Raw genomic sequence first — 45826 nt, 5'->3', positions numbered from 1 at the left:
AGCCGGGCCCAGGAGGCCCAGGACAGTGATGACGCGGCGGGTCCGGGGAGCCCGGGACCGTGACGGTGAGCGGGGGCCTAGGAGGCGGTGTGGACGGTGTGGAGCGGCAGGAGTCGTCGTCCGTGCCCGGGGCCGGGCCCGCGCGCAGGCGGTTCCTCGGGCTGTGCGCGGGCGCCGGGCTCGGTGCGGTGGCCGCCTGTGAGCGATCGGCCTCGGCCCGTCGGTCCGCGGCCCCCGACGCCCGGCTGCCCGAGGCGGAGCGCGACCGTCCGGGGACCGCCGACTGGCGCATCGGGTCCCTCGGTGCTCCCGACGCGATCGCCGGTTACGCCGACCGGGTGAGCGTGACACCGGGCGCGGAGTTCGGCCTGTCCGTCTCGACCACGGCCGCCGCCTTCCGGGTCTCGGCGCTGCGGGTCGGCTGGTACGGCGGGAAACAGGCCCGGCGCGTCTGGTTCTCGCCGCGCATCCCGGGCCGCGCCCAGCGGTCCCCCGCGATCCTCTCCGGCACCCGCACCGTGCGCGCCGACTGGCCGCGCACACTCACCGTGGACACGACCGGCTGGCCGGAGGGCGCGTACCTGCTGCGTCTGGAGGCCGAGAGCGGCCACCAGCGGTACGTCCCGCTCATCCTGCGCTCCACGCACGGTGCGGGCCGTACCGTCCTCCTGCACGCCCCGGCCACCTGGCAGGCGTACAACAGGTGGGGCGGGCTCAGCCTGTACGCCGGCTCCGACGGCAGCTACGCGGGCCGCTCGCTGGCGGTCACCTTCGACCGGCCCTACGACCAGAACGGCGCGGAGAAGTTCCTGGTCTACGAGTGGGCGGCGGTCGTGCTGGCCGAGCGGCTGGGCATTCCGCTCGCCTACACCACGGGGACGGACGTGCATACCGACCCCGGGGTGCTGGCCGGGGCCACCGCCGTCGTCTGCCTGGGGCACGACGAGTACTGGACGCCCGAGCAGCGCCGCCATGTCACGGCCGCCCGCGACGCGGGCACCAACATCGCCTTCCTCGGTGCCAACACCTGCTTCCGGCGCGTCCGGATAGAGGCGTCGGACAGCGGCCCCGGCCGAACCGTCGTCTGTTACAAGTCCTCGTACACCGCGGATCCCTGTTTCCCCGCCCGGCCCGCCCTGGTCACCACCGACTTCCGCGCGGCACCGGGCGCCGACCCGGAGTCCTCGCTCACCGGAGTGCTCTACGAGGGCTACCCGGTGGACGCCCCCTACGTCGTCACGGCGCCGGACCACTGGCTGTACGAGGGCACCGGAGTCCGCGCCGGCGAGGGCTTCGACCATCTCGTGGGCGTCGAGTACGACCGGGTCCTCCCCGGCACGGCCGCCCCCGGCCCGCTGGAGATCACGGCCCACTCCCCCCTGGTGTGCGAAGGCCGGCACAGCCACGGCGACTCGGCGTACTACACCGTGCCGAGCGGCGCCGGGGTCTTCGCGACCGGCACCATGCGCTGGGTGGAGGCCCTGATGGCGGCCACCGGCGACGGCAGCCGGCACCACGGCATGGACGCGGCCACCCGCGCCTTCGTCACCCGCACCACGGAGAACCTGCTGCGCGCCTTCGCCGAGGGCCCGGCGGCCCGCCACCGCCCGGCGCCACGCCCCAACGCCGCGCAGGTGTACGGCACCGCCCCGGCGTGACCCCCTCGCGGGCGCCGTGCGGGGGACGTACGGGTGTCGTCGGGCCCCGTCCGTAGCACCATGGCTGCATGCTGCTGACCCGGCTCGCCGAAGTGTCCCGGGAGGTGGCCGCCACCGCGGCCAGGTCCCGCAAGACCGCGCTGCTCGCCGAGCTCTTCCGGGAGACGGCCCCCGACGACGTGCCGGTCGTCATCCCCTACCTGGCCGGGCGGCTCCCGCAGGGCCGCCTCGGGGTCGGCTGGAAGGTACTGAGCCGACCGGTCGCGGCAGCCGCCGAACCGTCCCTCACCGTGCGCGAGGTCGACGCCCGCCTCACCGGTCTCGGCAAGGTCTCCGGACCCGGCTCGCAGGCCGAACGCGGCAGGATCGTGGGCGAGTTGATGGGCGAGGCCACGGCGGACGAGCAGCGCTTCCTGCTCGGCCTGATCACGGGTGAGGTACGGCAGGGCGCCCTGGACGCGGTGGCCGTGGAAGGGCTCGCGCAGGCGACGGACGCGGACCCGGCGGACGTCCGCCGGGCGGTGATGCTCGCCGGGTCGCTCCAGACGGTGGCCGAGGCGCTGCTGGCGGACGGCCCGCCCGCCCTCGCCCGCTTCCGTCTCACCGTCGGCCGGCCGGTGCTGCCCATGCTGGCGCAGACCGCCTCCTCGGTCGCCGAGGCGGTGGCGAAGCTGGGCGCGTGTGTGGTCGAGGAGAAGCTGGACGGCATCCGGGTCCAGGTCCACCGGGACGGCGACATGGTCCGGATCTTCACCCGCACGCTCGACGACATCACCGACCGCCTGCCCGAAGTGACGTCAGTCGCGCGGGAGTTGACGGGTGACCGGTTCATCCTCGACGGCGAGGTGATCTCCTTCGACGCCGATGGCCGCCCCCGTTCCTTCCAGGAGACGGCGGGCCGGGTCGGCTCCCGGGTGGATGTGGCGAAGGCCGCGGAGGAGATCCCGGTCTCTCCCGTCTTCTTCGACGCGCTCTCGGTCGGCGACCACGATCTTCTCGACCTCCCCTTCGCCGAACGGCACGCGGAACTGGCCCGGCTGGTCCCCGAGCCGATGCGGGTGCGCCGGGCGCCGGTGTCCGGGCCGGCGGACACGGCGGCAGCCGAGGAGTTCCTCACCGCCACCCTGGAGCGCGGTCACGAGGGCGTGGTCGTGAAAGCCCTCGACGCCCCCTACAGCGCGGGCCGCCGGGGCGCCGCCTGGCTGAAGGTCAAGCCGGTGCACACCCTCGACCTGGTCGTCCTGGCCGCCGAATGGGGCCACGGCCGGCGCACCGGCAGGCTCTCCAACCTCCATCTCGGCGCCCGCACCGCGGACGGCGGCTTCGCCATGCTCGGCAAGACCTTCAAGGGCATGACCGACGCGATGCTGGAGTGGCAGACCGCCCGGCTGAAGGAGCTGGAGGTCTCGGACAACGGCTGGGTGGTGACCGTACGCCCCGAACTCGTGGTCGAGATCGCCTATGACGGTCTGCAGCGGTCCTCCCGCTATCCGGCCGGAGTCACCCTGCGCTTCGCCCGGGTCGTCCGCTATCGCGAGGACAAGCGGCCGGAGGAGGCCGATACGGTGGAGACCCTGCTGGCCGCCCACCCGGAGGTACGGCGTTGACGGAGCCGAAGCGAAGCGCGGGACTGCTGTTGTTCCGGCATACCGGTGAGGGTCTTGAGGTGTTGCTCGGCCATATGGGCGGCCCCTACTTCGCGAAGAAGGACGCGGGTGCGTGGACCGTCCCCAAGGGCGAGTACGGGCCGGAGGAGCCCGCCTGGGCGGCGGCCCGCCGCGAGTTCCAGGAGGAGCTGGGCCTGCCGCCGCCGGACGGCGAGGCGATCGAGCTGGGCGAGGTCCGGCAGACCAACGGCAAGATCGTGACGGCGTGGGCGATCGAGGCGGACCTGGACCCGGCGGCCATCGCCCCCGGCACCTTCGAGATGGAGTGGCCACCGCGGTCGGGCCGGATCCAGGAGTTCCCGGAGCTGGACCGGGTCGCCTGGCTGCCTCCCGACCGGGCCCGTGAGCTGATCGTCAAGGCGCAGGCCGCGTTTCTGGACCGGCTGGCGGAGCACTCGGGCTGAAGGGACGCCCACGCGTTGCGGTCCCGAGAGCCGCGCGGGAAGGTCATAGCAAGCCCGCTCCCAGGGAGGTCAGCCATGCCCATCGCGACGGTCAACCCGGCGAACGGCGAGACGCTCGAAACGTTCGAGGCCATGGACGAGGACGAGCTGGAACGCCGGCTCGAACTCGCCGAGGCCACGTTCCGTACGTACCGCACGAGCACGTTCGCCGAGCGCGCCCGGCTGCTGCACGGGGCCGCGGACCTGCTGGACGGGGACCAAGAGGACATCGCGCGCACGATGACCACCGAGATGGGCAAGCCGGTCGAACAGGCCCGCGCGGAGGCCGCGAAGTGCGCGAAGGCGATGCGCTGGTACGCCGACCACGCGGAGGAACTGCTGGCCGACGAGGAGCCGGCAGAGACGGACGTGAAGGACTCGGGCGCGTCGCGGGTGCGGGTGCGCTACCGCCCCATCGGTCCGGTGCTCGCCGTGATGCCGTGGAACTTCCCGCTCTGGCAGGTGGTCCGGTTCGCCGCACCCGCGCTGATGGCGGGCAACGTGGGCCTGCTCAAGCACGCGTCGAACGTCCCGCAGACCGCCCTGTACCTGGAGGACCTCTTCCACCGGGCGGGCTTCACCGAGGGCTGCTTCCAGACGCTGCTGATCGGCTCCGGCGCGGTCGACGACATCCTGCGTGACGAGCGGGTGCGGGCGGCGACGCTCACGGGCAGCGAGCCGGCGGGCCGCGCGGTCGCGTCCACCGCCGGGGAGATGATCAAGAAGACGGTGCTGGAACTGGGCGGCAGCGATCCCTTCGTGGTGATGCCGTCCGCCGACATCGACCGGGCCGCGAAGACCGCGGTGACCGCGCGCGTGCAGAACAACGGGCAGTCGTGCATCGCCGCGAAGCGGTTCATCGTCCACACGGATGTCTACGACGCGTTCGCCGAGCGTTTCGTGGCGGGCATGGCGGCGCTGCGCATGGGCGACCCGATGGACGAGGGCACGGATGTCGGGCCGCTCTCCAGCGAGCAGGGCCGGAAGGATCTGGAGGAGCTGGTCGAGGACGCGAAGCGGTCGGGTGCTCAGCTGCTGTGCGGCGGGCAGCGGCCGGACGGGCCCGGCTGGTTCTATCCGCCGACCGTGCTCGCCGGGATCCACCGCGACATGCGGATCCATCACGAGGAGGCGTTCGGGCCGGTGGCCACGCTGTACCGGGCCGGGGACCTGGACGAGGCGGTGCTCATCGCCAACGACTCGCCCTTCGGACTGAGTTCGAACGTCTGGACGCGGGACGAGGCCGAGGTGGACCGGTTCGTACGGGATCTGGAGGCCGGTGGCGTGTTCGTCAACGGCATGACCGCCTCCCACCCGGCGTTTCCCTTCGGGGGTGTGAAGCGGTCCGGATACGGGCGTGAGCTGTCCGGGCACGGAATCCGGGAGTTCTGCAACATCACCACCGTTTGGCAGGGTGCGTGACGGTTACGCGGCTACGATCCGGGTGTGAACCGCGAAGTGACTCTGCCTCTGGTCGTCGACGACCGCGGTACCTTGCAGGTGGCTGCGGCCGACGTGAGTAAGTTGTTGCGGACCATGGGCGGGCGGTGGCTGCGGCTCGTGGAGGCCGGGGAGAGTGGGCTCGACGAGGACACGGTTGCCGCACTGACCATTGAGCTCGCGAAGCTTGCCGATCGGATCGACGTGGCTTGTATCGCCCATAGCAGTGGGCAGAGCAGCTGAGTTGGCGGGTGCGGGTGCATCGTGGCTGGTCGCGCCTACGCGGCGGTAGCCGCAAATCGATACAGCCCCGCGCCCCTACGTGAGTGTGCTGAGCGACGACCAGAACATCTCCTCGTATGCCTGGAGCAATCTCCCGTAGTCGTACACCCGCTTCTCGTTCAGGCGTCCTGACTCCAGTCCCGCCTGCACCGCCGCCTCTGCCTGCTCGTCCAGGGCCGGGGCCGGTTCTGCGAAGAAGTCGAAGAACGCGCAGGCCTCGTCCGTGAAGCCGTAGTGCTCGCGCAGACCCTGGGCGATGCGCGCGCAATACGTCCCCCATGTCGCGAAGTTGGCCGTGATGGCCAGGACCGCGTCCGTCGGGGCGGCGTTGAGGGCGAGCCAGGAGATGTACGCCGGGTACGCCTGGCAGCCCGGTAGGGGCTCGTACGCCTGCCTGCGCCGCTGATCCACTTCGCACGCCACCATGAACGCGCCCAGCCGCTCTGCCGCCAGTTCCTCGCCCTCGGCCAGCATCGTGAAGAACCCGGCGGCCGCCTGCTCCTCGTCGGCGCGCTGCGCCAGATGCAGGAACGCGCGCCGGTCGGCGGGGATCACCCGGTGTTGTTCCAGGGCCAGCGCGGCGAGTGTCTCCAGACTCGCCCGGCCGCTGGCGACGAGCGGGACCAATGGATTGGCGTCCGGGTCCGGGGCAAGCTCTGACCTGGTGGTTTTCAGCATTTCCGCGGCCGTGCCGGGCATCGCGTCCTCCTCGTCGAGGTACCTCTGTGCTGATCCGACCCTGACACGGGGTCACCGGTTCGGAGTAGTCCGGCGCGAGATCATCGCCCTCACGGGTGATCGTGAGGGAACCACCTCCTGAGGTGAACCACCTTCTGGCCGGCGGGCCCAAACCCGCCGGAAGGCTGAAAGCAGGCACGGTTCATGGCGACTTTGTGCAAGCCCTCAGTGTCGGTCCCGGAGTACGTGATCACGATGGAGGAGACGCTGGAACTGGCGCGCTCCCACCACGAGAACCACCCGCAGCTGCCATTGGCGCTGAGACTGATCGAGAACACGGGCGTTCGCACCCGGCACATCGTGCAGCCGATCGAGGAAACCCTCAAGCACCCCGGCTTCGAGGAGCGCAACAAGCTCTACGAGGTCGAGGCCAAGGCCCGGGTCCCCGCAGTCATCCAGCGGGCACTCGACGACGCCGAACTGCTCACCAGCGACATCGACGTGATCATCTACGTCTCGTGCACGGGCTTCATGATGCCCTCGCTCACGGCGTGGCTGATCAACGAGATGGACTTCGACTCCACCACCCGCCAGATCCCCATCGCCCAGCTGGGGTGCGCGGCCGGCGGGGCGGCGATCAACCGGGCGCACGACTTCTGCTCGGCGTACCCGGACGCCAACGCGCTCATCGTGGCCTGCGAGTTCTGCTCGCTGTGCTACCAGCCGACCGACCTCGGCATCGGCTCGCTCCTGTCCAACGGCCTGTTCGGTGACGGCATCGCCGCCGCCGTGGTCCGCGGCAAGGGCGGCGACGGCGTCGAGCTCGAACGCAACGGGTCGTACCTGATCCCCAAGACCGAAGAGTGGATCATGTACGACGTCCGGGCCACCGGGTTCCACTTCCTGCTGGACAAGCGGGTCCCGGCGACCATGGAGCCGCTCGCGCCGGCGCTCCAGGACCTGGCAGGACTGCACGGTTGGGACGCCTCCGACCTGGACTTCTACATAGTCCACGCGGGCGGCCCGCGGATCCTGGACGACCTCAGCAAGTTCCTCCAGGTCGATCCGCACGCGTTCCGGTTCAGCCGGGCCACGCTCACCGAGTACGGCAACATCGCCAGCGCCGTCGTCCTGGACGCACTGCGCCGGATGTTCGACGAGGGCGGTGCCGAGCACCGGGCGCGCGGACTGCTCGCCGGGTTCGGTCCCGGCATCACCGCGGAGATGTCGCTGGGTCGCTGGCGGCGTTCGGACGAAGGGGCGGACTGACCGAGATGACACTCACGGAACCACTCGACCCCGCCGACGAAGCTCCTGGCGAGGCCGCCTGTCCGGTCCGGCACTGGGAAGTGCCGGACCTGACGGGGGTGGACTTCGACCCCACCCTGGCCGAACTGATGCGGGAGGGTCCGATCACCCGGATCCAGCTGCCGAACGGCGAGGGCTGGGCGTGGCTGGTCACCGGGTACGACGACGTACGAGCGGTGGCCAACGACCCCCGGTTCAGCCGCGAGGCGGTGCCGGACCACCCGGTCACCAGGCTCGCCCCGCACTTCATCCCCGATCGCGGTGCGGTCGGCTTCCTGGACCCGCCCGACCACACGCGGCTGCGCCGCTCGGTGGCCGCCGCGCTCACCGCCAAGGGCGTGGAGCGGGTCCGGGAGAAGGCGCGCCGGATGCTGGACGAGCTCGTCGACGAACTCGTCCAGGACGGCCCGCCCGCCGATCTCACCGCGACGGTCCTGAGCCCGTTCCCCATCGCGGTGATCTGCGAGGTGATGGGCGTCCCGGCCGCCGACCGGCACACCATGCACCTCTGGACCCAGCTGATCCTGTCCTCCAGCCACGGCAAGGAGGTCAGCGAGCGGGCCAAGCGTGAGATGAGCGCCTACTTCGGTGACCTCATCGCGCTGCGCGACGGCAGTACCGGCGAGGACGTGACCTCCCTGCTCGGCACCGCCGTGGGCCGCCGTGAGATCACCCTGGAGGAGGCCGTCGGTCTCGCCGTCCTCCTCCAGATCGGCGGCGAGGCGGTCACCAACAACAGCGGGCAGATGTTCTTTCTGCTGCTCACCCGGCCCGACCTCCTCGACCGGCTGCGCACCGAGCCGGCGATCCGCCCCCGGGCGATCGACGAGCTCCTGCGCTACATCCCGCACCGCAGCGCGGTCGGGCTGTCCCGGATCGCCATGGCGGACATGGACATCAGTGGCGTACGGATCCGCGCGGGCGATGCGGTCTACGTCTCGTACCTGGCCGCCAACCGCGACCCGGAGGTCTTCCCGGACCCCGAGACGATCGACCTCGCCCGCAGTCCCAACCCGCACGTCTCCTTCGGGTTCGGCCCGCACTACTGCCCCGGCGGCCAGCTCGGCAGGCTGGAGGAGGAGTTGCTGGTCGACACCCTCCTCGACCGGCTGCCCGGGCTGCGGCTCGCGGTCCCCCCGGACCAGGTCCCCTTCAAGAAGGGGGCGTTGATCCGGGGGCCCGAGGCCCTTCCGGTGACGTGGTGAGCGCCCCATGACGGCGACCGAGGGACTCCTTGTGCCACCTGGTCATGGGCGTGTGGTCCACACGCCGGCCCAGCGCGTCACCTTCAAGGTGACGGGCACGCACTCGCGGAGCGCCTCCACCTTCGAGGTGGAGGTCCCGCCGGGCTTCGACGTGGGCGCTCATCTGCACACCCGCAGCGAGGAGTTGTTCTATGTGCTGGAAGGCGAGCTGGACGTCCTCGCCTTCGAGCCCCGCATCCGCACCCCCGACAACTGGCAGAAGTGGCAGTCGAGTTCGGGCAAAAAGGTGATGCGGGCGACCCCGGGCACGGTGATCGTCGTACCGCCCGGCTGCCCGCACGCCTTCGCCAACCCGACAAAGGCACCGGCGAGGATGTTCTTCCAGGCGTCTCCGCCGCCCGATCACGAGCGTTACTTCGAGGAGTTGCTGGAGATCCTGGGGAATGGTGGTCCCCCCGACCACGAGGCGATCGAGGCACTCCGGAAACGTTACGACATCGAGCAGCTGACGCCTTTGAAACTCCGGTGAGTGGATGCGCCCCAAAGGGGCGCGGGGAACTGCGCGACCAGCCACGACGCGCCCGCAGACCGTGTCGCGCAGCACCCCGAACGGCGCTACCGGATCGGCATCCCCGACAGCGTCCGGGCGATCACCAGGCGCTGGATCTCACTCGTGCCCTCGAAGATCGTGTAGATGGCCGCATCCCGGTGCATCCGCTCCACCGGGTACTCCCGCGTGTAGCCGTTGCCACCGAGGATCTGGATCGCCTGTCCGGTGACCTTCTTGGCCGTCTCGCTGGCGAACAGCTTCGACATCGACCCCTCGGCGGCCGTGAACTTCTTCCCGTTGATCGCCATCCAGGACGCCCGCCACACCAGCAGCCGGGCCGCGTCGATGGACGTACGCATGTCCGCGAGCTGGAAGGCCACGCCCTGGTTGTCGATGATCGGCCGCCCGAACTGCTCACGGGTCATGGCGTAGTCGAGGGCGACCTCGTAGGCGGCACGTGCCGTACCGACGGCCATCGCACCGACCGCGGGCCGGCTCGCCTCGAACGTCGCCATCGCCGCGTTCTTGACGCGCTCACCGCCCGACTTCGCCCGCTCCCGGGCCCGGGCCAGGCGCTCGTCCAGCCTCTCCTTGCCGCCGAGCAGGCAGGAGCCCGGCACGCGGGCGTTGTCCAGGACGACCTCGGCGGTGTGCGAGGCGCGGATCCCGTGCTTCTTGAACTTCTGCCCCTGGGCGAGTCCCGGAGTGCCCGGCGGGACGATGAAGGACGCGTGGCCCTTGGAGCCGAGCTCCGGGTCGACGACCGCGACGACGACGTGGACGTTGGCGATGCCGCCGTTGGTCGCCCAGGTCTTGGTGCCGTTGAGCACCCACTCGTCCTTGGCCTCGTCGTAGACGGCCCGGGTGCGCATGGAGCCCACGTCGGAGCCGGCGTCCGGCTCGGAGGAGCAGAACGCGGCGACCTTGACGTCGTTGGCGTCGCCGTACATCTGCGGGATCCAGGTGCCGATCTGCTCCTCGGTGCCGTTGGCGAGGACGCCGACGGCGGCGAGACCGGTGCCCACGATGGAGAGCGCGATGCCCGCGTCGCCCCAGAACAGCTCCTCCATGGCCATCGGGATGCCGAGGCCGGTGGGGTCGAAGTACTGCTGGGCGTAGAAGTCGAGGGAGTAGATACCGACCTTCGCGGCCTCCTGGATGACCGGCCAGGGAGTCTCCTCACGCTCGTCCCATTCGGCGGCCGCGGGACGAATGACATCGGCGGCGAAACCGTGCAGCCAGTCCCGGACCTCCTTCTGTTCGTCGTTGAGCTCCATGGTGAACTCGGCCATGACCCCTCCAGCGGCGGCGCATAATGTGTTACTAGCGGTAACCCGAGTCTGTTACTGGTCGGTAGGAAAAGTCAACTCCCGAGGTCACCTCGGCAGCCAGTTCGATACGGGATGGCTGTCAGGTGTTAGTTTGCGCGAGCAGTACCGAAACAGCACGGGGTGGGGAGAGCACATGGACACCACACAGCGGACCGAACAGCAGCGGTCCGCCGACCGCCGACGGCGCGAGCTGCTGGAGGCCGCCGACCGGGTGGTACTGCGCGACGGTCCACAGGCTTCCATGAACGCGATCGCGGCCGAGGCCGGCATCACCAAACCCATCCTCTATCGCCACTTCGGCGACAAGGGCGGGCTGTACGCGGCGCTGGCCAAGCGGCACACGGACGCGTTGCTGAACTCACTGCGGGCCGCGCTGGACGCTCCCGCGGAGCGCCGTGAGCGGGTCGAGGCGACCTTGGACACGTACCTCGCGGCGATCGAGGCGCGGCCTCAGGTGTACCGGTTCCTGATGCACCCTGCCGAGGGCAGCACGGGGTCCGAGCAGGGGTTCGACGTGGGCAAGCACTCGGCTCCGCTGCTGCGGAGGATGGGTGAGGAGCTGGCTCAGGTCATCGAGGACCGGCTGGATCTGGGGCCGAACAGCCAGCAGCTGGCCCGGGTGTGGGGGCACGGGATCGTCGGGATGATGCATGCGGCCGGGGACTGGTGGCTGGGGGAACAGCCGTGCTCCCGTGCGGAATTGGTCAAGAGCTTGGCTGATTTGCTGTGGGGGCGGCTGGCGGCGGCGGGGGACAAAATAGGCGGTCCGGGATTCTGAAGGGTTCGGTTTCGGCTGACCGCCGGTGGGGGCTTGTCGCGCCCACGCGGCGGAGCCGCATATCGACCCAGCCCCGCGCCCCTGGGGGTTGCCCTCAGCGGCGCCAAGAGGACTTCGCCACCTGTCGCATCAGCTTGCGCTTGCGCCGGCCCGTGACGTGGTCGGCGTAGACGCGGCCTTCCAAGTGGTCCGTCTCATGTTGCAGGCATCTCGCGAAGAAGCCCGTGCCGTGGATCGTGATCGGCTTCCCCGTCGCCGTGAAGCCCTCGACCACCGCGTGGTCGTAGCGTTCTGTCCCCGCCTCCAGGCCCGGCAGGGACAGGCAGCCCTCGGGGCCGCGGATCGTCACGCCGTCGGCCTCCACGAGGCGCGGGTTCACCACGTGGCCCAGGTGGCGGACGTCCTCGTCGTCGGGGCAGTCGTAGACGAACACCCGCAGCGACTCCCCCACCTGGTTCGCCGCCAGGCCCACCCCCTCGGCCGCGTACATCGTCGCGAACAAGTCCTCCACCAGTCGGGAGAGTTCGGGGCCGAAGTCGGTGACGTCCGCGCAGGGGGCGTGCAGAACGGGGTCGCCGAGCAGGGTGAGGGGCCGGACCCGCCCGCGGGAGCCCGGAATGGAACCGTGTCGCATGGCCGCAAGGGTACGGTTCGGATCGGCCCCTGCCCGCCGCGCAGGCGAGGGCCGGAATTCGGGTGTGCGAATGGATCTCGATAGGCTGGCCTCACACCACGTTGCCGGATGGCTGAGGCGCGGCGCGTACGCAAGGAGGATCGAGAACTGATGGCAGGCAACTCGGACCCGCTCACGCCGCGGGCCAAGCTCGCCGTGACCGCGGGCAAGGCGGTCGCGGCGGCGTCCCGTGCGGCGGGACGCGGCAGCGGATCCGTGATCGGTGGCAAGGTCGCACTCAGACTCGACCCCGATCTCCTCGCCCGGCTCGCCACCCACCTGGACGTCACGCTCGTCTCGGCGACGAACGGCAAGACGACGACCACCAGGCTGATCGCCGAGGCGCTGAAGGCCGCGGGGCCGGTCGTCTCGAACGCGCTCGGCGCCAACATGCCCGCCGGCATCACCTCGGCGCTGGCCGGTGGCTCGGACGCGAAGTTCGGTGTCATCGAGGTCGACGAGAAGTACCTGGCCGGGGTGGCCCGGGACACCGCACCCAAGTGCATCGCCCTGCTCAACCTCTCCCGCGACCAGCTCGACCGCGCCGCCGAGACCCGGATGCTCGCCGAGAACTGGCGGGAGGGCCTCGCGGGGTCCAAGGCCGTGATCGTGGCGAACTGCGACGACCCGCTGGTGGTGTGGGCCGCGTCCTCCTCCCCCAACGTGGTCTGGGTCGCGGCCGGGCAGATGTGGAAGGACGACGCCTGGTCCTGCCCGTCCTGCGGTGGCGTGATGCAGCGCCCGGGCGACGACTGGTTCTGCGGCGAGTGCGGGTTCCGGCGGCCGACCCCGAGCTGGGTGCTGTCGGGCGACCACGTGCTCGACCCGCACGGTTCCGCCTGGCCGATCCATCTGCAGCTGCCGGGCCGTGCCAACAAGGCGAACGCCGCCTCCTCGGCCGCCGTCGCCGCCGTCTTCGGGGTGCCGCCGCAGGTCGCCCTGGAGCGGATGTACCAGGTGCAGGCGGTCGCGGGACGTTACGACGTCGTGCAGTTCCAGAACCGTGATCTGCGGCTGCTGCTGGCGAAGAACCCGGCCGGCTGGCTGGAGACGTTCTCGCTGATCGACCCGCCGCCGGCGCCGGTGATCCTCTCCGTGAACGCACGCGGCGCGGACGGCACCGACACCTCCTGGCTGTGGGACGTGGACTACACGCGCCTCACCGGCCACCCGATCTTCGTGCTGGGTGACCGCAAGCTGGACCTCGCGGTGCGGCTGGAGGTGGCGAACCAGCACTTCCAGGTCTGCGACTCGCTCGACCAGGCCGTGCAGATGTGCCCGCCGGGCCGTATCGAGGTCATCGCGAACTACACCGCGTTCCAGGACCTGCGCCGCCGCGTCGGCAACTGACCACGAAGGACGAAGACTTCATGAGCGACAACCAACTGCGGCTGGTGTGGATCTACCCGGACCTGCTCAGCACCTACGGCGACCAGGGCAACGCGCTCGTCGTGGAGCGCCGGGCCCGGCAGCGCGGTCTCGACGTGGCCCGGCTCGACGTGCGCAGCGACCAGCCGATCCCGACCTCCGGCGACATCTACCTGATCGGCGGCGGCGAGGACCGTCCGCAGCGGCTCGCCGCCGAGCGGCTGCGCCGCGACGGGCATCTGTACCGCGCGGTGGAGAACGGCGCGATCGTGTTCTCCGTGTGTGCCGGCTACCAGATCCTCGGTCACGAGTTCATCAACGATCTCGGGCAGCGGGAGCCGGGCCTCGGGCTGCTGGACGTGACGACCGTGCGCGGCACCGGGGAGCGGTGTGTCGGCGACGTCCTCGCCGACATCGACCCGCGGCTCGGGCTGCCCCAGCTCACCGGGTTCGAGAACCACCAGGGCGTCACCCAGCTCGGCCCCACCGCCCGCCCCTTCGCCCGGGTCCAGCTGGGCAAGGGCAACGGCACCGGGGACGGCACGGAGGGCGCGTACAACGAGACCGTCTTCGGCACGTACATGCACGGGCCGGTCCTCGCCCGCAACCCGCTCATCGCCGACCTGCTGCTGAAGCTGGCGCTCGACGTCAACGCGCTGCCGCCGATCGACGACCGCTGGTACGAGGCCCTGCGCAACGAGCGGATCGCGTCCGCGCAGCAGCCTGCCTGACCGTTTCGGCGGGGCCGGTTCGGAGCCCGCCTGACAGCGCGTCCGCTCACATGTGCGGGCGCGTCCAACAGGCGGACGCCCGCTAGGGAGGCACCCCCTCACGCCGGTAGGGTGGCCGCGTTGTCAGCCGGACAGCGTGGTCCGGTCCTCGGCCCACGTGAAGAAGGTTGTTCGGGCTATGCGCATTGGTGTCCTCACGTCCGGCGGCGACTGCCCCGGCCTGAACGCCGTCATCCGGTCCGTCGTGCACCGTGCCGTCGTCGACCACGGCGACGAGGTCATCGGCTTCCGGGACGGCTGGAAGGGCCTCCTGGAATGCGACTATCTCAAGCTCGACCTCGACGCCGTGGCCGGCATCCTGGCCCGCGGCGGTACGATCCTCGGCTCCTCCCGCGTCCAGCCCTCGCATCTGCGCGACGGTGTGGAGCGGGCCAAGGGCCATCTCGCCGAGCTCGGTCTCGACGCGATCATCCCGATCGGCGGTGAGGGCACGCTCAAGGCGGCCCGGCTGATGTCCGACGCGGGCCTGCCGATCGTCGGCGTCCCGAAGACCATCGACAACGACATCGCTGTCACCGACGTCACCTTCGGCTTCGACACGGCCGTGGGCGTGGCGACCGAGGCCCTGGACCGGCTCAAGACCACCGCCGAGTCCCACCAGCGGGTGCTCGTCGTCGAGGTCATGGGGCGGCACACCGGCTGGATCGCCCTGCACTCCGGCATGGCCGCCGGCGCGCACGCCATCGTCGTACCGGAGAGGCCCTTCGACATCGAGGAGTTGGCCCGCCGGGTCGGCGAGCGGTTCGAGGCGGGCAAGCGGTTCGCGATCGTCGTCGCGGCGGAGGGTGCGAAGCCGAAGGCCGGCACGATGGAGTTCGACGAGGGCGGCAAGGACATCTACGGCCATGAGCGGTTCGCCGGGATCGCCCGGCAGCTCTCCATCGAGCTGGAGGAGCGGCTCGGCAAGGAGGCGCGGCCGGTGATCCTCGGGCACGTCCAGCGGGGCGGGACGCCGACGGCGTACGACCGGGTGCTGGCGACGCGGTTCGGGTGGCATGCGGTGGAGGCGGTGCACCGGGGCGAGTTCGGTCACATGACCGCGCTGCGGGGGACGGACATCGTGATGGTGCCGCTCGCCGAGGCCGTGGAGACGTTGAAGACGGTTCCCTCCGGGCGGTACGACGAGGCGGAGACCGTGCTTTAGGGGCAGCGCCGTAGTGGGTGCGGATTCGTCGCCGGGTGCGGATCGTGCGTGGTTGCTCGCGCAGTTCCCTGCGCCCCTGGAGGCAGGGACACTCGCCCCCGGTCGCAAGTGCGGTCGGGGGCGGTTCTACTCTGGGGTCGGCAGGAAACGCACAACCCCCCACGAATCAGGAGCCGCCGGATGGATCACAGCGGGCACGGCATGACCATGGATCTGCCGCCGTTCACGCTGGGGCGCGGGCTGGAGTGGTCGGCGGATCCCTTCTTTCTCGTCGCCTGTGTGGCCGGGCTCGCTCTGTACGGGTGGGGTGTGGTGCGGCTGCGGCGGCGCGGGGACTCGTGGTCCGTGGGGCGGACCGTGTCGTTCGTCGTCGGTGTGCTGACCGTCATGCTCGTGATGTGCACCAGGCTGAACGACTACGGGATGGTCATGTTCAGCGTGCACATGGTGCAGCACATGATCATCAGCATGCTGTCGCCCATCTTCGTCCTGCTGGGCGCCCCGGTCACCCTCGCACTGCGCGCGCTGCCGGTCGCCGGGAAGGGCCGGAAGGGGCCGCGTGAGCTGCTGCTGGCCCTGCTGCACAGCCGCTACATGCGGGTCATCACCCATCCCGCCTTCACGATCCCGCTGTTCGTCGCGAGCCTGTACGCGCTCTACTTCACGCCGCTGTTCGACTTCCTCATGGGCTCGAGGGCCGGGCACATCGCGATGATGGTCCACTTCTTCGCCGTCGGTATCGTCTTCTTCTGGCCGATCATCGGCGTGGACCCGGGGCCGCACCGGCCGGGGTATCTCATGCGCATGCTGGAGCTGTTCGCGGGCATGCCGTTCCACGCCTTCTTCGGTATCGCGTTGATGATGGCCTCGGAACCGATGGTGGAGACGTTCAAGAACCCGCCCGCCTCGCTCGGCATCGACGCGCTCTCCGACCAGAACGCGGCCGGCGGGATCGCCTGGGCGTTCAGTGAGATTCCGTCCGTGCTGGTGCTGATCGCACTGCTGTTCCAGTGGTACAGCTCGGAACAGCGCCAGGCCCGGCGTACGGACCGGGCCGCCGACCGGGACGGCGACAAGGAACTCGAGGCGTACAACGCCTATTTGGCCTCACTGAACGCACGCAAGGGCTGAAAGGGTTTTCGTTCAGTAGCATAAAGCGCGATGGGATAACCGCCGGGGGGAGCGGTGATGACACTTCGCGCTTTCTTGCACCAGGCATGTGTGCTTGTCGTTCTGGTGCCGGTACTGATACTCAGCGGATGCGGGCGGGACTCGCTCGACGTCAAGGCGGCCGCCGTCGGTGTGCCGGCGCTCGACCCGTTCTTCGACGAGGGCCAGGGGCTCGGCCACGACAGACAGGCCCCTTCGCTGCCGGTGCGCGGCAACCTGCAGCAAGGGGACGCGCCCGGTCTCTACGGGGGAACCCGGCAGCCGACGATCTGCGACGTCGAGAAACTGAAGAAATTCCTCACCGATCCCGTGAATCATCGCAAGGCACAGGCCTGGGCCGGTGTCTTCAAAATCTCGACCGAACACATTCCTGATTTTCTCGACCGGCTCACTCCGGTGCTCCTGCGTCACGACACCCTCGTGAAAAACCACGATTACAGAAGCGGCACCGCAGTGCCCTACGACTCCCTGCTCCAGGCCGGAATCGCCGTTCTCGTCGATCAGCAGGGACAGCCCGCCGTGAAGTGCTCGTGCGGAAATCCACTGCGGCCTTTCAAGGGTGACACCGGCCGCATCAAGGTCGACTTCGAGCACGGCAACAAGGAGTGGCCGGGTTACGACGAGCACGAGGTGACGGCGGTACGACCCGCCGCGCGGCCGCTGAGGCAACTCGCGCTCGTCGATGTCGCCGACCCCGAGCAAGGCTTCGAGCGGCCGGTCGGCACGACGGGCGCGCACGACACCGTGTTCAGCACCGGCGAGCAGCATGCCGTCCCCGATGTCATCGGCCTGTCCTTCGGCGCGGCGAGCGGACGGCTCTCCGGCGCGGGGCTGGCCGTCACCTACGACAGTGCCGAGCCGCCGCCCGACGACGCCCGGGTACTGGCCTCGGACCCGGTGGCGGGGACACCGCTGACGTTCGGGGAGTACGTCACCCTGCGGGTGGCCGATGGCACGAGCGGGGACGACTCCGGCGGATCGTCGTCCTCCGAATACAAATCCGTGGGAGGGGAGGACTCGGGGTCCTCGTCGTCATCGGATCCGACGTCTCGGTCCTCGGATGCGGGGTCCTCGTCGTCATCGGATCCGGGATCCTCGTCATCGGATCCGGGATCCTCGTCATCCGACGCGGGGTCCACGTCATCGGGTCCGGGGTCCACGTCGTCGGGTCCGGGGTCCCCGTCATCGTCGTCCTCGTCGCCGTCGGGGGTGTCTTCATCGGGCACGCCGTCGGACTCAGGTACGCCGTCCCGCGCGGCCTCGCCCCTCGCTTCGGGTCCGCCGCCGCCCTCGGACCCGCCCTCCTCCGCCTACCAGGGGACCTCCCCCGCCCCGCCGGCCTCCCCGGATCCACCGCCGGACTCCCCGTCCGTCGCCCACAGCGCCACCGGCCCTTCTCCGTCGGAAACGGAACCGGCCGCGCCCAGCGAACCGGTGCCGGCGGACGGTACCGGCTCCGGCACCACGTGACACCGAACGCGAACGCGAACCCGGGAGTGACCGGATGGGCGAAGGAACCCCTGTGTCAGGAGACGGCCGGGTCATCGGCGGCCGGTACGTGCTGCTGAAGCAGCTGGGCAGCGGCGGTATGGGGCATGTCTGGCTCGCTCACGACCCGGTGCTGGAGTGCGAGGTCGCGCTGAAGGAGCTGGTGCTGCAGGGTCCGGACGAGCGGGAGCGCGCCGACCGGGTGGCGCGGGCCCGGGCGGAGGCGCGGCACGCGGCCGGGCTGCGCGGGAATCCGCATGTGGTGACCGTGCACGACGTGCTGGAGCACGACGGGCTGCCGTGGATCGTGATGGAGTACGTGCCGGACGCGGTCGATCTACGGGTGCTGGTGGGGCGGGGCGGCCCGTTGCCGCCCGCCGAGTGCGCCCGGATCGGCCTCGCCGTCCTGGACGCGCTGACGGCCGGACACCAGCGGGGTCTGATGCACCGGGACGTGAAACCGGCGAACATCCTGCTGGCGCCCGACCGCACCGGGGCGCCGTATGCCCGTGTGCTGCTGACGGACTACGGCATCTCGGTGCAGCCGTACGGCGGTGAGACCCGGTACACGCAGCCGTCGGCGCTGGTCGGGACGGCGGGGTATGTGGCGCCGGAGCGGGTCATGGCCGGGCCGCCCACACCGGCCGCCGATCTGTTCTCGCTGGGGTGCACGCTGTACCACGCGGTGGAGGGGCGGCGGCCGTTCGAGCGCGGTTCGGACTACTCGGAGCTCTCCGCCGCGGTGACGGACGAGCCCGGTCCGCCGGTGCGGGCAGGTGCGCTGGCGCCGGTGCTGCTCGCGCTGCTCGTCAAGGATCCGGCGCGGCGGATGTCGGCGGTGGAGGCCGAGGCCGCGCTGTCGCTGATCGTGTCGTCGCAGGCGGATGCGTACGTCCGTACGCGCACCGATCCGGGTTCCGCACCGCCCTGGGGCGACGCACCGGAGGTGCCCGTCTTCGGAGCACCCGACCTCGTGTCGAGCCCGGTCCCGTCGCCCGCTCCCCGGCCCGATACCCCGGCCGACCCCCCGTCCGGCCACCGCCCCGGCCGCCCCGGCCACCGGCGCCGTCCGTACCCGCATGCCCTGCGTGCCGCCATCGCCGCCGCCCTGGGGCTGGTGCTGGCCGGGGCCGGGATCTGGTGGGCGCTCGCGCACGAGAGCCACGGTTCCGCGGCCGGGCCGCCGTACGGCAGCCTGGTGGGCCTTGCGCAGCCCCTCAAGGGCGGTGACTGTGTGGTCGCCGAGTGGTCCAGCGGGACGCGTTTCGTGGGCACCCCGACCCTCACCGTCGACCCGACCTGCGCGGACAGGGCACCGGACGGCCAGGTGATGACGTTCGTGCCGGTGGCCTCCGCCTCGGAGGCTCGTGAGAAGGGGCCCGCCGGGTGCGAGGAGCGGACCAGGGAGCTGCGCGGCAAGCTCGCGGATGTGCGGTCCGTCGCCGTCGTACCGAGCGGGGACGGGTTCGAGGCGACCGGGGGGCGGGTCGCCTGTCTGGTGCTGGGGGCGCACGGACCCGTCTACGGGCCGCTCGACGGGTACCGCACGACAGGCGCCTCGTTCGTGGGCAACGCCACCATGCAGAAGCGGGACTGTCTCCGGCTGCCGCCCAGGCGGACCGCCGTGCTCGTCTCCTGCTCGGGGCCGCACGACGAGGAGGTGCTCGGGTTCACGCGGCTGGCCGCCGACCTGACGCTGGCCAGGGCGGGGAAACAGCAGGACCAGGCGTGCGCACGGGACGTACCGCCCCAGGAGTACGGATTCGATCCTTCCGTGTACGAGGCACACTCCTGGACGAGTGAGGCCACGTGGACGGCCGGCTTTCATTTCGCCGTCTGCACCGTCCGGAAGCAGAACGGGGGCACCATGGAGGGGGACGGACCCTGAGGAGGGTGTCGCGATGCCCGGTTCTGCGAACGGTTCGAACGGTTCCAACGGCTCCACCAAGGCGATGGGGGTGCTCACCGTCGGCGGTCTCGTGGTGGTGACGGCCTACACGGTGGCGCTCGGCAGCAACGGCTGGCTGTGGTTCGGGTGGGTGGTGCTGGGGCTGCTGACGCTGGCGATGGTGATGACCCAGCAGAGCGGCTGACCGCTCAGTCCGTCGTCAGGCGGGCGGTCCGGTGCACTCCGGGCTGGTACTTGGGCAGCCGGGCGGTGATCTTCATGCCCGCGCCGGGGGCGGTCTCGATGACGAGGCCGTGGTCGTCGCCGTAGACCTGGCGGAGCCGGTCGTCGACGTTGGACAGGCCGATGCCGCCCGAGGGGCTGGTCTCGCCGGCCAGGATGCGGCGCAGCAGCACGGGGTCCATGCCGGCGCCGTCGTCCTCGATGACGACCAGGGCCTCGGCGCCCGTGTCCTGGGCGGTGATCTGGATGTGGCAGGTGCCGGTCTTGCCCTCCAGGCCGTGTTTGACGGCGTTCTCGACGAGGGGCTGGAGGCAGAGGAAGGGCAGGGTGACCGGGAGCACCTCGGGAGCGATCTGGAGCGTGACCGTGAGGCGGTCGCCGAACCGCGCCCGCACCAGCGCCAAGTAGTGGTCGATGGCGTGGAGTTCGTCGGCGAGGGTGGTGAAGTCGCCGTGCCTGCGGAACGAGTAGCGGGTGAAGTCGGCGAACTCCAGGAGCAGTTCGCGGGCGCGCTCGGGGTCGGTGCGCACGAACGAGGCGATCACCGCGAGCGAGTTGAAGATGAAGTGGGGGGAGATCTGGGCGCGCAGGGCGCGGATCTCGGCCTCGATGAGGCGGGTCCGGGAGCGGTCGAGGTCGGCCAGTTCCAGTTGGACGCCGACCCAGCGCGCGACCTCGCCGGCCGCCCGGACCAGAACGGCCGACTCTCGTGGGGCGCAGGCGACCAGGGTGCCGTGGACGCGGTCGTCGACGGTGAGGGGGGCGATCACGGCCCAGCGGACCGGGCAGTCGGGGAGCTCGCAGTGCAGCCGGAAGGCCTCGCCGCGGCCGGACTCCAGCGGTCCGGCGAGGCGTTCCATGATCTCGGTGCGGTGATGGCCGCCGACGCCGTCCCAGACCAGCAGGCTCTCGTGGTCGGTGAGGCAGAGGGCGTCGGTGCCGAGCAGGGTGCGCAGCCGGCGGGCCGAGCGGCGGGCGGTCTCCTCGGTGAGGCCGGCGCGGAGCGGGGGTGCGGCCAGGGACGCGGTGTGCAGGGTCTCGAAGGTGGCGTACTCGACGGGGGTGCCGAGGCCGCCGCCGAGGCCCTCGGGGCGCGCGGTGCGGCGGCCCAGCCAGAAACCGGCGGCGAGCAGCGGGAGTACGGCGACCAGGAGGCCGGCCAGGAAACCGGTCATGGCCTCCCCCCGGGAGACGGCGGCGCGGTCGCGCCTCGGAGGGACGCGGCCTCGCCTCGGAGGGTCGCGGTCTCGCCTCGGAGGGTCGCGGTCACGCCTCGGAGGGACGCGGTCACGCCTTGACCTCCGCGTGCAGCTCTTCCGGCAGGTGGAAGCGGGCCAGGATCGCGGCCGTTCCGGGCGGCACCCGGCTCGCGGTCGCGAGGGACACCAGGATCATGGTGAGGAAGCCGAGCGGCACCGACCAGAGGGCCGGCCAGGCGAGCAGGGCGTGCAGGCTCCCGGTGCCCGGGAAGTCGGCCATCGTCGCGGCCACCGCGCAGAACGCCGAGCCGCCCCCGACCAGCATCCCGGCGGCCGCGCCGGGCGGGGTCAGCCGCCGCCACCAGATGCCGAGGACCAGCAACGGGCAGAAGGAGGAGGCCGATACGGCGAAGGCGAGCCCGACGGCGTCGGCCACCGGCAGCCCGCCCACCAGCATGCCGGCCGCGAGCGGTACGGCCATCGCCAGCACGGTCCCGAGTCTGAAGTGCCGCACGCCGCGCGACGGGAGGACGTCCTGGGTGAGGACTCCGGCGACCGCCATGGTGAGCCCGGAGGCGGTGGAGAGGAACGCGGCGAAGGCGCCGCCCGCCACCAGCGCGCCGAGCAGCTCGCCGCCGACACCGCCGACGACCCGGCCGGGCAGCAGCAGGACGGCGGCGTCCGCGTCTCCGGTGAGGGTGAGTTCGGGGGTGTAGAGGCGGCCGAGGGCGCCGTAGACGGGTGGCAGGAGATAGAAGAGGCCGATCAGGGCGAGGACGGCGACCGTGGTGCGGCGGGCGGCGACGCCGTGCGGGCTGGTGTAGAAGCGGACGACGACATGGGGCAGGCCCATGGTGCCGAGGAAGGTGGCGAGGATCAGTCCGTACGTGGCGTACAGCGGGCGTTCCTCGCGGCTCTCGGCGAGCGAGGTGGACATGCCGCCGTTGGTGCCCCGGTCGGTGGCGGGGACGCGGGTGCCCTCGGCGAAGGTCAGCCGGGTGCCGGCGGCGATGCGGTGGGTGCCCTCGGGGAGGGTGATCCTGGCATCCTCGCGCGGGCGGCCGTCGACCGTGCCGGTGACGGTGACCGTGAGGGGGCGGTCGAGTCTGAGGGCGAGGGTGTCCTGGACGTCCACGGTGCGCCGGTCGCGGAAGGTGGCGGGCTCGTCGAAGGCGTGGGTGGGGGCGCCGGCGCCCTGCCAGGCGAGGACCAGGAAGAGGGCGGGGACGAGGAGCGCGGTGAGCTTCAGCCAGTACTGGAAGGCCTGGACGAAGGTGATGCTGCGCATCCCGCCGGCGGCGACGGTGGCCACGACGACGACGGCCACGATGAGGCCGCCGAGCGCGTCCGGGGCGCCGGTGAGCACCGCCAACGTCAGCCCCGCTCCCTGCAGTTGCGGGAGCAGGTACAGCCAGCCGACGCCCACGACGAACGCCCCGGCGAGCCGTCGTACCGCCTGTGAGGCGAGCCGGGCCTCGGCGAAGTCGGGGAGGGTGTAGGCGCCGGACCGGCGCAGCGGGGCGGCGACGAAGAGGAGCAGCACCAGGTAGCCGGCCGTGTAGCCGACCGGGTACCAGAGCATGTCCGGGCCCTGGACGAGGACCAGTCCCGCGATGCCCAGGAAGGAGGCGGCGGAGAGGTACTCGCCGCTGATCGCGGCCGCGTTGAGGCGGGGGCCGACGGTGCGCGAGGCGACGTAGAAGTCGGACGTCGTACGGGAGATGCGCAGGCCGAAGGCGCCGACCAGGACGGTCGCGACGACGACGAGGGCGACGGCCGGGACGGCGTATCCGGAGTTCATCCGGCCTCGCCCCGGCGGGAGTTCAGGACCGGTGCGGGCATGCGACGGCTCATCGGTCCTCGACGAGGCGGACGAAGTCCTCCTCGTTGCGTTCGGCGCGGCGCACGTACCAGCGGGCGAGCAGGATCAGCGGGGCGTAGAGGCAGAAGCCGAGCACCAGCCACTCCAGGCGGCGCGCCTCGGGGGCGGCCGCGAAGACCAGCGGAAGCGGGCCGACGAGGAACACGAGGACCGCGAACACGACCAGAGCGGCCCGGAGTTGGGTACGCATCAGGGAGCGGACATAGGTGTGGCCGAGGGTGGTCTGCTCGTCGATCTCGGTGCGCGGCCGGTAGTAGCCGGAGGTACGGCGGCTGCGGCGCGGCGGGCCGGTGACCGTGACACGGCGCTCGGCGGGGTCCGCGGGCATCGTCAGACCCTCCTCATCAGCAGGTCCCGTAGTTCGCGTGCGTGGCGCCGGCTCACCTGGAGTTCCTCGTCGCCGACCAGGACGCTCACCGTACCCGCGTCCAGGCGGAGTTCGCCGATGTGGCGCAGGGCGACGAGGTGGCGGCGGTGGATGCGGACGAAGCCGCGGGAGCGCCAGCGGTCCTCCAAGGTGGACAGGGGGATGCGGACGAGGTGGCTGCCGCGGTCGGTATGGAGGCGGGCGTAGTCCCCCTGGGCCTCGACGTGGGTGATGTCGTCCACGGCCACGAACCGTGTGACACCGCCGAGTTCGACCGGGATGTGGTCGGGGTCGGGTTCGTGCACGGGTATCCGGGGTGCGGCGCCGCGCAGTTCGGCGGCCCGGCGTACCGCTTCCGCGAGGCGTTCCTTCCGTACCGGCTTCAGGACGTAGTCGACCGCCTTGAGGTCGAAGGCCCGCACCGCGAAGTCCTCGTGGGCGGTGACGAAGACGACCAGCGGGGGCCGGGCGAAGCCGGTGAGGAGGCGGGCCATCTCCAGGCCGTCCAGACCGGGCATCTGGACGTCGAGGAAGACGACGTCGATCGCCTCGGGGCCCTGTGGTCCGGACTCCAGGGCGCGGGTGATGCGGCGCAGCGCCTCGGTGGCGTCCCCGGCGCCCTCGACACTGCCGATCCGCGGATCGGCGTTGAGTAAGTAGAGAAGCTCCTCCAGCGAGGGGCGTTCGTCGTCGACGGCGAGGGCGCGCAGCATGAACGGAGTGTAGGCGGCTCGGCGGGGCGCTGGACATGTCCCGGACGTGGACGTTCGCGCCGGATGAAGTGGTGCTCCTGAACCGTCTGCGCGCGTGGATACAGTGCGCACATGAACAGCGGCACCGTCCCGTTCGACGAACTCGACCGGAAGATCACCACCGCGCTGATGGCGAACGCGCGGACCAGTTTCGCCGAGATCGGCGCGGCCGTCGGGCTCTCCGCCACCGCTGTGAAGCGGCGGGTCGACCGGTTGCGCGAGACCGGTGTGATCACCGGGTTCACGGCCACCGTCAAGCCGTCGGCACTCGGCTGGCGCACGGAGGCGTACGTCGAGGTGTACTGCGAGGGCGCGGCCCCGCCCCGGCGGCTCGCGGAGGTGGTCCGCAACCATCCGGAGATCACCGCGGCCATGACGGTGACCGGCGGCGCGGACGCCCTGCTGCACGTGCGGGCGCGGGACGTGGACCACTTCGAGGAGGTGCTGGAGCGGATCCGCGTCGAACCGTTCATCCGGAAGACGATCAGCGTGATGGTGCTGTCGCACCTGCTCCCGGAGAGCCCGGAGGCGGGCGCGACACAGCCCGTGCCCGAGTAAACGCATCAATGCTGCGTTTGTACGATCGGATACGCAGTATTCCTGCACAGATGCGCAACATTTATTTCTTGTCGTGCGGATCTGTCGCTTTCTACCTTGGTGTCAACCCTCAGTCGACACCGCAGGAAAGCGGAGGAACAGCTCTGTGTCCGAAAGCCGTGTGCCGCGCGTCCGGCGCTTCCTCGTCTGCGAACCCAGACACTTCGCCGTGCAGTACGCGATCAATCCCTGGATGAACCCCGACACCAGGGTCGACATCGACCTGGCCCAGGAGCAGTGGACCGCGCTGATCGGCGCATACCGTGCCCATGGCCACAGCGTCGATCATCTGGAGCCGGTCGCCGGTCTGCCCGACATGGTCTTCGCCGCGAACTCGGCGGTCGTCGTCGGCGGCCGCGTCTTCGGCTCCCTCTTCCACGCGCCCGAGCGGCGCCCCGAGTCCACCCACTACGACCTCTGGTTCAAGACGGCGGGCTACGACGTGCACCGCCCGGCCTCGGTGGTCGAGGGCGAGGGCGACCTGGTCTGGACGGGCCGCTACCTGCTCGCCGGCACCGGCTTCCGCACCACCCGTGAGGCGCACCGGGAGGCGCAGGAGTTCTTCGGCCACCCGGTGATCAGCCTGACCCTGGTGGACCCGTACTTCTACCACCTGGACACCGCGCTGTTCGTCCTCGACGGCCGGCCCGACGGAAACATCGTCTACTACCCCGAGGCCTTCTCCCCCGGCAGCCGGGACGTACTGCGGCGCCTGTACCCGGACGCGGTGCTCGCCACCCGTGACGACGCGATGGCGTTCGGCCTGAACTCCGTCTCCGACGGCCGTCATGTCTTCATCGCGCCGCAGGCCGAGGCGCTCGCCGCCCGCCTCGCCGAGCAGGGCTACGAGCCCGTCCCCGTCGACCTGTCCGAGTTCCACAAGGCCGGCGGCGGCATCAAGTGCTGCACCCAGGAAATCCGCTGAGGACCAGGAGATCCCTCTGATGACCGCACCCGCGCGCACGCGTTCCTCCGCCGAACTGATCGAGGCGGAGGAACCGGTCCTCGCACACAACTACCACCCGCTGCCCGTCGTCGTCGCCCGTGCCGAGGGCACCTGGGTGGAGGACGTCGAGGGCCGCCGCTACCTCGACATGCTCGCCGGCTACTCGGCCCTCAACTTCGGCCACCGCCACCCGGCCCTGGTCGAGGCCGCGCACCGCCAGCTCGACCAGCTCACCCTCACCTCCCGCGCCTTCCACAACGACCGGCTGGCCGAACTCGCCGAACGGCTCGCGAAGTTGACCGGCCTGGACATGGTGCTGCCGATGAACACCGGCGCGGAGGCGGTGGAGAGCGGCATCAAGGTGGCCCGCAAATGGGCCTACGACGTGAAGGGCGTCCCCGCCGACCGGGCCACGATCGTCGTGGCGGCGGACAACTTCCACGGCCGTACGACCACGATCGTCAGCTTCTCCACGGACGAGACGGCCCGGGCGGGCTTCGGCCCGTTCACGCCGGGCTTCCGGATCGTGCCGTACAACGACCTGGCCGCGCTGGAGGCGGCGGTCGACGAGACGACGGCGGCCGTGCTGATCGAGCCGATCCAGGGCGAGGCCGGGGTGATGATCCCCGACGACGGCTATCTGACCGGGGTCCGCGAACTGACCCGGCGCAAGGGCTGCCTCTTCATCGCCGACGAGATCCAGTCGGGCCTCGGCCGTACCGGCCGTACCCTCGCCGTGGACCACGAGGACGTCGTGCCCGACGTGCTGCTGCTCGGCAAGGCGCTCGGCGGCGGGATCGTGCCGGTGTCGGCGGTCGTGGCCCGGCGCGAGGTGATGAGTGTGCTGCGGCCCGGCGAACACGGCTCGACGTTCGGCGGCAACCCGCTCGCGGCGGCCGTCGGCACGGCGGTGGTCGAGCTGCTGGAGAACGGCGAGTTCCAGCGCAGGGCTGCGGAGTCGGGCGTGATCCTGCGGGACGGTCTGGCGGAGCTGGTCGGCAAGGGTGTGGTCGGTTTCCGTTCGCGCGGGCTGTGGGCGGGCGTCGACGTGGATCCGGCGATCGGCACCGGCCGCGAGATCAGCGAACGTCTGATGCGCGAGGGCGTGCTGGTCAAGGACACGCACGGCTCCACGATCCGGCTGGCCCCGCCGCTGACCATCACGGCGGAGGAACTGCGGTCCGCGCTGGGCTCGCTGGAGAAGGTCCTGACGGCCTGACTCCCGGCCGGCGTACGACGGCGGCCGCGCCAGGGAGAGCGGCCGCCCCGCGGCGATCGTGCACATTGACGCGCCGCGGGATGGCACCGACCATGAGGTGCGCACGGCGCGGTTGCTCACGGGGGTGTGCGATGGTCACACGAGGGCGGGACGAGCTGTCCTTACGTCCCTTCACCGTCTTCAGGCTGAGCTTCGCCGCCCTGGCCGTGGCGGCGGTGGCGCTCGGTTGCGCCGGCTTCCGGACCTATCTGCGGCAGCGCCCGGAGTTCGGGCACGGTCCTGCCGATCTCCTCTACTACTCCTGCCAGTTGTTCGTGCTGTCCGCCACACCGCTGGACAGGGGCGGTCCGCTCCCCCTGGCCCTTGACGTGGCCCGGTACGCGGCCCCACTCACCACGGTCTACGCGCTCGCCGAGACGGTCCGGATCCTCGGCGCCGGTGAACTGCTGCGGCTGCGGATGGCACGGCTGCGCGGGCACTGCGTGGTCTGCGGGTCGGGCGGGACCGCCCGGATGCTGGCGGCCCGGCTGCGGGCGGCGGGCAAGACCGTGGTCGTCGTCTCCGCCGCCGGCAACGACGACGGGGTGCTGAACGTGGTCGGGGACGGCCGCCGCCCGGAGACGCTCCGCAGGGCCGGAGCGGTCCGCGCGGCCGCCGTCTACGCGTGCGACGAGGACTACGGTGACAACGTCCTGATCGCCGCGGCGGTGCGGAACCTGGCCACCCGGTCCCGCGAGCCGCTGCGGGTGCACGCGGCGGTCGCCGACCAGGAGATGTGCACCGCCCTGCAGGCCCGCCACCTGGTGGGCACGGCACAGGGCCGGGTACGCCTCGACTTCTTCAACGTGGATGTCCTCGCGGCCCGTCAACTCGCCGCCGAGGAAGGCTTCGAGGCCCAGGACACCGCCGCTCCGGCAGGCTGCCTGATCGTCGGGGTCTCCCCGTTCGCCCGCGCCCTTCTCGTCGAACTGGCCCGGCGCTGGCGACTGCGCGAGCACCCGTCCGGGCCGCTTCCGGTGACCTGGGCCGGTGACTCGGCCACCGCCGCGCTCACCGCTCTGTGCACCCGGTACGAGTTCCTGGCCGAGGTGTGCCGGCTCACCCCACGGGACATGCCGGAGACCGGGCACGCCGTCAACGAGCTGCTCTCCGAGCTGCGTTCGGCCGAGCCGGCGACCGTGCCCGGACGCGTCTACGTCTGCTGCCGACCGGACGACGTCTCCCTGCGCACCGCGCTGACGGCGGTCCGGGCCTGGCCCACCACGCCGGACGGTCTGACCCTCCAACTGCAGGAGGCCGGCTCCTACGGCGCCTCCCTCGGCGACGGCGACACGGCGATGCTGGACGATCTCGGCGGCAGGCTGCGGCCGTTCGGGGTCCTGGACGCGGCCTGCCGGCCCGAGCTCCTCGACGACGACCTGATGGAGCAGCTCGCCCGGGCCTTCCACGAGGAGTACGTGCTGGCCCGCCGCCGGCACGGGGACGTCGTGGCGGCCAATCCGTCCATGGTCCCCTGGGAACGGCTGCCCGGCCGGCTCCAGGAGGACAACCGGGCCGCGGCCCGGCACATCGGCCCCAAGCTGCGCTCCATCGACTGCGCGATCGCTCCTCGGGTGGCGCCGAAGCCGCCGTTCGCCTTCCGCGACGACGAGATCGGCCGGCTGGCCGTCATGGAGCACCGGCGCTGGCTGGCGGCACGGCAGCGGGAGGGCTGGACATACGGCCACGTCCGTGACGACACCGCCAGAACCCGGCCCGACCTCGTGGAATGGGAGCTGCTCGGCGAATCCGTACGGGACCGGGACCGCGATGCCGTGCGCGCACTCCCGTCCGTGCTGGCGACCGCCGGCTTCCAGATCGTCCGGCTGACCCCCCAGGAGCCGTGACACTCCTCGGCGGGAGGGTCGAGCGGACTGGCGACGTCCCCCAACTGTGCTATTCATACAAGTGGGCCCCGGCCTGGGAGAACGTCAGTTTGAAGTCACCTCGTGGAGTTGGGGGCTGCCAGCCGTGTTCTACTACCTTCTCAAGTACGTGCTCCTGGGGCCGCTGCTGAGACTGGTGTTCCGCCCCCGCATCGAAGGTCTGGAGCATGTGCCGGCCTCCGGACCCGCGATCGTCGCGGGCAACCACCTCTCCTTCGCCGACCACTTCCTGATGCCGGCCGTGCTGAAGCGGCGCATCACCTTCCTCGCCAAGGCCGAGTACTTCACCGGGCCGGGTGTGAAGGGCCGGCTGACCGCGTTCTTCTTCCGCAGCGCCGGGCAGATCCCGGTGGACCGCTCCGGCAAGGAGGCGGGCCAGGCCGCGATCCGTGAGGGGCTCAAGGTGCTGGGCAAGGGCGAGTTGCTCGGCATCTACCCGGAGGGCACCCGCTCGCACGACGGCCGGCTCTACAAGGGCAAGGTCGGTGTCGCCGTGATGGCGCTGCGGGCCGGGGTCCCGGTGATCCCGTGCGCGATGATCGGTACCTTCGAGGCGCAGCCGCCGGGCAAGGTCATCCCGAACATCCACCCCGTGGTGATCCGCTTCGGCAAGCCCCTCGAGTTCTCCCGTTACGCCGGGATGGAGGACGAGAAGGCCGTCCTGCGCGCCATCACCGACGAGATCATCTACGCCATCCTGTCCCTCTCCGGGCAGGAGTACGTCGACCAGTACGCGGCCGTCGTCAAGGCCGAACAGGCCGCGGAGAAGGGCGGGAAGGAACGCAGGTTCCCGCGCGCGCCGCTCAGTTGAGGGTACGGGTGCGGGCGGCGGGGAGGTGCTCCCCGCCGCCCGCACCGGCTGTACGGCTATGGCTGTGGCTACGGCTTCGGAGTCGCGTGCGGTGTGCAGGTGACGTCCGCACTGTCCAGCTTGCCGGTGAGCAGGTAGGCGTCCACGCGGTCGTTGATGCACGGGTTGACCAGGCCGGTCACGCCGTGCGAGCCGGCGCCCTGCTCGGTGATGAGACGGGAGCCCTTGAAGCGCTTGTGCAGTTCGACGGCGCCGGGGTACGGGGTGGCGGCGTCACGGGTGGACTGCACGATCAGCACCTGCGGCAGCCCCTTGTGGGTCGTGACCTCGACCGGGGTCTGCTGCTTGACCGGCCAGGTGGCGCACGGCAGGTTCATCCATGCGTTGGCCCAGGTCATGAACGGGTACTGCTTGTTGAGCTCGGTGTTGTCGCGGTCCCACTTCTGCCAGCTGGTGGGCCACTTGGCGTCGGTGCACTCGACGGCCGTGTAGACGGCGTTGCCGTTCTCCGAGGTGATGTTGCCCGCGGTGTTCGTCAGGTTCGGGGCGGCGGCGTCGACCAGGGCCTGGGCGTCACCCGCGAAGTACTTGCTGAACACCGTCGCGACCGGGACCCACGAGGAGTCGTAGTACGGCGCGCTCTGGAAGAAGGAGATCAGCTCGGCCGGTCCGACGACCCCGCCGATCGGGTTCGCCTTGGCGGTGGCGCGCAGCTGGAGCCACTTGGCCTGGACGGCGTCGCGGGTGGTCCCGAGGTGGAAGGCGGCGTCGTTGGCGGCGACCCAGTCCTCCCAGTCCTTCCAGCGGCCCTCGAAGGCGATGTCCTGCTCCAGGTTGGCCTGGTACCAGATGTTCTCCCGCGACGGGTTGACGACACTGTCGACGATCATCCGGCGCACATGCCCCGGGAACAGCGTCCCGTACACGGCGCCGAGGTAGGTGCCGTAGGAGACCCCGAGGTAGTTGAGCTTCTTCTCGCCGAGCGCGGCCCGGATGACGTCCAGGTCGCGTGCGGTGTTCGGGGTGGTCATCTGCTGGAGCATCGCCCGGCCGGTGCGCGCGGCGCAGCCGTCCGCGTACTGCTCGGCCAGCTTGCGCTGGGCGGTCTTGTCGGCCTCGGTGTCCGGCACCGGGTCGGCCTTGGGCGCCTTCACGAACTCCTGCGGGTCGATACAGGAGATGGGCGCGGAGTGGCCGACGCCGCGCGGGTCGAAGCCCACGAAGTCGTATGCCTTCGCGGTGTTGACCCACAGCGGGTTCTTGGTGGTGACCCGGCGCGGGAAACGCATCCCCGAACTGCCCGGGCCGCCGGGGTTGTAGACGAGCGCGCCCTGGCGCTCCGCCTTCGTCCCCGTGTTGCCTATTCGGTCGACGGCCAGCTTGATCTGCTTGCCGTAGGGGTTCGTGTAGTCGAGCGGCACGCTGACCCAGCCGCACTGGATGGGCTTCTCGAAGCCCCAGTCGGCCGGGCAGTCCGCCCAGTCGATGCCGGCCTTGGCGGCACGCGCGGCGGCGACGGAAGCGCCCCACTGTGCACGGTCCTGGCCGCCCTTGCGCGCCTCGGCACCGGACGCGGGCGCCGCGAGCGCACCGGTGATCAGGGTCGCCGTGACGAGCGCGCCCGCGGAACCGAGCGCCAGCAAACGGCTCCTCGATCTGAAGTTGTCCCTCAAGTGGGCCCCTCCCCGTACATGGTGACGAATGGTCAGAGGGGATCCTTCCGGCTGTGAACCTCCTGAGGACAGGGTGTGACGGCCGTCGTTACCAATCCGATAACCGGACAATCACGTCCCGCTGAGCGGATCAGCCACAGAGATGGCCCAACGCCTCGTCCAACACCCGCCGCAGCCGCAGCGCGTCGACCGCCACCGCACTCACCAGCACGGCGGGCCCGGCGAGCGGAGTGAGGGCGGCGCACTCCCCCAGCATCCGAGCCACCACCGGCTCGGCCTCGAACTCCGGTCGTACGACGACGAGTTGCCCCACCGCGCGATGTCCCCCCAGCACGGCCGGCCCGTCCCATCCACCGGGCGCCCCGGGACCGCAGGCCAACTCCTGGTCCAGTACGGCCTTCCCGGCGACGCGCACGGTGAGCCGGCTGGTGAGCCGCCCGGGCTCCTCCCCCGCCCGCCCGAGCACCTGCTCCTCACGCAGCACGAGCCGCCCGCCGGCTCCGACGTCGACGCGGGTCGTGACGTGTAGATCGCTCCCCTTCGCCGAGATCAACTGCTCTGGCAGCCACCGTAGTTCACCGCCGTCGGCGACATCGAGCCGAACGTCGTACCGGGCCTCGCCCTTCGCCTGCCCCGGGAGAGCGATGGTGGCCGCGGCGGACCCGACACACAGCCGCGCCCCCCGCTCCACCGTCGCCTCGACCGAGAACCGGTCGCCACCGAGCGGCCCGCTCATCGCCCCGACGACCATCACCCGCGCCTCGGCACCGCTCCCCCGGGTGCGCCGAAGCGCGAGCGGCCCCTGGCCCTCCAGCACAGGCAACGCCGTCCCGCCCCGCCCGTCCTCCCGGGCGACGATCCGCGCGGCCGCCCGTACACCGGTGGCGGTCATGCCGTCCACGCGGCGAGCCGCTCCCGCACCCACGAGGCGACGTCCCCGACACCGGCCTCGCCACGCAACGACTGGAAGACGACGGGCAGTTCCGCCCGCTGCGCCTTGGCGTCGGCCGCCATCCGCGCCAGGTCGGAACCCACGTAGGGAGCGAGGTCGGTCTTGTTGACGACCAGCAGATCGGCGGTGGTCACCCCCGGGCCGCCCTTCCGGGGGATGTCGTCACCGCCGGCCACGTCGATCACGAAGATCTGCGCGTCCACGAGCCCCTTGGAGAAGGTGGCGGTGAGGTTGTCCCCGCCCGACTCGACGAGGATGAGATCCAGCGGCCCGACCTCGTCCTCCAGGTCCTCCACGGCTTCGAGGTTGGCCGAGATGTCGTCGCGGATCGCGGTGTGCGGACAGGCCCCCGTCTCGACGGCGGTGATCCGCTCGGGCGGCAGCACGGCCTCCCGCAGCAGGAACTCGGCGTCCTCACGCGTGTAGATGTCGTTGGTGACGACGGCGAGGGACAACTCGTCACGCAGCGCCCGGCAGAGCGCGGCGACGGTAGCGGTCTTCCCGGACCCGACGGGCCCACCGAGCCCGATCCGAAGGGCACGCCGAGCCCCATCGGGCCGACGCGCGTCGGCGCTGAGGACAGCGGGACCGTGGTGATCGTGATCGAGGTGCATATACGGCTCCTTGTACTACGTGACCTTCAAACTGACCTGTTCCGCAACTCCCAGCCCGTCCGGCGTCCAAGGACAAAAGCCGGTCCGCACCCTCTCCAGCCCGTCCGGCGTTTGAGGACGAGGCCGTTCAGGCCGAAGCGGGGGTCCGGGGGCGGCAGCCCCCGGGACGGGACGCGGCGGGGGTCGAAGGGGGCGCAGCCCCTGGTGATGGGACGGGTAGGGGCGGCGGGGGCGAGAAAACTAGGACGCGAACAACCGCACCCCCCACCCCGCATGCCACTCCGCCCCGATCTCCAGCAACGGCGCCGACCCCGCGGGCAGCACATCCACCCCACCCCCGGCCACCCCTCGCGCCGCCTCCACGGCCCGGTCGACCACCCGGTCCACCTCCGGCGCCAACCGAGCCAGCACCCCCGTCGCCTCGAACGGATCCAGACTCAGCAACCGCACCACCGCCGTGGCCGGCCCGCTCACGCACTCATACGCCGCGCAGTACGCCGCGTCGGCAGCCGACAGCCCCGCCGCCCGAGCGACCACTCCCAACACCACCGGCTGATGCGCCCCCTTGGGGAACTCCCGTGCAAGGGCGTCGAGTTCGGACCCGGGCCAGGTCACCCGAGCGGCCCGCAGCAGCTGCCGCCCGAGCTTGCGAGCCGTGCCCCGAAGCGCGGGCGACGGCGTCCGCGCATCAGCCGCCGCATCCAACTCCCGTACCCCCACACCGAGTACCGCAGCCGCGGCGAACGCACCCGCCATCAGCCCCGCCGTGTGCAACCGCCCCCGGCAGAACTCCTCCAGATCCGCCGCCCCGGTGATCCGCCCGGCCTTGACCGCCGCTTCGGCCCCGCCGGAGTGCGCATGCCCTCCGGCGGGAAAGCGGCCGTCGGCCAGCACCAGCAACGCTGCCCGAGACACCACGACCACCCGCTCTCAGAACAGGAAGTAGCGCTGGGCCATGGGCAGTTCCGCGGCCGGTGCCGCCTCGACCAGTTCCCCGTCGATGTACACGGCGAAGCTGTCGGGATCGACCCGGACCGAGGGACGCGCGTCGTTCTCCCGCATGTCCGCCTTGGTCACCCCACGCGTCGACTCGATGGCGACGAACCGCTTGCCGAGCTGCAACCGCTCCGGCAACCCGTCCTCGATGGCGAGCGGGGCGACGAAGTTGAAGGAGTTGGCGGCCGGCGCCCGCCCGATCGCCCCGTACATGGGACGCGGCAGGATCGGCTGGGGCGTCGGGATCGACGCGTTGGCGTCGCCCATCTGCGCGTAGGCGATCTGCCCGCCCTTGATGACGAGCTGCGGCTTGACCCCGAAGAACGCGGGCTCCCAGAGCACGAGGTCGGCGAGCTTGCCGGTCTCCACCGAGCCGACCTCCCGGGCCAGCCCCTGGGCGAGCGCCGGATTGATGGTGTACTTCGCGACGTACCGCCGTACCCGGCGATTGTCGGCGCGCCCGTCCCCAGGCAGCGCGCCCCGCCGACGCTTCATCACATGCGCGGTCTGCCAGGTCCGCAGTATCACCTCACCCACCCGCCCCATGGCCTGCGCGTCGGACGAGATGATCGAGATCGCACCGAGGTCGTGCAGCACGTCCTCGGCCCCGATGGTCGACGGCCGGATCCGCGACTCGGCGAAGGCGAGGTCCTCCGGCACCGCCGGATTCAGGTGATGGCACACCATCAGCATGTCGAGGTGTTCCTCGGCGGTGTTGACGGTGTAGGGCCGGGTCGGATTCGTCGAACTCGGCAGTACGTGCGGCTCGGAGACGACGGTCATGATGTCCGGCGCGTGCCCGCCCCCCGCACCCTCGGTGTGGTAGGCGTGGATCCCACGTCCGCCGATCGCGGCGAGCGTGTCCCCGACGAACCCCGCCTCGTTCAGCGTGTCCGTGTGGATGGCCACCTGGATACCCGTCCGGTCGGCGACGGTCAGCGCGGCGTCGATGACCGCCGGGGTCGATCCCCAGTCCTCGTGCAGCTTCAGCCCCAGGGCCCCGCCCCGGATCTGGGAGAGCATCGCCTCGTGGGAGACGGTGTTGCCCTTGCCGAGGAACCCGATGTTGAGCGGGTACTGCTCCATCGCCTCCAGCATCCGGGCGAGGTGCCACGGACCCGGTGTCACGGTGGTGGCCTTGGAGCCCTCGGCAGGTCCCGTGCCACCACCCACCAGGGTCGTCACCCCCGCCGACAGCGCCTCGTCGGCGATCTGCGGGCAGATGAAGTGGACATGGGCGTCGATGGCACCGGCGGTCAGGATCCGCCCGTTGCCGGCGATGACCTCGGTCTCGGGCCCGATCACCAGGTCCGGGTGCACCCCGTCCATGGTGTCGGGGTTGCCGGCCTTCCCGATGCCGGTGATCCGGCCGTCGCGGATACCGACGTCGGCCTTGACGATGCCCCAGTGATCGATGATCACGGCACCCGTGATGACCGTGTCGGGGGTGCCTTCTGCGCGCGTAGCACGCGACTGACCCATGGACTCACGGATGACCTTGCCGCCGCCGAAGACGGCCTCGTCCCCGGCGAGACCGGGCCCGCCGGAACGGTCCTCCTCGATCTCCACGAGCAGGTCGGTGTCGGCGAGCCGGATCCTGTCCCCGGTGGTCGGCCCGAACAGGTCGGCATAGGCGGCACGGGAGATCTCAGGCATCGAGGGCACCTCCGGTCTCGCCGCGCAGCCCGGGCACCACACGCGCGCCGGTGAGCGGGACGAGTTCGACGTCGACGGGGATGCCGGGCTCGAAGCGGACGGCGGTACCGGCGGCGACGTTCAGCCGCATGCCGCGCGCCGCGTCCCGGTCGAACTCCAGTCCGGGGTTGGCCTCGGCGAAGTGGTAGTGCGAGCCGACCTGGACGGGCCGGTCGGCGGCGTTGAGGACGGTCATCCGGGTGACGGCGCGGCCCTCGTTGTACACGATGGGCTCGTCGGCGAAGAGGATCTCTCCGGGAATCATCGGCGGCCCCCTCAGACGATCGGGTCGTGGACGGTGACGAGCTTGGTGCCGTCCGGGAAGGTCGCCTCGACCTGGACGTCATGGATCATCTCGGGGATACCCTCCATGACGTCGTCCCTGGTGAGCAGCTTGCGTCCGGAGGCCATCAGCTCGGCGACGGTACGGCCGTCACGTGCGCCCTCCAGGATGTGCGAGGTGATGAGGGCGACGGCTTCGGGGTGGTTCAGCTTGAGCCCGCGGGCCCGGCGCTTCTCGGCGACGTCGGCCGCCACATGGATCAGCAGCCTCTCTTGCTCGTGCGGGGTCAGTTGCACGTCCCACCTCACAGTCCTCGCTCCGGACCGTGCGGGGTCCGGTTGCCGCAGCCACCTGTACGGACACAAAACCGCTGGTGGCGTGGATGGGCAGGCTAGTTCGCCGGAGTTTCAACGACGTTAACCGCACCGGGTCCGCCGCACGGGGGCACCGGACCGGCTCTCGGCACACCCCGTGGACGGCGTCGGTGACGAGTCCGGGGTCCGAATCAGCGGCGATCTCGCCGCGCGCGCTCGCCCGATCGAGGACGTCGCGCAGTGCCGCGGGGCGGTGACCTTCGCGGCGGTCGGCGGCGCCGTCGAGCGGATCGCGTCCCCGTCGGTCGCCGGGCTCGCGCCCGTAGGGGTGGACCCAGTGTCGTCGACGCCGACTGCTGAGACTTCCTGCCCGAGGGGCGGCTGCAGGCGCAGTTCGCCCCGGCGGTGAACACCGTGTCGGCCGAACGGGTGGGGCGCCCCGCGGATGTCGCCATCATCCGCCGTCTTGTCGACGCCATCCCTGTGACCGGCTCGATCCTGCCCGTCGACGAAGGCCGCACCGTGGCCCTACGTCCCACGGCACGCCCCATGACACCCGATCGGCCCTCCCCCGGACGCTCCGGTGGAGGGCCGACGCCGTGTCCGTGGTCAGGAGCCGGCGGCCCCCCGGTGCTCCGCCGCGATGCCGAAGCGGCTGCGCTCCGGGCGCACCGCGGCGGTCTCGCGCACGGTGGAGACCGAGCTGACCACCTGGTCCTCGGCGGATTCCGAGAGCTCTTCGAGGCGCTCCAGGTCGGCGGCGGAGACGAGGGCGACCAGGGGTTTGCCGTGCCGCGTCACGACGACGCGCTCACCGCCGTACACCACCCGGTTGATCAGTTCGGCGAGCTCAGCCCTGGCTTGCGTCACCGGAATCTCGTAGGCCATGAACCCAGCTTACGGGGCACCTCGGACAACACATCTTGTTCGGCGACAGCGGAACACCCACCCAAGCCTCTGTACGTCCTGTACATTTTTTACAGAGAGTCCGGCCGCCGAGACGCCTCGGCCGCGAGGAGGGGTATGCCATGACCCGACCGTCCGCCCGCTATGTGCTGCCAGAGTTCACGGAACGCACCAGCTCCGGACAGCGCACCCTGGATCCGTACTCGAAGCTGCTGGAGGGGCGGATCGTCTTCCTCGGCGCACCCGTCGACGAGATCTCGGCCAACGACGTGATGGCGCAGCTGATGTATCTGGAGCACGCCGCCCCGGAGCAGGACATCGCGCTGTACATCAACTCTCCGGGCGGGTCGTTCAGCGCGATGGCCGCGATCTACGACACGGTCCAGTACGTCAGCTGTGACGTGGAGACGATCTGCCTGGGGCAGGCCGGGGCCTCGGCCGCGGTGCTGCTCGCGGCCGGCGCACCGGGCAAGCGGTCCGTGCTGCCGGGCGCACGCATCGTGCTCCAGCAGCCGTCGCTGCCGGAACCGGTGCAGGGCCAGCCGAGCGATCTGGCCATCCAGGCGGCGGAGTTGGACCGGGTCCGGGCGCTGCTCGAAAGCATGCTCGTCAAGCACACCGGGCGCACACCGGAGCAGGTCCACCAGGATCTGGACCGGGACCTGGTCCTGGACGCGCAAGCGGCGCTGGCGTACGGGCTGGTGGACCGGATCGTACCCAGCCGCAGGACCTCGCTCGGTCTGCCGGACGCGGGGTGAGGCGCCGATGCTGCCACCGGAGCTTCCCCCGCTGCCCGCACTGACCCGGGCCGAGGGCGAGTTGATCGACCGTTACCTGGACGTGGTCGACCTGCTGGGCCGTATCAACCCGGCGCAGAACGAGGACACCTATCGAGGGCTGCGCGCCGCGCAGGCGCTGGTGCGCGCGGCGTCCGAGCTGCGCGACGCGCTCGCCCTGATGCATCGGCGGGGCGAGACGGAGCTTCACGGGGACACGCTGGCACGGGCGTTGCGCGTGCTCGACGGTGAGCGCCGGACCGCTCGCGTCGTACTCCCGCCCGACTGCGTACGGTGATGCCCGCAAGAATCGGGGGCGGCGCGTCGAAGCCACGCCCGGGCCGGAGTTGAAACGACCCAAAGGGGTTACTGCCGTTCGGCGGAGTGTGGCGTGGTTTTACCTGACCGAAGAGGTCGCTCAGGACGCCCGTTCGGAGACACCCGCATGACGCTCCGGTGCAGGTCCGGGGCTACGCAGGGGAGTTGACGGAGAATCGAACAAAGGGTTGTCCACCCGAACGGGTGGGTGGTGAGTAACCCCACAAATCCCCGATTCCGTTGGGATTTTCGGACACGAGTGAGTGAAGATCCCTGTCTGACGACAAGCCCCCGCCACAGCGGCGGGGCGGTCCGGGCGGACGCCGAGTCCTGCCGCCGCCCGGATTGACCCGTCGACAGAAGTGCATCGGCAGGAGTGGAGGACCCAAGCACTACGGGTCGCCGGAACGGTCACGCCATGACCGGGCCGAGCTGCCCTTGGGGTGAAGCCGTGGCGACACGGCCGGGCAACTTCGCCAGCCCGAATCCGACAGGTCATCCTTCACAGGCGGCTGACGAAGGGTTGCGCATGACTGCGCTCAATCGTGTTCCGTCGCTCATGGCCCGGGCCGGTACGGCCTCGGCGCTGACCATCGCCGCCGTCGGCGGCTCGATCGTGATCCCCGGCGTCGCCTCCGACGCCTCGGCCGCGACGATGGGGACGAAGGCACTGCAGGTCGCTGCCTCGAAGAAGGGCGCGCCCTACAGGTGGGGCGCCACCGGACCCAACCGGTTCGACTGCTCCGGGCTCACGCTGTACTCGTTCAAGAAGGCGGGCAAGACCCTGCCGCGTACGGCGGCCCAGCAGTACAACAAGACCCGTCACATCTCGGCCGGCAACCGCAAGGCCGGGGACCTGGTCTTCTTCCACTCGGGTTCCAGCGTGTACCACGTCGGCATCTACGCCGGGAAGGGAAAGATCTGGCACGCCCCGAAGACCGGGGACGTGGTGAAGCTCCAGAAGATCTGGACCAAGAGCGTCTGGTACGGCCGGGTCAGCTGATCCGCTCGACGAGTCGGCCGGCAGGGGCTCAGGGCTACGGCTCCTGTTGGCCGGCGGTCGTGACGGGTTCGGCGGGGACCGTCCAGGGCAGTTCGATGAAGACGGTCTTGCCGCCCTCCCGGGTGGGGCGCACCCGGAGCTTGCCGCCGCACTCGGCGGTGAGCCAGCGGATGATGACCATGCCGCGTCCGTTGTCCTGCTGGACCGCGGCGGGGAGTCTCTTGGGGAAGCGCGGATGACTGTCCGTGACGCCGATGCGCAGGTGTTCGTCACGGTCAAGGACGAGGTCCACCGTGAAGGTGGGTGACTGTCCGAAGGTGTGCTGTACGGCGTTGGTGGCGAGTTCCGAGACGATGAGGCGGATGGTGTCCGCGGTCTCCGTCTCCGGTGGCAGTCCCCATTCCTCCAGGGTGCCCAGCACATAGGAGCGGGCCGTGGAGACCGAGGCGGGATCGCTCGGCAGAGTGACGGATGCTTCCAGATGGTCTGCCATGGCGAGGTCGTCCCTTTCCTCGGGACCGGAGTCCGACACGGTGCGGATGGTTCGAGTACGGTCCCGGACTGGTGCTTCTTCGTCAGACTGCCATTACCGGGCCGGTCACGGGGAGCGATCCACCAAGATATGCATATATCTGTCGCTCGAAGCGGTGAACTCTGCTACCCCAGACCGTATTTGGGCGGCTCGGAAGGAGTAAGGAGTAGCCCATGCAGAACGGTCCCGCGGTACGCCGCCGGAAACTGGGCGCCGAACTGCGCATGCTGCGCACCGGCGCGGGTCTCACGAGCGGAGAGGCCGCCCGTCTGGTGGGCTGGCATCAGTCGAAGGTGAGCCGGATCGAGACCGGCGCCAGCGGTGTGAAACCGGCCGATGTGCGGTTACTGCTCGACGCGTACGGCGTGATCGAGGGACAACTTCGGGAGTTGCTGCTGGTGTTGGCGGGGTCGGAGGATACCGCGGGCCGGCATCACTGGTGGCACGCCTATCGTGGCGTACTGCCCCCGACCTACCGGGATTTCATCAGTCTGGAGTCACAGGCAAGCGCGATGCGCACGCTGGAGACCTCGGTCGTACCGGGACTGCTGCAGACGCCCGAGTACGCGCGTGCCGTGACCCGGGTGGCCGCCGAAGGGCTCGACGACGAGGCGTTGGACGCCCTGGTGGAAGTGCGTCTGGCCAGGCAGGACGTACTGCGCAACGAGCCGCCGCTGGAGCTGAGCGCGGTCCTCGACGAAGCCGTACTGCGCCGGGAGGTCGGCGGCCCGGGCGTGATGGCCCGGCAGCTGGAGCGGCTGGTGGAAGCGGCCCGACTGCCTCAAGTACGGCTCCAGGTGCTGCCGTTCGCGGCCGGAGCGCATGTGGGCATCACCGGGCCTTTCGTAATCTTCTCATTTCCGAGCACTTCTGATCTGGATGTGGTTGTTCTCGACCAGTTGACGAGTAGCCTCTATCTGGAACGGAAAGAAGACCTCCAGGCCTACGCGGAGGCCTTCAACACCCTTCAGATCCACGCCCTTTCGCCCGAGGACTCGTTGGATTACATCGCCGGGATAGGTGACGGCGCGTAAGGAGGCACCATGACTGCACTGCCTCGGAACGTACCTTCAAGTGCTGATCTGCACGGATCGCGGTGGCTGCGCAGCAGCTACAGCACCGGAGCGAACAACTGCGTGGAGACGGCACGGCCGCACTCCGGCCCACCGGCCGGACTGCTCGCCGTGCGCGACTCCAAGAACCCGGCCGGACCCGCGCTGCTCTTCTCCCCCGAGAGCTGGGCGGGTTTCGTGGCCACGCTCACCGCCTGATCAGCTGACGACCGACTCCGTATCCGCATATGGGCAAGGCCCGGCCGTGTCACGCCGACTCATGGTCGTGTCTCGCCGATCACACGTACAGCGCGTTCGATCTCGGCCCCGGAGAGGTCGGCACGGGCGGTCAGCCTGAGCCGTGAGATGCCGTCCGGCACGGAAGGCGGACGGAAACAGCCCACGGCCAGGCCTGCCGTCCGGCAGTCGGCCGCCCACTGCACGGCCTCCTCCGGGGACGGTGCCCGCACGGAGACCACCGCGGCGTCCGGTCGTACCGCTTCCAGACCCGCGGCGGTCAGCCGTGCGTGCAGGTCGGCGGCCACCTCGCGAGCCCGGGCCGCGCGCCCGGGCTCGCGTCGCAGCAGCCGCAGGGCGGCCAGCGCCGCTCCCGCCGCGGCGGGGGCGAGGCCGGTGTCGAAGATAAAGGTCCGGGCCGCGTTCACCAGATGGTCGATCACCCGGGCCGGGCCCAGGACCACACCGCCCTGGCTGCCCAGGGACTTGGACAGGGTCGCCGTGACGACCACGTCGTCGGAGCCGGCCAGCCCGGCCGCGTACGGCGCTCCCTGCCCGCCGTCCCCGAGGACCCCGAGCCCGTGGGCGTCGTCGACCACCAGTCCGGCGCCGTGCTCCCGGCACGCCTCGGCCAGTGCGGCCAGCGGTGCCGCGTCGCCGTCGACCGAGAACACCGTGTCGGAGACGACGACCGCCATCCCCTCGTGGGTGCCGAGCGCCTTGCGTACGGCGTCCGGGTCGGAGTGCGCCACGACCTGGGTGGCGCCCCGGGCCAGCCGGCAGCCGTCGATCAGGGAGGCGTGGTTCAGGGCGTCGGAGACGATCAGCGAGCCGTGCGGGCCGAGCGTGGTGACGGCCGCGAGGTTCGCCGCGTAGCCGGAGGAGAAGACCAGGGCCGCCTCGAACCCGCAGAATTCGGCCAGCTCGCGCTCCAGCTCGGTGTGGAGTTCCGTGGTGCCGGTGACCAGTCGGGAGCCGGTGGAGCCGCCGCCCCAGGTCCGGGCCGCCTCGGCCGCGCCCTCGGCGACCTCCGGGTGGTGGGCGAGGCCCAGGTAGTCGTTGCTCGCCAGGTCCAGGAGCGGCGAGTCGGCGGGACGGGGGCGCAGGGTCCGTACGAGTCCGGCGCGGCGGCGGAGATCCGCCTGTTCGTCGATCCAGCCGAACGCCATGACCCCTCCGATGATTTTGTAGGCAGTGGACAGACCCTAGCGGGACGACCAGTCACCCAGTGTGTGGCAATACCCACACGTCGAACTGACAGGGTTGTGCAAACTCTCCTTGGCCCGGAGCTGCCTCGTAGTACAGGATCGGCTCTCATGGACCTGCTGAACACGCTGGTGGACAAGGGGCTTCGGCGCGAGCTGCCGACCCGCGAGGAAGCGCTCGCCGTACTGGCGACCTCCGACGACGACGTGCTCGATGTGGTGGCCGCGGCCGGCAAGGTGCGCCGGCACTGGTTCGGCCGGCGCGTGAAACTCAACTACCTGGTCAACCTCAAGTCGGGCCTGTGTCCTGAGGACTGCTCCTACTGCTCGCAGCGGCTGGGCTCATCGACCGGGATCCTGAAGTACTCCTGGCTGAAACCCGACGAGGCCTCCAAGGCGGCCGCCGCGGGGCTCGCCGGGGGCGCCAAGCGGGTCTGCCTGGTGGCGTCCGGACGCGGTCCGACCGACCGGGACGTGGACCGGGTCGCCGGCACCATCAAGGCCATCAAGGAGCAGAACGAGGGCGTCGAGGTGTGCGCCTGCCTCGGTCTGCTCTCCGACGGCCAGGCGGAGCGGCTGCGCGAGGCGGGCGCGGACGCCTACAACCACAACCTCAACACGTCCGAGGGGACGTACGGGGAGATCACGACCACCCACACGTACGCCGACCGGGTGGACACGGTCAACAAGGCGCACGCGGCCGGTCTGTCCGCCTGTTCCGGTCTGATCGCCGGTATGGGCGAGACGGACGAGGACCTGGTCGACGTGGTCTTCTCACTGCGCGAGCTGGACCCGGACTCCGTTCCGGTGAACTTCCTGATCCCGGTCGAGGGCACCCCGCTGGCCAAGGAGTGGAACCTCACCCCGCAGCGCTGTCTGCGCATCCTCGCGATGGTGCGGTTCGTCTGCCCCGACGTGGAGGTGCGGATCGCGGGCGGCCGCGAGGTACATCTGCGCACCATGCAACCCCTCGCGCTGAACCTGGCCAACTCGATCTTCCTGGGCGACTACCTGACCACCGAGGGCCAGGCCGGCCAGGCCGACCTGGAGATGATCGCGGACGCCGGGTTCGTGGTGGAGGGGGCCGACGAGGTGACGCTGCCGGAGCACCGGGCCGAGGCCGCGGGTTCCGTCTGCGGCTCACACGCGGACGCAGGATGCGGATCGCACGCCGAGGCCGGATGCGGGTCGGGCTGCGGTTCCCACGAGGGTGTCGCCGCCACCGCGACCGCGACCGCGACCGTCAACGAACCGCGTACCGACCTGGTCGCCGTCCGCCGTCGCGGGGCCGGAACGGATCTCGCGCCCAATGCCTGACCTGAGCGTCCCCGAGCTGCTGGTCCTCGACCGGCGGCACGTCTGGCATCCGTACGGTCCGATGCCGGGCCGGGCCGAACCGCTCGTCGTGGAGTCGGCGAGCGGGGTCCGGCTGCGGCTCGCGGACGGCTCGGGCGAGCTTGTCGACGGCATGTCGTCCTGGTGGTCGGCGATCCACGGCTACAACCACCCGGTGCTGAACGAGGCCGCGAGCGCACAGCTCGGCCGAATGAGCCATGTGATGTTCGGCGGGCTCACCCACGAGCCCGCCGTCCGGCTGGCGAAGCTCCTTGTCGACATCACGCCGGCCGGCCTCGAACACGTCTTCCTCGCCGACTCCGGCTCGGTGTCGGTCGAGGTCGCCGTGAAGATGTGCCTGCAGTACTGGCGCTCGCTCGGCCGCCCCGCCAAGCAGCGCCTGCTGACCTGGCGGGGCGGCTACCACGGCGACACCTGGCAGCCGATGTCGGTGTGCGACCCCGACGGCGGGATGCACGACCTGTGGTCCGGGGTGCTGCCGCGCCAGGTCTTCGCGGACGCGCCGCCGACGGAGTACGAGGAGTCGTACGCGGACCAGCTGCGCTCCGTGATCGAGCGGAACGCGCGCGAACTGGCCGCGGTGATCGTGGAGCCGGTGGTGCAGGGCGCGGGCGGGATGCGGTTCCACTCCCCCGCGTATCTGCGGGTGCTGCGCGAGGCCTGCGACGCACATGACGTGCTGCTGGTGTTCGACGAGATCGCGACCGGCTTCGGGCGCACGGGCGCGCTGTTCGCGGCGGACCACGCGGCCGTCACGCCGGACGTGATGTGCGTGGGCAAGGCGCTGACCGGCGGCTATCTGACCATGGCGGCGACGCTGTGCACGCCTCGGGTGGCCGAGGGGATCTCACGGGGCGAGGTGCCGGTGCTGGCCCACGGGCCGACGTTCATGGGCAATCCGCTCGCCGCGTCCGTGGCCTGCGCCTCGCTCGGACTGCTGCTCGGGCAGGACTGGCTCGGGGAGGTCAAGCGGATCGAGACGGGCCTGCGGGACGGACTCGCGCCCGCACGGGACAACCCCGGGGTACGGGACGTCCGCGTTCTGGGCGCCATCGGGGTCGTACAACTCGACCACGAGGTCGACATGGAGGCCGCGACGGCGGCCGCGGTGCGCGAGGGCGTGTGGCTGCGGCCGTTCCGCGACCTGGTCTACACGATGCCGCCGTACGTCACCGACGACGCGGACGTGGCGCGGATCGCGCGTGCGGTGTGCGCCGCGGCGCGGGAGGGATGAGCATGCCGATCCTGGTGATCACGGGGACGGGCACGGAGGTCGGCAAGACGGTCACCACGGCCGCGGTCGCCGCCGCCGCGCTCGCGGCGGGCCGCTCGGTGGCGGTCCTGAAGGCCGCGCAGACCGGGGTACGACCGGACGAGCGCGGGGATGCCGACGAGGTCGCGCGGCTCGCGGGTGCCGTGACGGCGGCCGAAGTCGCCCGTTTCCCCGAGCCGTTGGCGCCGGGCACGGCGGCCCGTCGGGCGGGGCTCACCCCGGTCCGCCCCCAGGACGTGGCGGAGGCGGCCGCCAAGCTGGCCACCGAGCACGATCTGGTGCTGGTGGAGGGCGCCGGCGGACTGCTCGTCCGCTTCGACGCGACGGGCGGCACCCTGGCGGACGTGGCCCGGCTGCTGAACGCGCCGGTGCTGCTCGTGGCGTCGGCCGGGCTCGGCACCCTGAACACCACCGAGCTGACCGCCCGTGAACTGCGCTTCCGTGAGCTGGAGTTGCTGGGAGTGGTGATCGGCAGCTGGCCGGACTCCCCCGACCTGGCCTCGCGGTGCAATGTGGCCGACCTGCCGGAGGTGGCGGGGGCGCCGCTGCTCGGTGCCCTGCCCGCCGGGGCCGGGGCTCTCGCGCCCGCCGACTTCCGTGCGGTGGCGCCGGGTTGGCTGTCCGCACGGCTGGAGGGCAGCTGGGACGCGGAGGCGTTCCGGGTACGCGAAGCGCCGTAGGACGGCAGGCCGTCGGTCGGGTGCGGCGCCATCGTGGTCGGGGGGGGGGGGGGGCCCCCCCCCCCCCCCCCCCCCGCGCCGCCCCCCCCCCCCCCGCCGGGGGGGCGGCCGGGGCGCCCCCCCCCCCCCCCCCCCCCCCCCCCCCCCCCCCCCCCCCC

General features: G+C 71.0%; 46 protein-coding genes and 1 riboswitch. Of the genes, 29 read left to right on the top strand and 17 right to left on the bottom strand.

What is annotated here, in order from left to right:
* The first annotated feature begins 89 nt into the window (after positions 1-89).
* The 5 genes from ACIRR9_RS46220 to ACIRR9_RS46200 all read left to right on the top strand — a co-directional run bounded on the left by ACIRR9_RS46220 (position 90) and on the right by ACIRR9_RS46200 (position 5451).
* Complete coding sequence (locus tag ACIRR9_RS46220) at positions 90-1658, top strand: N,N-dimethylformamidase beta subunit family domain-containing protein (RefSeq protein ID WP_403765112.1); 1569 nt, start codon at positions 90-92, stop codon at positions 1656-1658.
* A gap of 68 nt (positions 1659-1726) precedes the next feature.
* Complete coding sequence (locus ACIRR9_RS46215; protein WP_403765110.1) at positions 1727-3265, top strand: ATP-dependent DNA ligase; 1539 nt, start codon at positions 1727-1729, stop codon at positions 3263-3265.
* Positions 3262-3729: an NUDIX domain-containing protein gene (locus ACIRR9_RS46210; RefSeq protein WP_365345159.1), complete on the top strand. Its 468-nt coding sequence runs from the start codon at positions 3262-3264 to the stop codon at positions 3727-3729. Before ACIRR9_RS46215 ends, ACIRR9_RS46210 begins: the two co-directional genes overlap by 4 nt.
* 75 nt (positions 3730-3804) lie before the next feature.
* Positions 3805-5190 (top strand): NADP-dependent succinic semialdehyde dehydrogenase, encoded by a 1386-nt coding sequence (locus ACIRR9_RS46205; RefSeq protein ID WP_403765108.1) that lies wholly within the window; start codon positions 3805-3807, stop codon positions 5188-5190.
* A 24-nt stretch (positions 5191-5214) separates the two neighbouring features.
* Positions 5215-5451 carry a DUF6213 family protein gene (locus ACIRR9_RS46200; protein WP_365345163.1) on the top strand — a complete coding sequence of 79 codons (237 nt, stop codon included), beginning with the start codon at positions 5215-5217 and terminating at the stop codon, positions 5449-5451.
* A 75-nt stretch (positions 5452-5526) separates the two neighbouring features.
* Here the strand turns inward: ACIRR9_RS46200 and ACIRR9_RS46195 are convergent, their stop codons facing one another.
* A complete protein-coding gene (locus ACIRR9_RS46195) occupies positions 5527-6189 on the bottom strand; it encodes a transcriptional regulator (protein ID WP_403765106.1) in 663 nt (220 codons plus the stop codon).
* Between the two features lie 183 nt (positions 6190-6372).
* Between ACIRR9_RS46195 and ACIRR9_RS46190 the strand changes: the two genes are divergently transcribed.
* The 3 genes from ACIRR9_RS46190 to ACIRR9_RS46180 are packed head-to-tail and all read left to right on the top strand — an operon-like array spanning position 6373 to position 9210.
* Positions 6373-7437, top strand: coding sequence for a type III polyketide synthase (locus ACIRR9_RS46190; RefSeq protein WP_365345165.1), 1065 nt, complete (start codon positions 6373-6375; stop codon positions 7435-7437).
* Positions 7434-8681, top strand: coding sequence for a cytochrome P450 (locus tag ACIRR9_RS46185; RefSeq protein ID WP_403765198.1), 1248 nt, complete (start codon positions 7434-7436; stop codon positions 8679-8681). The genes ACIRR9_RS46190 and ACIRR9_RS46185 overlap by 4 nt, the downstream gene beginning before the upstream one ends.
* 7 nt (positions 8682-8688) lie before the next feature.
* Positions 8689-9210: a cupin domain-containing protein gene (locus ACIRR9_RS46180; RefSeq protein WP_403765104.1), complete on the top strand. Its 522-nt coding sequence runs from the start codon at positions 8689-8691 to the stop codon at positions 9208-9210.
* Between the two features lie 86 nt (positions 9211-9296).
* Here the strand turns inward: ACIRR9_RS46180 and ACIRR9_RS46175 are convergent, their stop codons facing one another.
* Complete coding sequence (locus ACIRR9_RS46175; protein ID WP_365345171.1) at positions 9297-10523, bottom strand: acyl-CoA dehydrogenase family protein; 1227 nt, start codon at positions 10521-10523, stop codon at positions 9297-9299.
* A 172-nt stretch (positions 10524-10695) separates the two neighbouring features.
* On the opposite strand from ACIRR9_RS46175, the gene ACIRR9_RS46170 reads away from it, so the two are divergent.
* On the top strand, positions 10696-11340 hold the full coding sequence (locus tag ACIRR9_RS46170; protein ID WP_403765102.1) for a TetR family transcriptional regulator: 645 nt from the start codon (positions 10696-10698) through the stop codon (positions 11338-11340).
* A 94-nt stretch (positions 11341-11434) separates the two neighbouring features.
* Here ACIRR9_RS46170 and def read toward each other — a convergent pair whose 3' ends face one another.
* Positions 11435-11974: a peptide deformylase gene (gene def / locus ACIRR9_RS46165; RefSeq protein ID WP_403765100.1), complete on the bottom strand. Its 540-nt coding sequence runs from the start codon at positions 11972-11974 to the stop codon at positions 11435-11437.
* A 150-nt stretch (positions 11975-12124) separates the two neighbouring features.
* Between def and ACIRR9_RS46160 the strand changes: the two genes are divergently transcribed.
* The 7 genes from ACIRR9_RS46160 to ACIRR9_RS46130 all read left to right on the top strand — a co-directional run bounded on the left by ACIRR9_RS46160 (position 12125) and on the right by ACIRR9_RS46130 (position 20067).
* Entirely contained in the window at positions 12125-13363 is a 1239-nt protein-coding gene (locus ACIRR9_RS46160; RefSeq protein ID WP_365345178.1) for a MurT ligase domain-containing protein, read from the top strand.
* Between the two features lie 20 nt (positions 13364-13383).
* On the top strand, positions 13384-14112 hold the full coding sequence (locus ACIRR9_RS46155; protein WP_365345180.1) for a glutamine amidotransferase: 729 nt from the start codon (positions 13384-13386) through the stop codon (positions 14110-14112).
* A gap of 178 nt (positions 14113-14290) precedes the next feature.
* Positions 14291-15316 (top strand): 6-phosphofructokinase, encoded by a 1026-nt coding sequence (locus tag ACIRR9_RS46150; protein WP_403765097.1) that lies wholly within the window; start codon positions 14291-14293, stop codon positions 15314-15316.
* A 180-nt stretch (positions 15317-15496) separates the two neighbouring features.
* Positions 15497-16447, top strand: a complete 951-nt coding sequence (locus ACIRR9_RS46145; protein ID WP_403765095.1) for a cytochrome c oxidase assembly protein — start codon at positions 15497-15499, stop codon at positions 16445-16447.
* A 57-nt stretch (positions 16448-16504) separates the two neighbouring features.
* Positions 16505-17956 (top strand): DUF6777 domain-containing protein, encoded by a 1452-nt coding sequence (locus ACIRR9_RS46140; RefSeq protein ID WP_403765093.1) that lies wholly within the window; start codon positions 16505-16507, stop codon positions 17954-17956.
* A gap of 34 nt (positions 17957-17990) precedes the next feature.
* Positions 17991-19862 carry a protein kinase gene (locus ACIRR9_RS46135; RefSeq protein ID WP_403765091.1) on the top strand — a complete coding sequence of 624 codons (1872 nt, stop codon included), beginning with the start codon at positions 17991-17993 and terminating at the stop codon, positions 19860-19862.
* Between the two features lie 13 nt (positions 19863-19875).
* On the top strand, positions 19876-20067 hold the full coding sequence (locus ACIRR9_RS46130; protein WP_123978810.1) for a hypothetical protein: 192 nt from the start codon (positions 19876-19878) through the stop codon (positions 20065-20067).
* Positions 20068-20071: 4 nt separating this feature from the next.
* On the opposite strand, the gene ACIRR9_RS46125 is transcribed toward ACIRR9_RS46130, so the two are convergent.
* From ACIRR9_RS46125 to ACIRR9_RS46110, 4 genes are all read right to left on the bottom strand, one after another.
* Positions 20072-21280, bottom strand: a complete 1209-nt coding sequence (locus ACIRR9_RS46125) for a histidine kinase (RefSeq protein WP_365345190.1) — start codon at positions 21278-21280, stop codon at positions 20072-20074.
* A gap of 112 nt (positions 21281-21392) precedes the next feature.
* A complete protein-coding gene (locus ACIRR9_RS46120) occupies positions 21393-23105 on the bottom strand; it encodes a cation acetate symporter (protein ID WP_403765089.1) in 1713 nt (570 codons plus the stop codon).
* Between the two features lie 49 nt (positions 23106-23154).
* On the bottom strand, positions 23155-23514 hold the full coding sequence (locus ACIRR9_RS46115) for a hypothetical protein (RefSeq protein ID WP_123978807.1): 360 nt from the start codon (positions 23512-23514) through the stop codon (positions 23155-23157).
* A gap of 2 nt (positions 23515-23516) precedes the next feature.
* Entirely contained in the window at positions 23517-24266 is a 750-nt protein-coding gene (locus tag ACIRR9_RS46110; protein WP_384571245.1) for a LytR/AlgR family response regulator transcription factor, read from the bottom strand.
* A gap of 111 nt (positions 24267-24377) precedes the next feature.
* Between ACIRR9_RS46110 and ACIRR9_RS46105 the strand changes: the two genes are divergently transcribed.
* The 5 genes from ACIRR9_RS46105 to ACIRR9_RS46085 all read left to right on the top strand — a co-directional run bounded on the left by ACIRR9_RS46105 (position 24378) and on the right by ACIRR9_RS46085 (position 29803).
* Entirely contained in the window at positions 24378-24863 is a 486-nt protein-coding gene (locus tag ACIRR9_RS46105) for an Lrp/AsnC family transcriptional regulator (protein ID WP_123978805.1), read from the top strand.
* A gap of 145 nt (positions 24864-25008) precedes the next feature.
* Positions 25009-25827, top strand: coding sequence for a dimethylargininase (gene ddaH, locus ACIRR9_RS46100; protein ID WP_403765086.1), 819 nt, complete (start codon positions 25009-25011; stop codon positions 25825-25827).
* Positions 25828-25846: 19 nt separating this feature from the next.
* The gene (rocD, locus tag ACIRR9_RS46095) at positions 25847-27067 is read left to right on the top strand and encodes an ornithine--oxo-acid transaminase (protein WP_403765084.1); all 1221 of its coding nucleotides are present in this window, start codon (positions 25847-25849) and stop codon (positions 27065-27067) included.
* A 131-nt stretch (positions 27068-27198) separates the two neighbouring features.
* Positions 27199-28953 (top strand): RyR domain-containing protein, encoded by a 1755-nt coding sequence (locus tag ACIRR9_RS46090; RefSeq protein WP_403765082.1) that lies wholly within the window; start codon positions 27199-27201, stop codon positions 28951-28953.
* 124 nt (positions 28954-29077) lie between these two features.
* On the top strand, positions 29078-29803 hold the full coding sequence (locus ACIRR9_RS46085; protein WP_365345203.1) for a lysophospholipid acyltransferase family protein: 726 nt from the start codon (positions 29078-29080) through the stop codon (positions 29801-29803).
* Positions 29804-29871: 68 nt separating this feature from the next.
* Here the strand turns inward: ACIRR9_RS46085 and ACIRR9_RS46080 are convergent, their stop codons facing one another.
* The 8 genes from ACIRR9_RS46080 to ACIRR9_RS46045 form a co-directional block, all read right to left on the bottom strand.
* Positions 29872-31443 (bottom strand): alpha/beta hydrolase, encoded by a 1572-nt coding sequence (locus ACIRR9_RS46080; protein WP_403765196.1) that lies wholly within the window; start codon positions 31441-31443, stop codon positions 29872-29874.
* Between the two features lie 163 nt (positions 31444-31606).
* Positions 31607-32368 (bottom strand): urease accessory protein UreD, encoded by a 762-nt coding sequence (locus tag ACIRR9_RS46075; protein WP_403765079.1) that lies wholly within the window; start codon positions 32366-32368, stop codon positions 31607-31609.
* Positions 32365-33042, bottom strand: a complete 678-nt coding sequence (ureG, locus tag ACIRR9_RS46070) for an urease accessory protein UreG (RefSeq protein ID WP_123978798.1) — start codon at positions 33040-33042, stop codon at positions 32365-32367. The genes ACIRR9_RS46075 and ureG overlap by 4 nt, the downstream gene beginning before the upstream one ends.
* A gap of 240 nt (positions 33043-33282) precedes the next feature.
* Positions 33283-33957 carry an urease accessory protein UreF gene (locus tag ACIRR9_RS46065; RefSeq protein WP_403765194.1) on the bottom strand — a complete coding sequence of 225 codons (675 nt, stop codon included), beginning with the start codon at positions 33955-33957 and terminating at the stop codon, positions 33283-33285.
* A 15-nt stretch (positions 33958-33972) separates the two neighbouring features.
* The gene (locus ACIRR9_RS46060) at positions 33973-35694 is read right to left on the bottom strand and encodes an urease subunit alpha (RefSeq protein WP_403765077.1); all 1722 of its coding nucleotides are present in this window, start codon (positions 35692-35694) and stop codon (positions 33973-33975) included.
* Positions 35687-35998, bottom strand: coding sequence for an urease subunit beta (locus ACIRR9_RS46055; RefSeq protein WP_123978795.1), 312 nt, complete (start codon positions 35996-35998; stop codon positions 35687-35689). Before ACIRR9_RS46055 ends, ACIRR9_RS46060 begins: the two co-directional genes overlap by 8 nt.
* A gap of 11 nt (positions 35999-36009) precedes the next feature.
* Positions 36010-36312 carry an urease subunit gamma gene (locus ACIRR9_RS46050; protein WP_010355509.1) on the bottom strand — a complete coding sequence of 101 codons (303 nt, stop codon included), beginning with the start codon at positions 36310-36312 and terminating at the stop codon, positions 36010-36012.
* A 627-nt stretch (positions 36313-36939) separates the two neighbouring features.
* The gene (locus ACIRR9_RS46045) at positions 36940-37218 is read right to left on the bottom strand and encodes a type II toxin-antitoxin system Phd/YefM family antitoxin (RefSeq protein WP_403765075.1); all 279 of its coding nucleotides are present in this window, start codon (positions 37216-37218) and stop codon (positions 36940-36942) included.
* Between the two features lie 140 nt (positions 37219-37358).
* On the opposite strand from ACIRR9_RS46045, the gene ACIRR9_RS46040 reads away from it, so the two are divergent.
* The 3 genes from ACIRR9_RS46040 to ACIRR9_RS46030 all read left to right on the top strand — a co-directional run bounded on the left by ACIRR9_RS46040 (position 37359) and on the right by ACIRR9_RS46030 (position 39333).
* Positions 37359-37994 carry an ATP-dependent Clp protease proteolytic subunit gene (locus tag ACIRR9_RS46040; protein ID WP_403765073.1) on the top strand — a complete coding sequence of 212 codons (636 nt, stop codon included), beginning with the start codon at positions 37359-37361 and terminating at the stop codon, positions 37992-37994.
* Positions 37995-38001: 7 nt separating this feature from the next.
* On the top strand, positions 38002-38310 hold the full coding sequence (locus ACIRR9_RS46035) for a hypothetical protein (protein WP_133024808.1): 309 nt from the start codon (positions 38002-38004) through the stop codon (positions 38308-38310).
* Positions 38311-38671: 361 nt separating this feature from the next.
* Positions 38672-38856, top strand: a riboswitch (cyclic di-AMP (ydaO/yuaA leader).
* 3 nt (positions 38857-38859) lie between these two features.
* A complete protein-coding gene (locus tag ACIRR9_RS46030; protein ID WP_123978792.1) occupies positions 38860-39333 on the top strand; it encodes a C40 family peptidase in 474 nt (157 codons plus the stop codon).
* 34 nt (positions 39334-39367) lie between these two features.
* Here ACIRR9_RS46030 and ACIRR9_RS46025 read toward each other — a convergent pair whose 3' ends face one another.
* Positions 39368-39826: an ATP-binding protein gene (locus ACIRR9_RS46025; protein ID WP_365340019.1), complete on the bottom strand. Its 459-nt coding sequence runs from the start codon at positions 39824-39826 to the stop codon at positions 39368-39370.
* Positions 39827-40038: 212 nt separating this feature from the next.
* Here ACIRR9_RS46025 and ACIRR9_RS46020 point away from each other — a divergent pair, with 212 nt between their 5' ends.
* Both ACIRR9_RS46020 and ACIRR9_RS46015 read left to right on the top strand, forming a co-directional pair.
* Positions 40039-40899, top strand: a complete 861-nt coding sequence (locus ACIRR9_RS46020; RefSeq protein ID WP_365339788.1) for a helix-turn-helix transcriptional regulator — start codon at positions 40039-40041, stop codon at positions 40897-40899.
* A 9-nt stretch (positions 40900-40908) separates the two neighbouring features.
* Positions 40909-41136, top strand: a complete 228-nt coding sequence (locus ACIRR9_RS46015; protein WP_365339790.1) for a DUF397 domain-containing protein — start codon at positions 40909-40911, stop codon at positions 41134-41136.
* 59 nt (positions 41137-41195) lie between these two features.
* Here ACIRR9_RS46015 and ACIRR9_RS46010 read toward each other — a convergent pair whose 3' ends face one another.
* Positions 41196-42323, bottom strand: a complete 1128-nt coding sequence (locus ACIRR9_RS46010; RefSeq protein WP_403765069.1) for an 8-amino-7-oxononanoate synthase — start codon at positions 42321-42323, stop codon at positions 41196-41198.
* 147 nt (positions 42324-42470) lie between these two features.
* Between ACIRR9_RS46010 and bioB the strand changes: the two genes are divergently transcribed.
* Genes bioB through bioD form a run of 3 tightly spaced genes read left to right on the top strand, consistent with a single transcriptional unit; the run spans position 42471 to position 45668 of the window.
* Positions 42471-43676 carry a biotin synthase BioB gene (bioB, locus tag ACIRR9_RS46005; protein WP_403765067.1) on the top strand — a complete coding sequence of 402 codons (1206 nt, stop codon included), beginning with the start codon at positions 42471-42473 and terminating at the stop codon, positions 43674-43676.
* Positions 43669-44949, top strand: coding sequence for an adenosylmethionine--8-amino-7-oxononanoate transaminase (locus tag ACIRR9_RS46000; protein ID WP_403765065.1), 1281 nt, complete (start codon positions 43669-43671; stop codon positions 44947-44949). Before bioB ends, ACIRR9_RS46000 begins: the two co-directional genes overlap by 8 nt.
* A 2-nt stretch (positions 44950-44951) precedes the next feature.
* Positions 44952-45668: a dethiobiotin synthase gene (bioD, locus tag ACIRR9_RS45995; protein ID WP_403765191.1), complete on the top strand. Its 717-nt coding sequence runs from the start codon at positions 44952-44954 to the stop codon at positions 45666-45668.
* Positions 45669-45826: the final 158 nt, after the last annotated feature.

The sequence above is a fragment of the Streptomyces sp. NPDC101234 genome (assembly GCF_044767525.1).
Classification (GTDB): Bacteria; Actinomycetota; Actinomycetes; order Streptomycetales; family Streptomycetaceae; genus Streptomyces; species Streptomyces sasae.
Note: the sequence above shows the minus strand (reverse complement) of the source record. Positions and strands in the feature narration are given on the sequence as shown.

Coding starts and splice junctions, on each gene's coding strand:
- ACIRR9_RS46090 (WP_403765082.1), top strand. CDS start 27,199: ATGGTCACACGAGGGCGGGACGAGCTGTCCTTACGTCCCTTCACCGTC.
- ACIRR9_RS46040 (WP_403765073.1), top strand. CDS start 37,359: ATGACCCGACCGTCCGCCCGCTATGTGCTGCCAGAGTTCACGGAACGC.
- ACIRR9_RS46175 (WP_365345171.1), bottom strand. CDS start 10,523: ATGGCCGAGTTCACCATGGAGCTCAACGACGAACAGAAGGAGGTCCGG.
- def (WP_403765100.1), bottom strand. CDS start 11,974: ATGCGACACGGTTCCATTCCGGGCTCCCGCGGGCGGGTCCGGCCCCTC.
- ureG (WP_123978798.1), bottom strand. CDS start 33,042: ATGCACCTCGATCACGATCACCACGGTCCCGCTGTCCTCAGCGCCGAC.
- ACIRR9_RS46130 (WP_123978810.1), top strand. CDS start 19,876: ATGCCCGGTTCTGCGAACGGTTCGAACGGTTCCAACGGCTCCACCAAG.
- bioB (WP_403765067.1), top strand. CDS start 42,471: ATGGACCTGCTGAACACGCTGGTGGACAAGGGGCTTCGGCGCGAGCTG.
- ACIRR9_RS46120 (WP_403765089.1), bottom strand. CDS start 23,105: ATGAACTCCGGATACGCCGTCCCGGCCGTCGCCCTCGTCGTCGTCGCG.
- ACIRR9_RS46000 (WP_403765065.1), top strand. CDS start 43,669: ATGCCTGACCTGAGCGTCCCCGAGCTGCTGGTCCTCGACCGGCGGCAC.
- ACIRR9_RS46045 (WP_403765075.1), bottom strand. CDS start 37,218: ATGGCCTACGAGATTCCGGTGACGCAAGCCAGGGCTGAGCTCGCCGAA.
- ACIRR9_RS46060 (WP_403765077.1), bottom strand. CDS start 35,694: ATGCCTGAGATCTCCCGTGCCGCCTATGCCGACCTGTTCGGGCCGACC.
- ACIRR9_RS46020 (WP_365339788.1), top strand. CDS start 40,039: ATGCAGAACGGTCCCGCGGTACGCCGCCGGAAACTGGGCGCCGAACTG.
- ACIRR9_RS46205 (WP_403765108.1), top strand. CDS start 3,805: ATGCCCATCGCGACGGTCAACCCGGCGAACGGCGAGACGCTCGAAACG.
- ACIRR9_RS46025 (WP_365340019.1), bottom strand. CDS start 39,826: ATGGCAGACCATCTGGAAGCATCCGTCACTCTGCCGAGCGATCCCGCC.
- ACIRR9_RS46170 (WP_403765102.1), top strand. CDS start 10,696: ATGGACACCACACAGCGGACCGAACAGCAGCGGTCCGCCGACCGCCGA.
- ACIRR9_RS46195 (WP_403765106.1), bottom strand. CDS start 6,189: ATGCCCGGCACGGCCGCGGAAATGCTGAAAACCACCAGGTCAGAGCTT.
- ACIRR9_RS46190 (WP_365345165.1), top strand. CDS start 6,373: ATGGCGACTTTGTGCAAGCCCTCAGTGTCGGTCCCGGAGTACGTGATC.
- ACIRR9_RS46055 (WP_123978795.1), bottom strand. CDS start 35,998: ATGATTCCCGGAGAGATCCTCTTCGCCGACGAGCCCATCGTGTACAAC.
- ACIRR9_RS46030 (WP_123978792.1), top strand. CDS start 38,860: ATGACTGCGCTCAATCGTGTTCCGTCGCTCATGGCCCGGGCCGGTACG.
- bioD (WP_403765191.1), top strand. CDS start 44,952: ATGCCGATCCTGGTGATCACGGGGACGGGCACGGAGGTCGGCAAGACG.
- ACIRR9_RS46180 (WP_403765104.1), top strand. CDS start 8,689: ATGACGGCGACCGAGGGACTCCTTGTGCCACCTGGTCATGGGCGTGTG.
- ACIRR9_RS46145 (WP_403765095.1), top strand. CDS start 15,497: ATGGATCACAGCGGGCACGGCATGACCATGGATCTGCCGCCGTTCACG.
- ACIRR9_RS46110 (WP_384571245.1), bottom strand. CDS start 24,266: ATGCTGCGCGCCCTCGCCGTCGACGACGAACGCCCCTCGCTGGAGGAG.
- ACIRR9_RS46135 (WP_403765091.1), top strand. CDS start 17,991: ATGGGCGAAGGAACCCCTGTGTCAGGAGACGGCCGGGTCATCGGCGGC.
- ACIRR9_RS46015 (WP_365339790.1), top strand. CDS start 40,909: ATGACTGCACTGCCTCGGAACGTACCTTCAAGTGCTGATCTGCACGGA.
- ACIRR9_RS46075 (WP_403765079.1), bottom strand. CDS start 32,368: ATGACCGCCACCGGTGTACGGGCGGCCGCGCGGATCGTCGCCCGGGAG.
- ACIRR9_RS46155 (WP_365345180.1), top strand. CDS start 13,384: ATGAGCGACAACCAACTGCGGCTGGTGTGGATCTACCCGGACCTGCTC.
- ACIRR9_RS46150 (WP_403765097.1), top strand. CDS start 14,291: ATGCGCATTGGTGTCCTCACGTCCGGCGGCGACTGCCCCGGCCTGAAC.
- ACIRR9_RS46035 (WP_133024808.1), top strand. CDS start 38,002: ATGCTGCCACCGGAGCTTCCCCCGCTGCCCGCACTGACCCGGGCCGAG.
- ACIRR9_RS46010 (WP_403765069.1), bottom strand. CDS start 42,323: ATGGCGTTCGGCTGGATCGACGAACAGGCGGATCTCCGCCGCCGCGCC.
- ACIRR9_RS46115 (WP_123978807.1), bottom strand. CDS start 23,514: ATGCCCGCGGACCCCGCCGAGCGCCGTGTCACGGTCACCGGCCCGCCG.
- rocD (WP_403765084.1), top strand. CDS start 25,847: ATGACCGCACCCGCGCGCACGCGTTCCTCCGCCGAACTGATCGAGGCG.
- ACIRR9_RS46215 (WP_403765110.1), top strand. CDS start 1,727: ATGCTGCTGACCCGGCTCGCCGAAGTGTCCCGGGAGGTGGCCGCCACC.
- ACIRR9_RS46125 (WP_365345190.1), bottom strand. CDS start 21,280: ATGACCGGTTTCCTGGCCGGCCTCCTGGTCGCCGTACTCCCGCTGCTC.
- ACIRR9_RS46160 (WP_365345178.1), top strand. CDS start 12,125: ATGGCAGGCAACTCGGACCCGCTCACGCCGCGGGCCAAGCTCGCCGTG.
- ACIRR9_RS46140 (WP_403765093.1), top strand. CDS start 16,505: ATGACACTTCGCGCTTTCTTGCACCAGGCATGTGTGCTTGTCGTTCTG.
- ACIRR9_RS46105 (WP_123978805.1), top strand. CDS start 24,378: ATGAACAGCGGCACCGTCCCGTTCGACGAACTCGACCGGAAGATCACC.